Source organism: Ochrobactrum sp. WV_118_8 (assembly GCF_039631535.1).
Taxonomy (GTDB): domain Bacteria; phylum Pseudomonadota; class Alphaproteobacteria; order Rhizobiales; family Rhizobiaceae; genus Brucella; species Brucella anthropi.
Map to the genome: position 1 here is coordinate 647,672 of NZ_JBDIUZ010000002.1, position 57,671 is coordinate 705,342.

Here is a 57,671-nt window from a genome sequence, read left to right on the forward strand (position 1 = left end):
ACCATTCTTCATCATCAAATACGCAAAGCGCAATTGTCGCACATCGCTGCCTCTCCCTCAGGATAGCAAGTGCGATTATATCGATGGGTGCAACTTTTTCGTTCGTTTCTGAGACTTCGAGCCACAAATTTCTGGCCGCATCTTCAATATCACGGGGAAGTTCCATGCCGTTTGCCTCTTCACGTGGTTCAATGCGCAAAAATTTCGGCTCGTCGAATCGCAAGCTGTTACCCGCTGTTTCTATCGTTTCACAATTCAATATAGCAGGCACTTCTCAACAATGCCGCATTGAACGAAACTTTCGTTCGACAGCACCCGTTAACGGAAAACATTGATGTGCACGGATATAAAACGCTGAGGGCTACATTTAGCAATGGGCGAGGCAGAGCTTGAAGCCGGACTTATTCTTTAAAATCATACTGGCTTTATGCGCAGTTTTCCTTGTGACTGCCATCATTATCAGACTTTATCACGAGTACCACGACATTGATCCGACCTGGGGCAACATACGTTCGGGCGTCTACCCAGGTTGGGATACATCAGAGAACTAATTTCCTGAAGTTTCAGAAAACCTGTTTGCCTTGTAAGTCAGGCTTCCCGACTCGGCAGCCTCCACGTCAATCCGGATATTCCTGATTTCGATAGATTGTTGCTCGACCGGAAAATCGACTGTTTGTCCCGTATCCGGGTTTTGCAGATCAGTCGCGGTATAACCGCGAATCTCGAAACGCATTCTGCCATCGGCGACGCCCAAATAAACGATGTCAAAAATCGTGCCGGACTCGATAGGATCATACTCATCAGGATTTGGTATCTCCAGCCCTTTGGCATAATCGCGCGGGGGGACAACGGGATCGCCACTCAGAACGAACTGGGTCTGACCAAAGGTGTCGGTTGCCGGTGCAGAATGATGCGATGTCTCTTCAGTCCCTGCCGACACCTCAGCACCTGCTGCCTGTTGCGCGTGCAAGTCCGCTGGAAAACTCAGAATACAAGAAATGGCCGAGAATATTACAAGCCATCGAATTGTATTCGAACGTTTACCCATCGGCGGCTCCTTTTCCTGAATCGTAAATCAACGGCGTTGTTTTGACCGAAACGCGACGCGCAAGCAATCCTGCATATCAGGTGCTGTTCCTGTTGAAGGCATAGCAGTAACTGTCACGATTTTATGACTGCAATCGCAGATGCCTTCGGTTAGGGTCAGCGCGGGAAGATTATCTTCTGAAACCTCAATAGAGAGGCATGGCATGACGGTTGAAACCAAGTCCGTTCGCATTATTCGGACAGTTGTTGAAACACTGCGCCCACAGTTCAACGTGGAGTTATGGGACGGCACGCGCATCGGTGCATTCGATGGCCCATCATTGGTAATCAACGATCCGACAATCGTTCGACAGCTTCTCCTCAAGCCCAACTATGATTCTCTGATCGATATCTGGACATCCGGTCGTGTGGATATCAGCAATGGTACGATCTTCGACCTCGCAAATGCCAAAACCGATGGAAGTGTGAAGAACAGGCTGAAAGAGCTGCCAAAATGGCAACTACTCAAGGATCTTCCGGCTCTTCTGCTCGCTGGCAAAACCGATGCGCGCGAGGTTCTTGACGGTAAGGAGCCTTTCGTCAGTGGGTCGAGCAAGGAGGCAATTACCCATCATTACGATGTGTCCAACGAGTTCTATCGCTTATTCCTCGATGAGCGAATGGTTTACACATGCGGCTACTTCACGGACTGGGCCAATGATATCGATCAGGCCCAGAAGGACAAGCTGGAACTCATCTGCCGAAAACTACGATTGAAACCAGGTGACCGTCTTCTGGATATCGGTTGCGGTTGGGGTGCCCTCCTGATCTATGCAGTGCAAAACTTTGGCGTCATCGGAACCGGCGTTTCATTGTCGGAGGCACAAACGGCACTTGCCCGAGAGAGGATCAAGCAGGCAGGTCTCGAAGACAGGATCACCATCCACGTCAAATCCTATGCAGAGCTTGACGGGCAGTTCGACAAAATTTCGTCTGTTGGAATGTTCGAGCATGTTGGTATCGCCAATTACGACAGCTATTTCAGTGCCGTGAACCGGCTTCTGCGCCCCGGTGGGCTTTACATGCACCACGCAATCACACGGCGAATGAAGAAGGACAAGAAATCCTTCAAACGCAAAAGTGCAGAGCATAAGGCGCTTGTGAAGTATATTTTCCCCGGTGGGGAACTCGATCATCTTGGGATGACGGTAGAAAACCTCGAAGGGCACGGGTTCGAAGTCCACGACGTCGAAAATCTGCGCGAACATTATGGCCGCACCTGCCGGTTATGGTGCGAACGACTTTATTCCAATTTCGACAAGGCCGTTGCCGAAATCGGTTATCCAAAAGCGCGTCTCTGGTTGCTCTATCTTGCGGGATGTTCACTGGCATTTGAGAGAGGCACCGTCCAGATTAACCAGACCGTGGCTTCAAAACGCAAACGCGGCATTTCCGCTGTGCCGCAGACGAGAGCGGATATTTATACCAGTTTCGGCGAGCCAAGAGGTGGGTAAAGCAGCTTGGGCAATTCCCACCTGACTCACGATTGACTAAACAGTCTCCGCTAACTGGACGCTTTGTACCGGTTTAGCCTGTATCTGGCGCCATAGCGGCGTCATTGCAGCTGTGATGTCTCCATAAAGCATGTAACGGCGATTATAGTGTCCATCCAGCGCGGCGTTCGGCTTGTAATGCCGATCGGTGCGCACCATGGCATTGGCACCTTCTGTGAAATCGAAGAACAGCCCAACACCGGTCCCCGCCGCAATGGCTGCGCCAAGTGCGCCTGTTTCTCGTGAGACGGCAACAGAAACTGGCACGCCGAGTACATCGGCAAATATCTGGGGCCATAAACGGCTGCGTGAGCCGCCACCGGAAAGCACAGCCTCCTCGAAGGTCGCGCCTGCTTTTCGGATGGTTTCCACATGCTGGCGATGACCGAAGGCAACGCCTTCAAGCAAAGCGCGTATCAGATGCCCCTTCGTATGCCAGCCCGCAATACCGTAAAACCCTGCGCGGGCGTGGCCGTCCTGCTGCGCTCCGTAGAGATAAGGGTGGTAAAGCGGATCATCACTTGCAGGTTCGATGGCTGCGGCGAGACTGCAACAAACATCAAATGGCGAGACATCGGCATGATGGTCTCCTTCAAAGAATTCCCGCACCAGCCATTCAAGATTCGCCGCAGACGTAGCGCTGTTTTCCATCGCCATGTAACGGCTGCGATCAAAAGTAGAGGTCATGAAGACCGGCCCCTTGAGATCAGGGCCGTCGACAATAATCTGATTGATGCTCCACGTACCCGCAATGATCGATGCACTTCCTGTGCGTGAGACACCAGAACCTAGCGCCGAAGCTACGACATCGAAGAGACCTCCAACAACGGGTGTACCCGCCGCAAGCCCGGTCTCCCGCGCCACAGCCTCAGTTACATTGCCTGCAATATTGTCGCTTTCGATGAGCGGTGGCAGGATATCCATACAGTCGCCCAAACCGTAAGCTTCCATCAAAGCACTGTCGTAACGGCGCGTTGCAAGATCGAGCAAGCCCGCCCCCGACATGTCGGAAACTTCGCTGAAACGTTTGCCCGTCAAGCGATTGACCACGAAGTCCTTGGAGAAAAATACCGTGCCTATCTGGTCAAACAGTTCAGGCTGGTAGCGCTTCAGCCAGGCAAGCAGCGTCGGGGTTTGGGAGGGCCATGGACGCTGGCGTGCTATCGGATAGGTCCTTGCGCCCACTCCTTTTGCCGTCCACTCTTCAACGAGACCGGTCGCGCGGGTGTCGAGCGACTGGATACCTATGAGCGGATCTCCCTCCCGGTCGAGCGCGTAGAGCCCGTTGCCGTGTCCGGCACAGCCGATAGCGGCAATATCACTCGCCGTTATCCCCGCCTTATCAAGGCAAGCCCGAATAACCCGCTTGGCATTGGACCAGAGCTCGCCAAGGTCACGCTCGACGTGACCGGGATGTGGCATGCGGCTATGTCCTTCTTCACCTGCATGGGCGAGCTCCCGTCCCGAAAGATCAAAAACCACCGCCTTGATGACAGTGTTGCCCGCATCGAGCCCCAACAGATATTTTTGCATGAAGAACCCCTCCCAAGGTCCAACTAATCCAGTAACTCAGCCCTGCTGATAAAGCGAGTAGGCCTCCTCGCCGCTCGCATTCTTATGAATAATCGCCATCAACCCACGCACCACGGCGCTTGGATTGGCATGCTGATATATGTTGCGTCCATAGACCATGCCCATTGCACCTTGCTGCATCAAGGCTGCAGATTTTGCAAACACTGCGGAGAGATCTTCCTTACCGCCGCCACGCACCAGCACCGGACAGCGCGCCGTCTCTACGACACGATGGAAATCCTCTGCATTTGTTGTCGGATCTGCCTTGATGATGTCAGCTCCCATTTCGCGGGCAAGCCGCGTAAGCGTCACGATCTTGTCGGCGTCACCATCGACCATGTAGCCGCCGCGCTCTGTGACTGGCTGCATGACGAGCGGTTCGATCATCAGCGGCATACCGTATTTTTCGCAATCTGCCCGGACGCGGGAAATGTTCTGCACGCATTGACGAAAGAGGTCTGGCTCGTCCGGCAGCATGAAGAGGTTCACCACCACGCAGGCCGCATCCATCTGCAACGCTCCGATCAGCGGATCGGCCTCGTTCTGCAGCACAGCCCACATGTCGCGATGGCGAATGCGGTTATAGGGATTGCCCATATCGAGACGCATAACCAGAGCCGGTTTATCCTTGCCGGGAACATCCTGCAGCAGATCGGCCTGACCATAGTTCATCTGGATGGCATCAGGCTTTGCGTCGATCAATGCCTTGATGACAGCTGGCATATTCTCCAAGCCGTCGAGAAAAGAGGGCTCATTGCACACGCCGTGGTCGACAGCCACATCCAGACAGCGACCGTTGCCGAACAGCCGGTTCATCCGGACTTTGCGGTTTTCTCGCATAATTCACTCCTTTGTTCGTTCCTTGCGGAAAGGGTTTCTGCGGCGACGCCGTGGCGCTCGCGCATGAGGGTTAGAAATCGCATCAACTCTGCGTCGCGGTACTTTGGCGACCAGTTTTTCTCCGTCGCCAGCAAATCAAGCACGGCCTCGGTCATGGAGAGAGACAGTTCGCCGGAAATCGCCAATGTCGTGCGCCGCAAAAGCAAGTCATCGAGATGCTCGATCGCTTCGGTACGGATAAGATATGAAAGCTCCCGCCTGCTGTAGGCGGCATTGGGCAAGGCATAATCCGCCCCCTCCGCGATAAAGTGGGCGATTTCGGTGGCATCCGTACCGTAGCGCTTGAAAAGTATTTCAACGCGGTCTGCGGGAAGTCTGGTGGCGGTAGTCAATTTTTCGATCCAGATTGCACGATCTTTCGGGAATGCGCGTCCACCGCCTATGGCACGTTCCGTCGTGTCGATCCGTCGCGACAACCCCAGCCGCTTCAACGCCATGTCAGCAGCCATTTCGCCAAAGGAGCGAAAAGTTGTCCATTTTCCGCCAATCATGCAGAGTACGGGAGGACGGTTATCCTGCCCTTCAAGCACCGTGCAGAAATGGTCGCGTGGGATACGGCCCGTAAAACTGTCGTTGCTGGCTGGCAGCGGGCGCACGCCTGCGAACTGGAAGACAATCTCCTCAGGACGTATTTTGATCTCTGGCAGCACGAAAGCGAGCGATTGCAAAATGTAGTCCCGTTCGTCTGCCTCGCAGCGCACGGTGCCGGGATCGTCGACGCGGATATCCGTCGAGCCGACGAGAACTTTGCCGAGATAGGGAAACAGGATGCAGATGCGTCCGTCCTCGTTCTCGTAATAGATCATGTGCCCATCAAGACTGTCACTGAGAGCGGGATTATCGACAATGAGATGCGAGCCTTTGGTGCCCCCCATCAGCGGGGCAGGTTGTGCCTCTTTCGGAAACAGTGTGCCATTCGCAATATCGATCCAGCCACCCGTCGCGTTGATGACCAGCCGCGGCTGGATAGAGAGTGTTTCGCTGGAAATACCGTCGAATAACTGAAAATCACCACCGCCACTTTCACAAATTGCCGCATAGTTCAGCGCCTTGGCATTCGGTCCAGCTGAAAGGCCGTCGCGCAGAAGCTCGACCCCAATCCGCTCTGGATGGCTGACCCAAGCATCGAAGTAGGTAGCGGAACTGCGGATCGCGGGATTGAGCGAAGGCCATTTTGCAAGTGTCGTTTTGCGACTGCGAAAACGGTGTTTTGGCATAAGCGCTCGTTTGCGCGTCAGAAAATCGTAGATACCTAATCCTGCTTTGATGGCGATTGCACCACGCCGGCTCGGACGGCGCGTAAGCCCCAGAAAACGTACAATCCCATTTCCTAACCCCGAGAAAATGTCGAAGATCGGAACGGTTGTCGGTAGCGGCGCGACATAGTGGGGAGCATTGCGCAGCAATCTGTCACGCTCGACAAGGGATTCCTTCACGAGGCTGAACTCGCCATTCTCCAGATAACGCAAACCACCGTGAACCATACGTGAAAGCGCAGCGCTGGCACCCGAACAATAATCGGACTGCTCAACCAGCAGCACGTTCACGCCCTGCAGCGCAAGCTCACGGAAAACGCTGAGCCCGTTAACGCCACCGCCGACGACACAAACGTCCACCTTCGGGCTCTGGCGGAGCCCGTCTAATATCTCTTTTCGGTTCATGATGGCCGTCCGTTATCCGTCCATGTTAACCAGTTGTGCCGAAATGGCCGTGTCGATAGCCGCAAGGTCATCGGACGAAAGCCGGAGCCTTCCTGCCTGCGCATTGTCGAGCGCCTGCGCTGGATTTCTCGCCCCGCAAAGTGCGAAGGTCACTCCCGGCTGCGCCAGCGTCCAAGCAATCACGATCTGGGCTATCGTCGCGCCATGGCGATCGGCGACCGGCTTTATAGCCGTCGCAAAATCCTTTGCCTTCTGCCGGTTGGCAACGGAAAAGCGTGGATTGTCCTTGCGTTGATCGTCCCCGGAAAACACACGTTCCGGTCCGATCATGCCAGACAGAAGACCAAGCGCGAGTGAGGAATAGCTCAACGTCGATACATTGTTTGCAGTGGTAAGCGGCAGCAAGTCTTGCTCGATCTCCCGATCGATCATGCTGAACCGCTCCTGGATCGCATCGAGCGCGCCAGTCTGGACATAGTGCTCCAGTTCCGACCGATTGACGTTGCTGGCACCAACAGCCCGGATTTTGCCTGCCTGTTTCAGGTCATCAAGCGCCGCGACGGTCTCTTCGATTGGTGTCGTCGGGTCCTGCCAATGAGTGATGTAAAGATCGATATAATCGGTACCAAGGCGGCGCAAACTTTCTTCCACCTCGTGGATGATCGCATCCCGCCCCAGATAGCGATGGACTGGCTTTCCATCCTGATCGAAGAAGTGCTTACCTTTCCGGGTATGCCAGACGAGGCCGCATTTGGTCGCGATCACCGCCTTGTCGCGGCATCCGGCAATTGCCTTGCCGACAATTTCCTCAGATCGTCCGAGGCCGTAGGCCGGCGCCGTATCGATCAGCGTCACGCCAGCATCCAGCGATGCCTGGATAGCTGCGATGGATTGGGCTTCATCCGTTCCGCCCCACATCCAGCCGCCTATAGCCCATGTACCGAGACCGACTGCGGACGCCCTGACGCCGGAGCGCCCGATTTCGCGGATCAACTGTTCGCCGCTCATGCGAAATATCCTTCTTGGGATGCAAGTTCGAGAATGCGGGCGCCAGTCGCTTCGTCGGTGACGAGCGTATCGAGATGATTGCCGCGAAGAACACTCAGGATAGATTCGGCCTTGTTCAATCCGCTGGCGACACCGATCTTCGTCGGGATGTGCGCAAACTCATTCAGCGTAAGCGAGACCAGCGCACGATTGAGGCTATAGTTGCAAATCCGTCCCTCCACATCGAGCAGATGGGCGAGAAGTTCCGCACTGGCACCGGAATGCTCGATAGCCGTCCGGTCTTCACTCGACGACGGGTGCAGATCGTAATAGGTCGAATCCGTACTGACGATAGAGCCGATACCGACGATGGCCACCTTGGCCTCCCTCGCCCGTTGGAACACGTCAGCGACAGAGCGCATGTTCATCAGCATAGCGCGCTGCGCAGCATCATCTGCGAACAAGGGCGCATGTATCTGATAGGAATGCCCTCCGAGTTTTTCGGCCATCAAGGTCGAGACGTGATTGACGTCAGTATAGTGCTTTCCCTGCACACAGCCCGTTGCTGGAATAACCTCGACATCGAAACGGCGTGGGGTCTGAATTCCAGCGACCACGGAACTCACGCCCTTTCCGCCAGTGATGCAGATCGTGTCACCATCGGCGATTTCTTCAAGAAGCAGGCGGGCAGCGGCTTCCCCCACCGCCAGCAAAGCCGTTTGCGGGTTGTCGGATGCGGTCGGCACAACAATGGCGCGGCTAATGCCACCAAGCGCCAGTAATCGTTCTTCCAGATCGATAAGAGGCTCAACCGGCGACTTGATCTTGATTTCTACAAGGCCAAGCTGGCGGCCGCGTTTGATGAGCCGGTTGACAGTTGCGTGAGAAATCCCGAGCTGGTCCGCAATCTGCGCCTGCGTCAACCCTTCCAGAAAATGCAGGACGAGAGCCTGATGCATCTGGCGGGCAACGACGATTTCCTCACGTGGCGCTGTTGTTCTTGGTTTCAGTTTAGCAATGGGCATATCAGGACGCCTTCCGCTTGTGCAGGAAATGGTCGATCGAAACAGCGGCAAGAAGAATGCAGCCCTTGATCATGTCCTGCCAGTACACCGAAACATTGAGAAGGATCAGCGAGGATGTGACCAGCGAAAGCAGAGCCATGCCGAGAATAGCGCCAAGGATAGTACCTGAACCGCCGCTGAGCGATGCACCGCCGATGACTGCGGCAGCGATAATATTCAGCTCCATGCCAACACCAAAAGTAGGCGTAGCAGCACCGAAGCGGGACATATAAATGACGCCTGCAACACCGGCGAGCGTCGAGCACAACACCGTAACCCAGAATTTAACCTGGTTCGTCTTTATGCCTGAATAGAGCGCCGCTTTCTCATTGCTGCCGGTATAGAACACCTTGCGAAAGGCCGTGGCGCGACGGAGCAGGAAATCGAACAGAATGACGACGACGACGAAAATCAAAATGACATAGGGGATGCCATAGAATGTGCCCTGCCCCACCGCTTTAAAGCTTGGCGGCAGCGTGAAAAGCGACAGCGGCGTTCCTTTGGTGATGATAAGGCAGAGGCCACGCACAATTACCATGGCTGCCAGCGACGTGATGAAATGGTTGAGGCCAACGACGGTTACAAAGAAACCCATAATACCGCCGATGGCTGCGCTCGCCGCAATGCCTACAAGCGAAGCCATCCATGGATCGAGCCCAGCCAGAAAGAGTGCGCCGGAAAGGACCATGGAGAAACAGACCACCGAGCCCACCGAAAGGTCGATGCCCCCGACAATCAACAGGATCGTCATCCCCACCACGACGATGCCTTCCACTGAGAAACTCATCAACATCGCACGAAAATTGCCGAGCGTCAGAAAATGCGGCGACGCAAAACTCATCACCACGGCCAATGCCAGAATGATCGCAATCAAACCGGCTTCACGCATGGTTCCGATGCGCCTTATCGACGAATTTTTTGGCGCAGCCGCTGCCATTGTGTCGATTGCCATTTCACCCTCTCCCATTTTCTTTTCATGCGGCATGATGCGATGCCCGTTCCGCGCCAACGCCTGAAGCAAGAAGGATCACTGCCTCTTCCGACATGGTGTCCGCAGAAAGCTCTCCCGCGATGTGCCCTTCCCGAACGACGAGCACGCGGTCAGCAAGACCAAGCAGTTCCGGCATTTCCGACGAGATGACGATGATGCCAATACCGGAACGCGCAAGCTCCCGCAGCAGGCGATGAATTTCCGCCTTTGCGCCGACATCAATGCCCCGTGTCGGTTCATCCATCAGAATGACTTTGGGCTTTACCGCCAGTTGCTTGGCGATTGCCACTTTCTGCTGATTGCCGCCTGAAAGTGATTTCACAGGCGCTTCGATGCCACCCATGCGCACGGAAAGCCGTTTCGCAAAATCCTCTGCAAGTGCAGCCTCGGCTCGACCGTTCAGAAGTCCGGCGGCATTGGTCAATGATTTCAGGTCCAGCACGGAAATATTCTGCGCGATGGACATCTCCAGGAATACGCCAGAACCTTTGCGGTCTTCTGAAAGATAAACAATGCCGGCCTTGGCTGCGTCAGAATATGAACTGATCTTCTGTGTCTTGCCATGGAGGCGAACTGTTCCCGCAGTGCGTGGACGAAGGCCGCAGATACCTTCGGCAATCTCCGTTCGCCCCGATCCGATAAGGCCACCGACACCAAGAATTTCACCTTTGCGAACGGCAAAGCTTACTTCATTAAAGCGCACGCCATCGCCAATACCGTCGACTTCGAGAATAATTTCGCCTGCCGCCTCGTGTGATCCAAGCTTATCTGGATAGAGCTGCGTGATCTCTCGTCCTACCATCCGACGCACCACATCGTCGGGTTTCACATCTGCAATGCGATCGGTGCATACATAACGACCATCGCGGAAAACCGTCACCCGGTCGCAGAGGCTGAAAATCTCGGCCATACGATGACTGATATAGATGATGGAAATGCCATTCGCCTTTAGATCACGGATAATCGAAAAGAGCTGCTGTGCCTCGGTTTCGGTGAGCGCAGCCGTCGGTTCATCCAGAATCAACACACGGCAGTCGAGTGTCAGCGCTTTGGCGATCTCCACGAGCTGCTGGCTAGAAATCGGCAAGTTGGCGACCTTCTGCCGAACATCGATAGCCGCCAGGCGGTTCATCACGATCTGCGCATCACGTTCCAGCGCGCGGTAATTCATGAACGGCGAACGACGGCGATTGGTCGTCGCCATAAACATGTTTTCGGCCACTGTAGCGTCCGGACAAAGCGCTATTTCCTGATGCACCAGACCGATACCAAGCGATTGCGCCACGGCGGGGGAGGCAATGTGAACGGTTTTGCCGTCAATGCGTATCTCACCTTCAGTCGGCTGCAAAACGCCAGCGATAATGCTCATCAGTGTCGATTTACCAGCACCGTTCTCGCCGCAGAGCGCATGGACCTCACCACGTTCAAGCCTGAAATCCACTTGCGTCAGCGCCTTCACCGCTCCGAAATGCTTGGTTACACCGTGGATGGTAAGCACCGGTTCAGCCATCTTTTTCCTCCCTCTCCATTCCAACCATCCGCACCACAGGGCGCGGATGGCTTCTTGAACGGAGCCTATTCCTCAATGCCCTTAGTACCGCGACGCTTCAGATATTTGTCCCAATAGAAGTCGTCCGCGTTTTCTGCGGTCACAATCGAGAGGCCATTATCGACAACGGGAATGCTCATCGGGTTGAAGCCGGAACGCTTGGCGTCATTCATCGGGTCGATCAGTTCCGGATGCTTGGCAAGCCACAGCAGCATGAAGCCCATATAGCCCTGCATGCCCTGGTTCGGATTGATCGAACCGAAGACTTCACCAGCCTTGATCATGTCGAGGATGTTGGCGTTGACGTCGGCACACATGACGAGAACCTTGCCACCAGCTTCTTTGTTCGCCTGCGCAGCCCCAATTGCGGAGTTGGCCTCCGGCATGAAAACCGCACCGAGGTTCGGATTGGCTTGAATGAGGCTCGACAGCCCCTGATACGCTTTCGTCGGGTCCTGATTGGAAGCAGCACGACCAACCAGCTTCATGTCAGGCCACTTCTCTTCCATGCGGGCGATGAAAGCTGCAATGCGCTTGTCGTGATTATCCTGTCCCGGATTTTCAAGAACAGCATATTCGCCCTTGCCGCCCATTTTCTGGGCGATGGCATCGGCCGCATAGGTGCCTTCTCGTGTGTTGTCCGAGGTGATGAAGGACACACGCTTCGACAACGGAGAATCTGCTGCAAATGTGACGACCGCCGTACCCTGATCGATCGCCCGGTTGATGGGCTCGATGAACGGGTCGGAGTTCATCGGATGAACAAGAATACCAGCTGGATTCTGCGCCAACGCCTGATCGAACGTGGCGATCTGCTTGTTCACGTCATATTCCGGTGTGCCAGTATATTCCGTCTCGCAGCCGAACTGCTGGCCAGCCTGCTTGAACATTTCATAGACGGGAAACCAGTATTCAACGCCAGAAACCATGACGTTCATCACATATTTTTCGCCCGGTTTACAGCGGAACGGATTCTCGGTCTCGGCTGCCGTTGCGGAACCGGCCAGAAGCGTTGCCGCAAGAACCGCCATTGCGGTCGTGCTCAGAAAATTGCGCAAGTGTCCTCCTCGAGGCCGAAGCCCCTCCCAAACGCGCGGGAAGCGTCCCAAAAACGCCGTTGATCTTTATGAAGACCGGCCCTCCTCCTCGAAGACCGGTATCGATAGCTAATCGCAAAGAAACGCGACTGTCAATATAATTCAGTATATGAAATATATTTCACAATATTTGTTCATTTCGCTTATAGTCAAGCTGGATCGGTGGCGAAGCGCATATTTGGTCGATGAAATTTTTGACACTGACCGCGTATTCCTTACTTCTGAAAATGGCGGCCACTTCCGACATGATCGGCTTTCCGATTATTGGACGGAAAACCGTATTGGGCATGTGCACGACGTTTCTCACCACGCCCGGTATGACTGATATACCGGCACCCAGCGACACCTGTGTCAGAACAGCAAGAAGACCGCCCGGCTTTGCAATAATCCTCGGAGTGAAACCTCCTCGTTTCGCGACTTCATATGTGCCCGCCTCCTGTTCCGGCAGAATGAACCGGCTTTCCGCAAGAAAAGCGTACTGGTCCTCCACCTCAGCAACCGCAAGCCGATGGTCAGAGGGCAGCGCCAGACAAAAATAGTCTCGTAGCAAAACATGGGCGCTGAGTGACGGTGGGAGCGTCATCGGCATACGGACGAAGCCAATGTCGAGATGCCCGCCCTCAATGAGCTTCGGTAGATCCTCCATCGGAAATTCGCGCGAATGAAGCTCCACTTGGGGCCAATCATGCGAGAAACGACTGATTTGCATCTGCAAGGCCCCGGCATAAGCCGCCGAGCCGACATAGCCAATTTCGATCCGCCCGATCTCCCCTCGTCCAGCTCTGCGGCCGACACTTTCCGCCTTATTGAATTGATCCAGCACCAATCTCGCTTCCTTCAGAAACACCTCACCCGCGGGAGTGATTGCGACTGAGCGTTTGGTTCTGAAGAAAAGTTTCGTACCGAGCCGCCGCTCGATTTCCTGTATCTGAACCGTGAGCGTCGGAGCCGCAATGTTCAACCGTTCTGCCGCTCTGGAAAAATGAAGCTCCTCAGCGAGTGTCAAAAAATAACGAAGATGCCTGAGGTCCATGAGTGGCTCCAATAATTAGGTAAAAACTAATATTATCTCAAAACACCACGAATGAAAGAAATTCAAACATCCTGTTTATTGGCACCTCAAATGTAATGAAGGAAGTCCAATGTCCGCCCATTCTGTCAGAATCCTCGCCTCGTTGACCGCAACGATGACCCTCGCCGCAGCCTTCCCGGCATTGGCAATCGAATTGCCGACAAAGCCTTATCTTACCCTTGAAGCTGCCCGCTCCGTCGTAGCAGCTGCCGAAAAAGAAGCGACAGCGAACGGCTGGCCCTGCGTGATCTCAGTCGTCGATGCAGAAGGTCTGCCGATCCTCACGATACGCATGGACAACGCGTCAGTACCCGCTGGCGTCGAGCTCGCGCCCGGCAAAGCTCGCACAGCCGCGCTTTTCCGTCGGGAAAGCGGCGCTCTCGAGGATGCTATCAACGGGGCACGCCCTGCCGCTATCACGGCGCGCGGTTTCGTACTCATGCGCGGAGGAGTTCCAATCACGGTGAATGGTACGATTGTTGGCGCCATTGGCGTATCAGCCGACACACCCGATCATGACCAGCAGATTGCGAAGGCTGGTGCAGCAGCATTGACAATCAAATGACAACTGTTCTCGCATCCGCGCCGCGCGTTACCAATTCAACTTTCATTTTGCTGACAGCCTCGACCGGTTGCGCAATGACCGTGCTGGACACAAATGTTGTCGCGATGGTCCTACCGACCATTGCACGGGAGTTTTCGGCAAGTTTTGCTGACGTAGAGTGGGTCATCAGCACTTATGTCCTTTGCTTCGCGTCGCTGCTCTTGCCAGCTGGCGCTCTAGCCGACCGGTTCGGGCGTCGCACTGTTTTTCTGATTGGAATTGGTGCGTTCGCATTCTCATCCTGGCTTTGTGGTGTAGCAGATTCAGCCACTTCACTTTACCTTGCTCGCGCGTTGCAAGGCGCCAGTGCCGCCTTCCAGCTCGCGCCTGCGCTCGCGATCATTGGCCATACGTTCCATCGCGATGAGGAACGTAACCGTGCATGGTCAATCTGGGGCGGCATCATGGGCCTGACCATGGTGCTGTCACCGATTATCGGAGGCCTTATCGCCCATAGTCTCGGCTGGCGCTGGGCATTCTACATAAACATACCTATCGGCATTGTGTTGGCACTGGCTACGCTGCGTTCCATCACCGATTCAAAAGATGAAAATGCGCGGCGCGTTGATCCAATCGGCATCGTTGCATTTGCGAGTACAATGTTCGGCCTCACATGGGGACTTATCAATGGACAGGCACATGGCTGGACCTCTTCAACCGCGATTGCAGGATTTGTCGGCGGCTTGGCCGGTCTGGCTATTTTCTTGGTTGCGGAGACTGTCCAGCAGCGTCCGATGCTCGATCTCAGCCTATTTCGCAATCCTCGCTTTATAGGCGGGGTTTGGGCGATGTTTGCCTATGCAGCCTGCGCTCAAGTGATGGCGTCCATGCTGCCGCTATTCCTTCAAAACGGCTTCGGTCAGCCGCCATTGCAAGCTGGTTTTGCTATGCTCCCATTTGCAAGCGCGATGCTCATCTTCCCCAATGTCGGGCGCTTTCTCGGAAAGAAAATGTCGTCGCCGGAAATTTTGTCCCTTGGACTCGTGATCGTGGGTATCGGTAGTCTTGTGACAAGCTTCGGCGCACATTCCGGCGCCTGGTCTATCGTTATGTGCGGTATGTTTCTGATTGGGAGCGGTGGCGGCTTGCTGAATGGTGAAACCCAGAAAGCGATCATGAGTACCGTTGCACGCGACCGTGCCGGGATGGCATCGGGCATCAGCACAACCGCCCGATTTACCGGCATTCTGTTGGGCTTCGCAGTCCTGAGCGGAGTGCTGGCAAGTGCTGTTCGGACTCACTTAATGCAAACGGGCTGCAACGATCCGACATGCAGTGGAAATTTTGCTGACGCGATAGTCGCGGGCGACTTGCCTAACGCACTTGGTATGGTCGCACCTTCAGCGAGGATTGCCGCAACCGAACTTGCCATGCGAGGTTATTCTGCTGGCTTCTCGGTTGCAATTCTGGTTTCTGCAATCGTGGCCATCGCCTCCTCGCTTTTGGTCTACTGCCTGATGAAACGACAATAGCTTTCAGGCGAGAAGCTCTATTCTTTCTTGTATAGCGTGCGCGACCGCTCAAGATGGCGGAGCATGGCAGCCTCGGCGCGGTCCGCATCCTTAGCCGACAAGCAATCTAATATTTCCTCGTGTTCAACGAGGGTATATTTCTCTTTGCCAGTCCAGATAAGCATATGGGTGTGATACTCTTTCAGCCAAGCGAGCATAGCTTCGCTTACTGCGACCAATATTGGATTACCAGCAATTCTAGCTATCCGGACATGAAACTCCATATCGGCAGCGATGAATGCGTCTGCATCACCGAGCGATTTCCGCTGCCGTTCGATGATCTCCCGCAGCTCGGCGATATCATCTTCCGTTGTCTTCTGTGCAATCTCGCGAACAATACCACGTTCGAAGAAAATTCGCGCGCTCTTCAAGTCTTCCAGCGTGTCCATTGATTGCGCAATCATGATCTTCGCAGTCGGATCCACCTGCTGAAAAATCGACTTTGCCGTCAACTTCAAAACCTTGGCACGCTCACCATGCGAGATGCTGACCAGTCCCATCTTGGCAAGTGACTGCATCGCCTCGCGGATCGCGGGCCGTCCAACGCCAAAACGCTCCATCAGAACACGCTCGGACGGCATCTCATCGCCCGGCGTCAATTCACCGGAAGTAATCATGTTTTCGAGCCGGTCGAAAACTTCGTCGGATAGTTTGCGGCGAATGATGGGTTCAATTGCTTGGGTCATAGCGTCTCACTGCTCATGAGCTTTTCTCCCTTATGCATCTTCAAATGCTCTGAGGAAAGCCGTTACCCACACTCTCGCGACCGGTTAACAATTTTCCGCTTGCAGATATTGGAATACTCATTATACCAGTTCGTACTCAAACACCATGCGCTTATTGCAGGCGCAACGAAAACCGTGAGTGACGACAATTCCGATGAACATATGTTTGACCTATCGCATTGAGACCACCGGCAGCATCGAACAGATGGCGGCCAAGATCGCGAGCGATCAGTCAACCGGCACTTTCGTCGCCGTTCCGGGTGAGACGGAAGAACTGAAGGCGCGCGTCGCAGCACGCGTGCTCGAAATTCGCCCACTTGAAGACGCAACGGTGCCTGCATGGCCGGAGCTTGAACCAGGTCACGGGCCGATCAGGCGCGCCGATGTCGATATTGCCTTTCCGCTTGATGCTATCGGTACTGATCTTGCAGCACTGATGACGATTGCCGTCGGCGGCGTCTATTCGATCAAGGGCATGACAGGCATCCGCGTTGTCGACATGAAGCTGCCGGAAGCCTTCAAAAGCGCGCATCCCGGCCCACAGTTCGGCATTGCCGGAAGCCGTCGTCTGACAGGCGTTGAAAAGCGTCCGATCATCGGCACCATCGTCAAGCCGGCACTCGGCCTGCGTCCACATGAGACAGCAGAACTCGTAGGCGAACTCATTGAGTCGGGCGTCGATTTCATCAAGGACGATGAAAAACTGATGAGCCCGGCCTACTCACCGCTTAAAGAGCGCATCGCCGCAATCATGCCACGTATTCTCGATCACGAACAGAAGACCGGCAAGAAGGTCATGTATGCTTTCGGCATCTCCCATGCCGATCCTGACGAGATGATGCGCAACCACGACATGGTGCTAGAGGCTGGCGGCAATTGCGCTGTGGTCAACATCAACTCGGTTGGCTTTGGGGGCATGAGCTTCTTGCGCAAGCGCTCGGGCCTCGTGCTTCATGCCCATCGCAACGGTTGGGACATCCTGACCCGCAATCCGGGCGCCGGTATGGATTTCCGCGTTTATCAGCAGTTCTGGCGGCTGCTCGGCGTCGATCAGTTCCAGATCAACGGCATCCGCGTGAAATATTGGGAGCCGGACGAAAGCTTCGTCAATTCGTTCAAGGCTGTCAGCACGCCATTGTTCACGCCTGCCGATTGCCCGCTTCCTGTCGCTGGTTCCGGGCAATGGGGCGGACAGGCGCCTGAAACCTATGAGCGCACGGGCCGCACGACAGACCTGCTTTATCTGTGCGGCGGCGGCATTGTCAGCCATCCGGGTGGCCCGGCAGCCGGTGTTCGCGCCGTGCAACAGGCATGGGAAGCAGCAGTCGCTGGCATCCCGCTTGAAACCTATGCAACGGACCATCCTGAACTTGCAGCTTCGCTCACGAAATTCGGGAAAGGTGACGAGTAATGTCACAGGCTTCCAACGAATTGCTGCTGTCCTACTACGGTGACGATCTCACCGGCTCGACCGATGTTATGGAAGCCATGGCATCCAATGGCGTCGACACTGTGCTGTTCATGAATGTGCCGGATGAAGAGCTTCTTTCACGCTTTTCGCACTGCAAGGCTATCGGTCTTGCTGGAACTAGCCGCAGCGAAACGCCGGAATGGATGCAGGAAAATCTCACGCCAGCGTTCAACTGGCTCAAAAGTCTGAATGCTGCGATTGCGCATTACAAGGTCTGCTCGACATTCGATTCCGCACCTCATGTCGGCAATATTGGTAAGGCCGTCGAAATCGGCAAAGCGATCTTTAATCAGGCCTATGTGCCGTTGATTGTCGGTGCGCCGCAGCTCAAGCGTTACACCGCTTTCGGCAATCTCTTTGCGGCCTATCAGGGCGAAACCTACCGCATCGACCGTCATCCGGTCATGAGCCGCCATCCGGTCACACCGATGCATGAAGCCGACCTGCGCGTGCATCTGGCAAAGCAGACCGTGCTTAAAGCTGTTCTTGCTGATCTCGTAGCGCTTTCAGCCGCAGATGCGGATGAGCGTGTAAACGCAATTGTCAAAGATGCTGACGGCATGTTGTTGCTTGACGTCGACAGCCATGAAAGCCAGTTGCAGGCAGGCGAACAGCTCTGGCGTTTGCGTTCCCGCGACGGCTGGTTCGTTGCAGGTTCGTCGGGTGTTGAATATGCGCTTCTGGCCGCATGGGCCAAGGCCGGACTGATCGGCGCGAAAAAAGAGTTTCCGCTTCCGGGCAAAGCCGACCGCATCGCGGTCGTTTCAGGAAGCGTCTCACCGACGACAGAACGTCAAATTCGTCACGCAACGGCATCAGGCTTTACCGGCATTGATCTCAACCCGCTCGATCTGCTTGGCGAAAACAGCAATCAGGCAATCGAAGCTGCCATTGCTGACGGCCAGAAGGCGCTCCAGCAGGGCAACAGCGTTATCCTCAACACCGCCCTTGGTCCGTCGGCTGATCGCGGTACAGAAATCGACAAGATCGCAGGCAGCCGCCACAAGCTGGCCCGCAGCCTCGGCTTCATCCTCCGCAACCTTGTCGAGCGCGAAAGGCTTACCCGCGCAGTCATTGCAGGCGGCGACACTTCGAGCCACGCATTGCGTGAATTGCATGTCGATGCACTCACCACGCTTTTGCCACTTCCACAAACACCGGGGTCGCCGCTTTGCACGGCGCACGGCGCTCACGCCGCCACCAACGGCCTCCAGATTGCCCTCAAGGGCGGTCAGGTCGGTTCTGACGGTTATTTCAGTCAGATTCGCGACGGCCTGACCGCTTGAATCTGGAATACTCATTGACTGGTTATACCAGTTACGCTACCAAAAGTCTGGGAAGGAACTACAATCATGACAGCTATCGCTTTGTTCGGAGCGGGCGGCAAGATGGGCTACCGTCTGGCCAAGAACCTCAAAGGTTCGCGCTTTGACGTCCGTCACATCGAAGTCAGCGACGCAGGCAAGGCACGCCTGAAGAACGACCTCGGCATCGATACCATCGATGTTGATGCGGGTCTTGAAGGCGCGGAAGTCGTCATTCTGGCTGTGCCGGATACCATCATCGGTAAAGTTGCTTCATCCATCGTTGACAAGCTGAAGCCGGGCACGATGGTTGTTGCACTCGACGCAGCCGCGCCATTTGCCGGTCATCTGCCAGAGCGTGCAGATCTCACCTATTTCGTGACCCATCCTTGCCATCCGCCGATCTTCAACGACGAAACGGATATGCAGGCAAAGAAGGACCACTTCGGCGGTCTGTTTGCAAAGCAGCACATCGTTTCGGCTCTGATGCAGGGACCGGAAGAAGCTTATGCACTGGGCGAAGAAATCGCCAAGGTCATCTGGGCACCAGTGATGCGCTCGCATCGCGTAACCGTTGAGCAGCTCGCAATTCTCGAGCCAGGTCTTTCGGAAACCGTTGCAGCTTCGCTTCTCGTTGTCATGAAGCAGGCCATGGACGAAACCGTTCGCCGCGGCGTTCCTGAAGAAGCAGCACGCGACTTCCTGCTCGGCCACATGAATGTTCTCGGCGCCGTCATCTTTGGCGAAGTCCAGGGCGTATTCTCCGATGCCTGCAACAAGGCAATCGAATTCGGCATTCCTGCGCTGATGCGCGACGACTGGAAAAACGTTTTCGAACCGGAAGAAATAGCAGAAAGCATTCGTCGCATTACGTGACGTTATCCGGGAGGGCGTAATGCGCCTTCCCCTTTTTTACCGCCTCTTGGGAAACGGGGCTTGATTTGGGAGGAAAATATGAAGTTTACACGCAGGACAATTGCGCGCGGTTTTGCGATTGCAGCCATCTCGGCAACATTGGCAGGCGGTGTTGTCATGCCAGCATGGGCCGCTGATCTGATCGCAATCATCACACCATCGCACGACAATCCATTCTACAAAGCTGAAGCCGTGGGCGCTGAAGCCAAAGCCAAGGAACTCGGCTACGAAACACTGATCCTTCAGCATGACGACGATCCAACCAAGCAGTCGCAGCTTGTCGATACGGCCATCGGTCGTGGCGCAAAGGCAATCATCCTCGACAATGCTGGCTCGGAAGCATCGATTGCCGCCGTTCAGAAGGCCAAGGATGCCAAAGTCCCTTCATTCCTGATCGACCGTGAAATCAATGCCTCAGGCGTTGCAGTGTCGCAGATTGTTTCCAACAACTATCAGGGCGCACAGCTCGGTGCGGAAGAATTCGTGAAGCTAATGGGCGAAGCTGGCAATTATGTCGAGCTGCTCGGCCGTGAATCCGACCTCAACGCTGGCACCCGCTCCAAGGGCTATCACGACGTCATCGATGAATATCCAGACATGAAGATGGTTGCGCAGCAGTCGGCCAACTGGAGCCAGACCGAAGCCTTCTCCAAAATGCAGAGCATTTTGCAGGCAAATCCTGACATCAAAGGTGTGATTTCCGGCAACGACACCATGGCCATGGGTGCGTGGGCAGCGCTTGAAGCTGCAGGCCGCAAGGACGTCATCGTTGTCGGCTTCGACGGCTCCAACGATGTCCGCGACTCCATCAAGGCCGGTGGCATCAAGGCAACGGTTCTTCAGCCAGCCTATGCTCAGGCACAGATGGCTGTCGTTCAGGCTGACGAATTCATCAAGACCGGTAAGGGCCCTGCTGAAGAAAAGCAGCTGATGGACTGCGTCCTCATCAATCCTGACAACGCAGACAAGCTCGAAACTTTCGCTTTGAAGGACTAACTCCCAAGGCTTGCGACATCGGGAGCGCCGACAAATATTAGCGCTCCCGAAATGCTCCTAATACCGAGGATAAATTCATGTCAGTGCTGAAGTCAGCTTCCATTATCCTGCTGGCCTGCGGTGTCGCGCTTTCGGGTTGCAAAATCATCAAGACGCCGACAGCAGAAGAAGCCGCAGAAGCACGCGGCGATAATTTCAATCCCGATCGTTCGGTTGCCGACATCTGGGATTCAAAAGTTAAGCCGTTTTTTGCCGAGAAAACTGCAACGCTCGATGAAGTGATGCAGGCTGCAAATACAGATGCGGATGCAGCCGGAGCGAAATACGGTCATCGCGAAAAGCAGGGCAATGCCCCCTGGACCTTTGCAGCCAAGCTTGAAGGCACAGTGGTCGCCGCTGAAACAAAGTCGCGCGCAGCCTATGTTGATGTCGACAGCAATGGCGATGGCAAGGCCGATGCACGCGTGCAGATCGGGCCGACCGTTCGCGGCAGCGCAATCCGTGACAGCCTGTCCTTTGTGAACTTCAACGAGTTCCGCAACCAGATCGACTGGGCGCAATTTGGCAAGGCTTTCAACACCCGCGTCAATGATGATGTTCTTTCAAAGCTCCCGCGCGAGGATCTGGTTGGCATGAAGTTGAAGGCCGAAGGTGCTTTCCCGTTGCCATCGAAGGGCCAGCTTCCTCTTGTGACGCCTGTTTCCATCTCTCTGGAGAAATAAGCCATGGAGACGGAATTGAACGAGAAAAACGGTATCGTCCTCAAGCTTGAGGATGTTTCCAAGGTCTATTCAGGCATTGTCGCGGTCAAGCGCGCCAATCTTGAATTGCGCCGTGGTTCGGTCAATGTGCTTGTCGGCGAAAACGGTGCTGGCAAGTCAACGCTGATGAAGATCATCGCGGGCGTTGAGCGTCCGACCATGGGGAAGATTATTCTCGATGGCGAGGAAGTGTCATTCGACAGCCCTGCCGACGCGCAAAAGCGCGGCATTGCGATGATCTTTCAGGAACTGAACCTGTTTTCAAACATGACGGTGGCCGAGAATATCTTTGCCACGCGCGAAATTACACGCGGTTTGCGTGGCATTGATCACAAGGCGCAGGTCGTCAAGGCCAATGAATATCTCGACCGCCTTGACGCAGGCATCAGTGCAACTACGCTCGTCGCCGATCTGCCAATCGGTCAGCAGCAGCTTGTCGAAATCGCCAAGGCTATTTCGCTCGATGCACGCATCGTCATCATGGATGAACCGACATCGGCCCTTTCTGCAGCCGAAGTCGATATTCTGTTCAAGGTGATTGCCGAGCTGAAAAGCCAGGGCGTTGCAATCGTCTATATTTCGCATCGTCTTGAAGAACTGATGCGGATTGGCGATTACATCACGGTTCTGCGCGACGGAAAAATCACCGGCCAGGAAGAGATCAAAAATATCGATACGCAATGGATCGTGCGTTCGATGATCGGCTCCGATGCCAAGGATTTTGCCAAGCCTGTTACCCACAAGATTGGCGCCGAACGGTTTCGTGCTGAAAACATCACCCTGCCCCGGGCAACCGGCGGGCTTGCAGTTGATGATGTCTCCCTGACCGTGCGCGCGGGCGAGGTTCTGGGCATTTACGGCCTTATGGGCGCGGGGCGCTCTGAGTTTTTCGAATGTGTGATGGGCCAGCATGGGCACTCCACCGGCCATATCTATATCGATGGCAGGCAAGTGAAGGAACGCGATACGACCCGTCGCATCCGGCGCGGCCTTGCCCTCATACCGGAAGATCGTCAGCGCGAAGGTCTGGTGCAGATCTTGTCGATTGCCAGCAATCTGACACTGGCAAGTCTCGACCGTCTGGCTCGCGTCTTCCACATCACGCCAAAGCGTGAAAAACAGGCCATTCAACAGGCGATCAAAGACCTTTCGATCAAGGCACCAAACCCCGAATTCGAAGTCACTTCGATGTCAGGCGGCAATCAGCAAAAGGTCGTCATCGGCAAGGCGCTGATGACCAATCCAAAAGTTCTTCTGATGGATGAGCCATCGCGCGGCATCGATGTGGGTGCGAAGGCCGATGTCTTCCGCACCATGCGTAGGCTTGCTGCCGAAGGGCTATCCATTCTTTTTTCAACCTCTGATCTGGAAGAAGTCATGGCGCTCTCCGATCGCATCGCGGTGCTCAGCAATGGGAAGCTGATTGCCATATTCGACCGCGATAAAGCGACGGAAGCCGACATTGTTGCCGCATCGGCCAAGGGCCACGGGCACACACATGACAACGACCACAACAAACAAACAAGGGAACGCGCGTCATGACAGCCAACACGACGACGGCCGCCACTGACTCAACCTTTAGCAGCGGCTCGGCCCTGCTGACGCTGATGAAACTGAGAACCTTCATCGCGCTTCTCGCGGTGTTCATCTTCTTCTCGTTCGCAGCACCAAACTTCCTTTCAGCCGCCAACCTGATCCTGATGTCGAAGCACGTTGCGCTTAATGCATTTCTTGCAATGGGCATGACCTTCGTCATCATCACAGGCGGCATCGACCTTTCCGTCGGCTCCATTGTCGGGCTTTGCGGCATGGTTGCCGGCGGTCTTCTGATCTACGGGATTGATCTTGGCATCGGCTACACGATCTATTTCAACATTATCGAAATCTCGCTGATCACATTGGCCGTTGGTGTCTCAGTCGGCTTCATAAACGGGCTATTGATAACCAAACTGAATGTCGCGCCCTTCATCGCGACACTCGGCACGCTTTATGTGGCACGCGGTCTGGCGCTTCTGTCCTCGGACGGCCAGACCTTCCCGAACCTCGTGGGCCGTGAAGACCTGGGCACAACCGGCTTCGCCTTCCTCGGATCAGGCAGCATTCTCGGTCTTCCGGTCTCGATCTGGATTCTGATCGTCGTTGCACTGGCCGCAGCCTATATCGCGCGATACACGCCGCTTGGTCGCCAGATTTTCGCAGTCGGCGGCAATGAGCGTGCGGCACGCATGTCGGGTATCCGCGTCGACCGCGTAAAGATGTTCGTTTACATGTTTTCGGGCTTCTGCGCTGCGATCGCCGGGCTTATTATCTCGTCCGAACTGATGTCGTCGCATCCGGCAACAGGCAACTCATTCGAGCTGAACGCCATTGCGGCAGCCGTTCTCGGCGGTACTTCGATGTCGGGCGGGCGCGGCACCATTGGCGGCACAATCATCGGTGCATTCGTCATCGGTATTCTCTCCGACGGTCTGGTCATGATGGGCGTATCGTCCTTCTGGCAGATGGTCATCAAGGGCCTTGTCATCATCATCGCCGTGGTAGTTGATCAGGCACAGCGCCGCCTCCAGCAGCGCGTTACACTCATGCAAATGGCAAAAGCAGGATAAAAATGGCAGACTTGAATGGCGCTCTCATCGGTTGTGGTTTCTTCGCAATCAATCAGATGCACGCATGGAACGACGTTTCGGGTGCCAAAATTGTGGCGATCTGCGACCGCGATCCTGAGCGGTTGAAGATTGTCGGCGACCAGTTCGGCATCGAACGACGCTACACAGATGCTGAGGCGCTGTTTGCAGATGGCGGCATCGACTTTGTCGATATCGCCACCACAGTTTCAAGCCATCGTGCTCTGGTGGAGCTTGCCGCCGCCCACAAGGTGCCAGCAATCTGCCAGAAGCCCTTTGCCAAAACGCTTGATGATGCAAAGGCCATGGTGAAGATCTGCGGTGAAGCAGGCATTCCGCTCATGGTGCATGAAAACTTTCGCTGGCAGACACCTATTCAGGCCGTGCGTAAAGCGCTCGATAGCGGCGTCATAGGCGCGCCTTTCTGGGGACGCTTTTCCTTCCGCTCGGGCTTTGATGTTTTCTCCGGCCAGCCTTATCTTGCGGAAGGCGAACGCTTCATCATCGAAGATTTAGGCATTCATACGCTTGATATTGCACGCTTCATTCTGGGCGATGTGACCAGCCTCGTCGCACGCACCAAGCGCGTCAACCCGAAGATCAAGGGTGAAGATGTAGCAACCATCCTCATGGACCATGAAAATGGTGCTACTTCCATTGTTGACGTAAGCTATGCCACCAAGCTCGAAACCGATCCTTTCCCGGAAACACTCGTTGAAATTGATGGCACCGAAGGCTCTATCCGTCTTTATCAGGGTTATCGCCTTGAAGTGATTACGCCGAACGGCACCACGGTTTCCGACGTTTCACCAAAACTGCTCTCATGGGCCTCGCGTCCATGGAACAATATTCAGGAAAGTGTCTTTGCCATTCAGCAACATTGGGTGGACAAGCTCGTAACAGGCGAAGAAACCTCGACATCGGGCGCGGATAATCTCAAGACTTTCGCGCTTGTCGAAGCCGCCTATGACAGTGCCGCAAGCGGCAACCGCGTCGACATTACGGCGTTGCTAAAATGAGCAACGTTGATCCTTTCCTGCTCTATGGAACGCGCGAAACGGAAGCCAAACCACTTCATCTGAAAGCGGGCCTGCTCGCCGTCGATCTGAGTGAAGGTAATCTACGAACCATCACTTACGACCGCATCGAAGTTCTGCGCGCTGTCTCCTATCTCGTGCGGGATCGAGACTGGGGAACCTACAACCCGGAAATCCATGATCTGAATGTCGAGCAAAACGACAGCGGCTTTATCGTCACCTATCAGGCACGTTGCGAAGGCCCGGATGTGACCCAACTCACCATTGATGTTCGCATTCAGGCAGAGATTGGCGGCACGCTCACTTTCGACGCCGTAGCGAATACAACGACAGGCTTTGAAACCAACCGTTGCGGCTTTTGCATCCTGCATCCAATCGTCGGCGTGGCAGGCTCCCCTGTGAGGGTCGAGCATGTAGACGGCACACTCAACAAGACCCGCCTGCCCGATCTGATCGAACCGTGGCAGCCTTTCAAGGATATGCGTGCGATCACCCATGAGGCCATGCCCGGCGTTACGGTCGAATGCCGCATGGAAGGCGATACCTTTGAGATGGAAGATCAGCGCAACTGGTCCGATGCATCTTACAAGACCTATGTACGTCCGTTGGCTTTGCCATGGCCTTACCAGATCGAAGCCGCCAAACCCCAGAATCAGCGCATCGTCCTCAACATTTCCGACACGCGCGCGGCGACACCAAATAACACCCGGTATGCAGAGCCGGTGAGCATCACGCTTGGTGACACAAGCGGCACATTGCCAAATATCAGCATCATCATCACACCGGAAGAAGCCAAAGTAAGCCTTGCCGCAATTGATCTGTTGCAGGAAATTGGCCCGCAGGATTTGTTATTTCATTACGATCCACTGGCAGGGCACAAAGGTTCAGCCTTTGCCGACTTTGCAGCCATGGCTGCGAAGCACAGTGGCCGCGTTTCGCTCGAAATTGCATTGCCTTGCGAGAAATCGCTCATCGAAGAGACGACAGCAATCGCTTCTGACATGAAAGCGGCTGGCTTTACCCCGGATGCGGTCATTGTTTCACCGGCTATAGATCGGCAGTCGACACCGCCCGGCAGCGAATGGCCGCCCTGCCCGCCGCTTGAAGATGTTTATGCGGCAGCAAGAGCAGCATTCCTGAATGCGCAGCTTGGCGGCGGAATGCTGAGCTATTTCACCGAACTTAATCGCAAGCGCGTTCCGGGCGAGCTTGTTGATTTCGTCACCCATTGCACCAATCCAATTGTTCATGCCGCTGACGATCTAAGCGTCATACAAACACTGGAAGCTCTGCCGTTCATCACCCGTTCGGTGCGGGCTATCTACGGCGACAAGCCCTATCGCATCGGGCCGTCTACCATCCCGATGCGCCAGAATCCTTATGGCAGCAGAACGATGGAAAACCCGAATGGCAAGCGCATTGCTATGGCCAATCGCGATCCTCGCCACAATGGAAGATTCGCTGCGAGCTTCGCGATGGCCTATGCCATATCTGTGCTGAATGCTGGCCTCGATAGCCTGACACTTTCCGCCCTCACCGGGCCTTTCGGACTTACTGCAGGTGAAGGCGAACCAACACTCGCAGGTGGGAAACGTCCACTCTTCACCACGATAAAAACATTGTCCCGGCTTGCAGGAAAAAAATGGCGGCAGCTTATTTCGTCGCGGCCTGACCACGTTCTGGCCTTCGCAACAGAGCAAGAATTCTGGCTGGTAAACATCACGTCACAGCCTCAGACTGTCAGCATCGCTCAGTTCGCCAAGATTACTCTCGATCCCTACGCGGTCCAGAACTTGAAACGCTCATAGTTTTAATCGCGTCGTTGTTGTTTTGATCAGGAGCAGCCAATGCTGAGCTATAAAAATGATATGCCCGCCAGCAAGAACTGACGGGCATAAATCCAAAGGGTTTTCGGCGATTTAAATCACATTTGGTGTGATAGGCGAACCCAAATCATTCCCACTCGATCGTGCCGGGCGGCTTTGACGTCACGTCATAAACAACACGATTGATGCCGCGTACCTCGTTGATGATGCGAGTTGCCGCATTGCCAAGAAAGTTCATGTCATAATGGTAAAAATCGGCAGTCATGCCGTCCACAGACGTCACGGCGCGCAGTGCGCAGACGAATTCGTAGGTACGGCCATCGCCCATCACGCCCACAGTCTGAACCGGCAACAGAACGGCGAAAGCCTGCCAGATGGCATCATAGAGACCAGCCTTGCGGATTTCGTCCAGATAGATCGCGTCGGCTTCGCGCAGAATCTCGAGTTTCTCGCGTGTAATACCGCCCGGGCAGCGGATAGCGAGACCCGGTCCCGGGAACGGATGGCGGCCGATGAAGCTATCCGGCAGGCCGAGTTCCTTGCCGAGCAAGCGTACCTCGTCCTTGAACAGTTCACGCAGTGGTTCGACGAGCTGCATCTTCATGCGCTCCGGCAGACCACCTACATTGTGGTGCGACTTGATCGTGACAGAAGGACCGCCGGTAAACGAAACGCTTTCGATAACGTCCGGATAGAGCGTGCCCTGCACGAGGAAATCCGCACCGCCGAGCTTCTTTGCTTCTTCCTCGAACACTTCGATGAAGAGACGGCCAATCGTCTTGCGCTTCTTTTCAGGATCGGTTTCGCCTTCCAGCTCACCGATGAAACGATCAGCAGCATCAACGAGAATGAGCGGCAGGTTGTAATGTTCGCGGAACATTTCAACGACTTGGTTAGCTTCGTTTTTACGCATCAGCCCGTGATCAACCAGAATACAGGTCAGCTGATCGCCGATGGCTTCATGCGCCAGGAGTGCTGCAACAGAAGAATCCACACCGCCGGAAAGCGCACAGATAACCTTGCCGCTACCAACCTGCTTGCGGATCGCCTCGACTGCCTGTTCGCGATAGGCGCCCATGGTCCAGCCCGGCTTCACACCGACGATACGATGAACGAAGTTCTGAAGAAGTTTTGCACCGTCCGGCGTATGCACGACTTCCGGGTGGAACTGCACGCCGTAATATTTGCGCTTCTCGTCAGCGATAGCCGCAAAAGGTGCGTTTGGCGAAGTGCCTATAATGGTAAAACCATCGGGCAACGACGTAACACGGTCACCATGGCTCATCCAGACCTGATGACGGGTGCCCTTGGCCCAGATGCCTTCGAAGAGAGGGCTATCTTCCTGCACATCCAAGAAAGCACGACCGAATTCGCGATCATGGCCACTTTCGACTTTACCACCCAACTGGGCGCACATCGTCTGTTCACCATAGCAGATGCCGAGGACCGGAATGCCTTCTTCGAAAACGGCCTGCGGCGCTCGCGGCGACCCAATATCAGTCGTCGAATGGGGGCTGCCTGAAAGGATAACACCTTTCGGCTTCAGCCGCTTGAAAGCCTCTTCCGCAGACTGGAAAGGGACGATTTCACAATAGACACTGGCTTCGCGCACGCGACGCGCAATCAGCTGCGTAACCTGGCTGCCAAAGTCGATGATTAGGATTGTGTCGGGATGTGCCGTGGTGCTCATGTGCAGCATCTATTTAAAAAGTGACCGGGATGCAATGCCTATATGGGTTATAGGCATCGTGCTCAACAAGTGCGTTGCCAAAAATCGACCTATACTGACATACCATTGTCAGGAGCCGGCAGGAGACCATCCGCAATTGCAGCCTCCAATCGCTCGACAGCATGGGCCAGTTTTTCATCGATAATGTGTAGATACTGTGTCCAGTCCCCCACATGCTGCAACTCGCTTGCACCATCGGAGATACCGCGAAGCCCAAGAAGCGGAATTCCTGCGAGCTGGCATGCGCGCAGACAGGCATAGGTTTCCATATCGACCATATCCGCATCAATCGTCGTATAGGCTTTGCCAGAAACGATATTGGCACCTGTAGAGAGCGATGCAACAGGGATTTCCGGTACAGAAACCGGGAGCTCGATCACTTTGGGAAGATCGAGAAAAGGCGTTGCACCTTTTTCAAACCCGAGAGGTGAACCATCCATATCGCGATAGGATACGGAAGATACCTGAAACACTTCAGCTTGCGGTAATCTGGCCGAGCCTGCTGAGCCAAGCGAGACCACGAGGTCGGGCTTTTCTCCCGCCTGCGCCAGACCTGCAAGAGCATATGCGAGATTGGCAGCCGCCTCGACTGGCCCTACCCCGATCATGACCGGCGTAAAGAGTTTCGCCAAATGACGTCCATATTCGGCATCCACTGCCATGACGTAGAGGAGACGCTTTCCGGCGACAGTTTTAATCATCCCTGCAGGCCTTTTCTGTCCTGCACGACCATCATTGTTCCGGTCATGGTTGCGATCAGGCGCACTTCCGTGTCGGTTACGGCGAATGCCTGTCCATCACTAACCATGATCGTCCGTCCGGGTTTGGTGACCTCGCCACGAAAGAGGAAACGTTCCCCTTTGCCCGGAGCAAGCAGATTCACTTTGAACTCGATGGTCAGTACAGCTGCGTCGGAAGGCATCAGCGTCAGTGCCGCATAGCCACAAGCAGAATCGAGAGCGGCAGAAATCATACCCGCATGGAGAATGCCATGCTGTTGCGTCAGCTCCTCACGAAACGGCATCTCAACTTCAACGATACCGGGCTCACACCGTGTCAGTTCAGCGCCTATCAGTTTCATGGCTGCCTGCCGACCAAAACTTTCCTCGACGCGCTCTTTGAAATCCGGTTCTGCTACACGATGCGCTGACATCGTCCCCCCGTTCTTTCCATCTATTATCACGCATTATCCAACGCAAAACCGCTTCGCACTTTTGCTGGAAATGCTTTAGTTTGATCTCTGCAGAAGGCTCACATAAAACCCGTCAGTGCCAGTGGACAATGGCGAGAATACCGCGCCGTGCGACGAGAATACTGGCTTCACATCACCAGCGTCCGCTACAATTGTATCCCACAAAGCCTCTGGCGCAACTTCCGTAAAATCAGCATTCCCTGTGAGAAACTGTGCAATCTGTCTCGTGTTTTCTTCTGCGAACAATGAACAGGTAATATAGGCCAGACGTCCGCCCGGCTTCACATAATGCTTGGCAGATTCCAGCACTTCCTTCTGGTCTTGAACGCGCCGCTCAAGCTGCTGGTCGTTCAACCGCCATTTCGCATCCGGGCGGCGGCGCCATGTGCCGGAACCAGTGCAAGGCGCATCGGTCAGCACGAGATCCATCTGCCCTGTCAGTGGGTCCAGTGCATCGAGATTTCCATGGACCTGCGTGTTACGCACCCCAGCACGCTGTAGCCGCTCATGCATGGGCGAAAGCCGCGCACGTTCAGCATCATAGGCATGAATTTGACCGCTATTCTGCATCGCAGCGGCCAAAGCCAATGTCTTTCCACCAGCTCCAGCGCAATAGTCCAGTACCTGCTGGCCGGGTTTGGCACCGGCAAAGAGCGCAGCAAGCTGTGACCCCAAATCCTGGACCTCGAACCAGCCGTCGAGAAAGGCCTGCTCGCCCTGCACATTCGGATGGCGTCCAAGTGCTTCAATCGGCGGGATGCGTAGCGCCTGCGCAAGGAACGGCACGGGTGCAGCACCAGCCTTTTCAAGTGCTGTGAGCGTTTTTTCCGGCATCGCCTTCAAACTGTTCACACGAAGATCGACTGGCGGTCGCGTTGCCAGCGCCCTGCCTTCATCCACCCAGCGCGCGCCGAAAAGTTCCTCAAGCGACGATGCACACCATTCGGGCACATCCGCCTGAACATGGGCAGGCGCTTCGGTGACATCCCTGCTTTCCCAAGCAATACGACGCGGCTGCTCCAGCACTTCCGGCGCAAACTTGTCTCCATCGAGAGCAGCGTCGATGGTCGCAATATCCATGCCGCCGTCGGCCAATAGTGCGCCAAAAGCCAGAGCGCGTGCGTCATCGGCATCCATTCGCCATGCGATGGATAATTTGCGGCGCAGCGCATCATAGACGATGTTGCCGATCACAGCGCGGTCACCCGCACCTGCGAAACGATGGGAAGCGCCCCAATCCTTCAGCACGTCAGAAGCCGGGCGTGTACCCGCTTCAATCTGATCCAATACCTCGATAGCCGCCTGCAGGCGTCCGCCAAGCCGCATTGTGTCTCCTTCTCGAATGCCTGCTCGGGCATAGCCTTCCTTGCAGGGAAAAGGCAATCGGCAAATCAAAACAAAAAAGCCGGAGCAACGAGCCCCGGCTTTCTTTCTGTCTTATAAACACGGTTTATTCGGCTGCCGTTGCCTCTTCATTTGTAGCAATCGTGTTGGCTTCATAACCATGTGCATCCTTCAAGGCTTTGCGCACACCAGCCTCATAGTCGGGATGGATCAGCTTGAAGTGGCCGAGCTGACGCTCGACGATGAAGCCCGGAACTCCACCCATTGCCGCCGCAATATTGGAGAACAGACGCTGTTTCTGTCCGTCATCGAACAGATTGAACAAGGCCCGCGGCTGCGAGTAATCGTCGTTTCCCACACGATGGTCATAACGGGCGGCATCGCCGGAAATGCGCAACGGCGGTTCCTTGGCCGACGGTTGTTCGACCGGGCCGTTAAACGAATTCGGCTCGTAATAGGCGTCCGGATTGCCGGTCTTGATACCGCCATAGACATTCATCTGACCATCACGGTGATAGTGATGAACCGGGCACTTCGGCTGATTGACCGGAATGCTTTCGTAATGCGTGCCAAGGCGATGACGATGCGCATCCGCATAGGAGAAAATACGCGCCTGCAACATCTTGTCGGGTGAATAGCTGATACCCGGCACGATGTTCGACGGCGAGAAAGCCGCATTTTCAATCTCGGTGAAGTAGTTTTCCGGATTACGGTTCAGCTCCATGATACCGATATCGATCGGCGGATAGTCCGCATGCGGCCAGACTTTGGTAAGATCAAACGGATTGTACGATGTCTTGTCAGCGTCGAGTTCCGGCATGATCTGCACCTGAACCTTCCACTTCGGGAAATTGCCCTTATCGATGGAAGTGAACAAGTCTTCCTGCGTGGATTCTCGCGTGCGACCAATCACACCTTCGGCTTCAGCATTGGTCCAATGCTTGTGGCCCTGCATGGTCTTGAAATGGAACTTGACCCAATAGCGTTCACCGGCATCGTTCCAGAATGAATAGGTGTGAGAACCATAACCGTTGATATGACGCACATCGGTTGGTAAGCCACGATCGGACATCAGGATCGTCACCTGATGCAGGCTTTCGGGCGAAAGCGACCAGAAGTCCCACATAGCGGCCGCCGAACGCAGGTTCGTCTTGGGATGACGCTTCTGGGTGTGGATGAAATCCGGGAACTTGACCGGGTCGCGTACAAAGAACACAGGGGTGTTGTTGCCGACCAGATCCCAGTTACCTTCCTCCGTATAGAACTTGAGAGCAAAGCCGCGCACGTCGCGCTCGGCATCAGCAGCACCCTGCTCACCGGCAACGGTCGAAAAACGCGCCAGCATCGGCGTCTGGGCACCCGGCTGCAGTGCCTTGGCCTTGGTGTATTTCGAAATATCGCCGGTGATGGTCAGCGTACCATAAGCGCCCCAGCCCTTGGCATGAACGGCACGTTCCGGGATACGTTCGCGGTTTTGATGGCTTAGTTTTTCAATGAGCTGATAGTCCTGCATCAAAAGCGGGCCGCGCTCACCTGCGCTCAGGGAATTCTGGTTGTCCGGTATCGGAGCGCCTGCACTCGTCGTCATAATTGGGCGATCTGTCATGGGAATTCCCTCCTGAAAAGCCAATATTGGAATACAACTAGCCTTGCTATAAGCACGACACAGTTCGTCCGTGTCGCGCCGTGGCTAGGTAACTGGCTCAGATTAGACCTATTCCAATCATAATCTCCAATTGCTTTTCCGATTATTTTCGATAAGTTTTTCTTATCATGTTTACAGTACGTCAAATGCGCTATTTCGAAGCGCTTGCCGCCACGCTGCATTTCCGCAAAGCCGCGCAACTGGCACACGTGTCCCAGCCGGCCCTTTCGGCCCAGATCGCGGAAATGGAAGCTCTTGCAGGCGCGCCCCTTTTCGAGCGCTCGCAGCGACAGGTGATCATGACGGAGCTCGGCAAGCAGCTTTATCCGGGTATCCAGACCATCTTGCGCGAACTCCACACACTTGAGGAAATAGCCGCGCAAAGCCGGGGATTGTTACAAACACGGCTGCGGCTGGGCATCATTCCGACTGTTGCTCCGTATTTGGTCCCGGTTCTCATCCCTCTTTTGCGCGAACGGCATCCGTCATTCCGCCTCCAATTGCGAGAAAGCGTAACCGCGAAACTTCTTGATGAACTGCACGCGGGTGAAATCGATGCAATTGTCGCTGCCCTTCCCATTGATGATGAGCGGCTTGCCCAAAGAAAATTATTCGACGATCACTTTCTGATCGCGACCTCAACCAATGATCAAACTGTTCTCGCTTCGCCTATGACACAGGACAACGTCGCTCTCGACCGTTTACTCCTGTTGGAAGAGGGGCATTGCATGAGAGATCAGGCATTGGCTGTTTGTTCGCTACCCTCCCAGCGCCAGCTCGTAAAGTATGGTGCCACCAGCATGACTACCCTTTTACAAATGGTGAGCCATGGCATGGGCCTTACTCTCATTCCCGAAATCGCGGTGCGCGCGGAAGCACGCAGCAATCATATGCGCATCGTGCCCTTTGACGGCGAGCAACCAAAGCGGGAAATCGCCTTGTTCTGGCGGCGACAGAGTATGCGCCGAAAAGATTTTCAGGCGCTTGGTGATTGTATCGTGGAAAGCGCCAATGGGCTTTTCATTCGTTCAAAGGAACTGGCAGCATTCACAAAATAAAAGGGCGGCCTAAAGCCGCCCTATCATGAATACCATGAGACAGGTTTACATGCCGCCGGGATAGTTCGGACTTTCGCGGGTGATTGCAACGCCATGCGAATGGCTTTCCCGCAACCCGGCGTTGGAAATGCGCACAAAAGTCGCCTTCTCACGGAATTCCTCCAGCGTCTTCGCGCCTACATAACCCATGGAAGCACGCAAACCGCCTGCAAGTTGGTGCAGGACCGCGGAAATCGGCCCTTTGTAAGCGACCTGACCTTCAATCCCTTCCGGTACCAACTTCAGCTCATCACGCACTTCCGCCTGGAAATAACGATCAGCCGAGCCGCGCGCCATGGCACCGACCGAACCCATACCGCGATAGGCTTTGAACGAGCGGCCCTGATGCAAATAGACTTCGCCGGGGCTTTCTTCCGTACCGGCCAACAGCGAACCAGCCATTGCCGCGACTGCTCCAGCGGCCAACGCTTTGGCGAAATCGCCCGAAAACTTGATGCCGCCATCAGCGATTACCGGGATATTCTGCTTCTGCGCTGCTTCAACGGCTGACATAATGGCCGAAAGCTGTGGAACGCCGACACCGGCAACAATACGCGTGGTGCATATCGAGCCCGGCCCGATACCAACCTTGACCGCATCCGCACCGGCATCAATCAGTGCCTGTGTACCAGCGGTCGTTGCCACATTACCTGCAAGAATTGCTATATTCGGATAGGCTTTCTTGATACGGGCCACTGCATCAAGAACGCGCTGCGAATGGCCATGCGCCGTGTCCACCACCAGAAGATCGACACCGGCTTCGATCAAACGTTCGGCGCGTTCGTAACCATCCTCGCCGACGCTCGTTGCTGCAGCGGCGCGCAGACGTCCCTGAGCGTCCTTGGCGGCGTTCGGATTGAGCTGCGACTTTTCAATATCCTTGACGGTAACAAGACCAACGCAACGGCCCTGATCGTCGACAACGAGAAGCTTTTCAATACGATGAGCGTGCAACAGACGTTTTGCTTCGTCCTGATTGACATTCTCGCGAACCGTAATGAGGTTCTCACGGGTCATCAGCTCGTGGATTTTCTGCTTCGGATCGGACGCAAAACGGACGTCGCGATTAGTCAGGATACCGACAAGACGCCCCGGACCCTTGGTAGCATTCTCAACGACCGGAATACCCGAAATTCCATGTGCCTTCATCAATGCTTGAGCGTCGGCAAGTGTGGCATCCGGCCCGATGGTAACCGGATTTACTACCATGCCGGATTCAAATTTCTTTACCTGACGGACTTCTTCCGCCTGACGTTCCGGCGTCAGATTACGGTGAATGACGCCAATACCACCGGCCTGCGCCATCGCGATAGCCAGACGGGATTCCGTCACCGTATCCATGGCAGCAGAAAGAAGAGGAAGGTTAAGCTCGATATCCTTGGCGATGCGCGTGCGCAGATCAACCTGCCCCGGCATTACTTCGGAATGGCCCGGCTGCAACAGCACATCATCAAATGTGAGAGCGAGAGCGCCAGTGGGCGATTCCACGATTTTAGCCATTGCCAATTCCTTTGCCGATTTTATCGAATGAGAAAAGCCGCCTCTCCGGAATAGGTCCGGGAGCAGCGACACATCTGGTTTGCTAGGTTGAATTGGCACCGGCTGGTAACACGGTTATGACCAAATGGAAAGCCTTTTGCTGACAAGTTTCAGTTACCGATAAGGATTTACGTGATAAATCTCTGCGCACATCGAAATCGGGCAGCAGCAGGCTTGCAGGGGCAAAGTGAGAAAATCCTATAGACGCGTTCCACTCATCCGCCGGTCAAAAGCCATGTGGATCTCACCACATGTCTGGAAACCGCGACTGGTCTTCTGGTGCGGCGCACTGGCCATCGGTCTTATCAGTGTAGGCTTTGCCGAAGCTGCGGACATTGCACAAGATTGGTTCAAGAGCCTCACAAGTGGAAACGGCTGGCGTGCATGGCTTCCCCTGCTGATCACGCCGGTGGGGTTTATGGCCTGCTCCTGGATAGCCTTATCCTGGTTTCCAAATTCTGGAGGCAGTGGCATTCCGCAAGCAATTGCCGCACGCCATTTGCACGATCATGAAGATCGAACTCTGCTGCTTTCACTCAAAACCGCGATCGGTAAGATCATTCTTACTCTGGCCGGGCTTTTCAGTGGTGCATCTATCGGTCGTGAGGGTCCAACCGTGCAGATCGGCGCGTCCATCATGATGCAATCTGCGCGTTTCGGCGGCATGGAACAAGCGCGTGGTCTCATCCTTGCAGGCTCTGCCGCAGGTATAGCGGCTGCGTTCAATACCCCCCTTGCAGGTGTTGTCTTCGCTATTGAGGAGATGGGGCGCGCCTACGCCGCACGAACCAACGGTCTCGTATTATCTGCTGTTATTCTCGCCGGCCTTGCTTCACTTGGCCTCGTTGGAAACTATAATTATTTCGGGCTGACTACCGTTACCGCTTCCAGCGGCAAAGACTGGGTTCTGGTGATTGCGTGCGGTGTAATTGGTGGAGCATTCGGGGCTGCCTTCAGTGCACTCGCACTCGAACTAGGACGTCGTGTGCGACGCCGCATACAAAAGGCCCCTCTTCGCAATGCCGTATTTTTCGCGGGAATTTGCGGTCTTCTGGTCGCTATCATTGGCATTGCGTCCGGCGGATCGACCTTTGGAGCAGGCTACGATCAGGCACGGAGCGCCGTGGAAGGGTTGGCTCTTCCACCTCTTTATTTCATAGGGAAGTTCCTTGCCGGTCTCCTTTCCATGATTTCGGGGATACCGGGCGGAATATTTGCACCTTCTTTGTCGGTCGGTGCGGGACTGGGCAGCACAATCGGCCTGGTTCTTGGAACCAGTGCGAGTCTTGCTGCTGTTCTCGGTATGGCAGGCTACTTTGCCGGCGTCGTGCAAGCGCCGATGACTGCATTCGTCATCATTCTGGAAATGACCGGCAATCATAACAACGTCATTCCACTCATGTGCGCATCGATGCTGGGCTACGGCACTGCACGGCTGATCTCTCACGAGCCGCTCTACCATGCTTTGTCACGTGACTACGTGGCAGACGTACTGCGCCAGCGCCGGGCGCGCGAAAAGAATACGCTCTCTCAATAGAGCGAAAATGGAGGAGAAAACTGTTCATGGATCGCAGAACATTCGCCAAGTCGCTTGCGGGACTTGGGGCAATGCCCTTTGTCGTCAATGCGGCATCGGCAGCTACTGAGGGAGGAGCAGGCATGCTGGAGCTTATGGGTGGAAGCATCACGGATGTACCCGGAATCAAGCTGGGACACCACACACTGACAAAACGCCCGACCGGCTGCACCGTTCTTCTCTGCGAAGAAGGCGCTTCCGCGGGTGTTGATGTACGCGGTTCGGCGCCCGGTACGCGTGAAACCGATCTGCTCGATCCGATCAATTATGTGCAGCAGGTTCAAGCTATTCTGCTTTCAGGCGGTAGTGCCTATGGTCTGGCGGCTGCGACTGGCGTTATGCGTTATCTTGAAGAGAACAATCTCGGCTTCAAGATCGGCAAAGGCGTCGTTCCGATTGTACCAGCAGCAATCCTGATGGATCTCGGTGTCGGAGATTTTTCTGTGCGCCCCGATGAGGAAGCCGGTTATCTGGCATGCCAGGCCGCCAAGGCTGAAGCTTCTGGAGAAGGCAACATCGGTGCTGGTGCAGGCGCTACCGTCGGCAAAATGTTCGGCATGGACTACGCCATGAAGGGTGGGCTCGGCACAGCCAGTTACAAGGTGCCTGGCACCGAAATCGTTGTCGGCGCGATTGTTGCCGTCAATGCTGTTGGTGACGTCTATGCGCCAAATTCACGCCAGATTCTGGCTGGGGCGCGGACCGAGGACGGCAAGGGCTTCCGTGATACGATATCCGCCATCATGCAGGGCCATGGCGTGGTCAAGTCCGGCGGTGCCAACACCACGATTGGCGCAATAGCGACCAACGTCCCGTTCGACAAGGCTCAGCTGAAAAAGATTGCGGGCATGGCGCATGACGGTTTTGCGCGCACAATCAACCCAATCCATACCATGTGGGACGGTGACACGATCTTCGCACTTTCCACAGGCAAGGCAAAAGACGTGGAAGCCGATGTAACTGCGATTGGAGCAATTGCAGCGACTGTTATGGCAGAAGCCGTGGCACGTGCAGTTGTCAATGCAGACAGCCTTAAGGATTTGAATTTGCCAGCATATAAGGATTATGCCCCGCAGTAAGGTGGTTACCTGTCAACAATACTGTGCACTTCGGCGGCCCGTCAGATGCACAAAAGGCAGTCTGGACAGGCTGTAGAAGCGTGTTCTTTACAGAAGCGAATCCTTCTATAGTCCAACCATGCCAATTCGACACTTAAGCGAAACCATCATCAACCAGATCGCGGCGGGGGAAGTCATCGAACGCCCCGCCAGCGTTATCAAGGAACTTGTCGAAAATGCTATCGACGCTGGCGCGACCCGCATTGAGGTCGTGACCGGTGGCGGTGGCAAGACATTGTTGCGCGTGACTGATAATGGTTCGGGAATTCCGATCGATGAGCTTCCATTGGCAGTCTCCCGCCATTGTACCTCCAAGCTTTCGGACGATGTGCACGACATTCGCGCACTTGGGTTTCGTGGGGAGGCTCTGCCATCCATTGGCTCGGTCGCAAAACTGACCCTCAAATCTCGTCCGCAGGACGCTGACTCCGGCTTTGAAGTATCGGTTTCCGGCGGACATCTCGACGGTCCCCGTCCTTCCGCGCTCAATCGCGGGACGATTGCCGAGGTTCGCGATCTTTTTTACGCGACGCCTGCCCGTCTCAAATTCATGAAAACGGATCGTGCGGAAGCTGCTGCCATAACCGACGTCGTCAAGCGCATCGCAATTGCCTTTCCCCATGTCCGCTTTTCGCTTGCAGGCACCGACAGGACACCGCTGGAACTGGCCGCAACCGGCAGCGGTGCAGAAGCAACGCTTGAGCGCATCAATCAGGTGCTCGGAAAAGAATTCGGCGAAAATGCGCTTGCCATTGACGCGGAACGCGACGGCGTGCGTCTGGCCGGGTTTGTCGGCATCCCCTCCCATAATCGTGGCAACGCCCTGCATCAGTTCGCCTATGTGAATGGGCGCCCGGTGCGGGACAAACAGCTTTTCGGCGCATTGCGTGGAGCCTATGCGGATGTCATGGCACGCGATCGTCATCCGGTTGCCGTACTGTTTCTGACGCTGGACCCGGCACTGGTCGACGTTAATGTGCATCCTGCCAAGGCTGACGTCCGTTTCCGTGATCCGGGTCTCGTGCGCGGACTGATCGTCGGGGCGATCAAACAAGCACTGGCGCAGTCAGGTATTCGGCCTGCGACCAGCGGTGCCGATGCCATGCTGCAAGCGTTCCGTGCAGAAGGATTCCAGCCGCCCTCACCATCATTCACATCGCGGCCTTCTTCGGCTGGTTATGCATCGGGGAGCTGGCACCCCGCAGTTTCCTCGCCGAGAACCGAATGGTCACCGCAGACCGCACATCCGGCGCATCGGCCGCTGGACTTGGGAGCGGCACGCTCCTTTCAGGAAAGTGACCAGGCGACGCTCGCCACCGTTAACGTGCTGGCGGCAGATGTCCGAGCGACGCGTGACGAAGCACCAGTGGAACTCCAGCAAAAGCCACTCGGGGCAGCCCGCGCGCAAATCCACGCGAACTATATTGTCTCCCAAACCGAAGACAGTCTCGTCATTGTAGATCAGCATGCGGCTCACGAACGTCTTGTTTACGAGGCGTTGAAAAACGCCCTGCATTCCCGCCCCATACCGGGACAAATGCTGCTTATTCCTGAAATTGTGGATCTGCCAGAAGAAGACGCCGAGCGACTGGCAACCCACGCGGAAACACTTGCCCGCTTTGGCCTTGGCATCGAGCAATTCGGACCCGGTGCCATCGCAGTGCGTGAAACGCCCGCAATGCTCGGAGAAATGAACGTGCAGCAGCTGATCCGCGATCTTTCGGATGAGATTGCGGAACACGACACATCTGAAGGATTGAAGGCCATGTTGAACCATGTGGCCGCAACAATGGCCTGTCATGGTTCCGTTCGCTCGGGGCGACGGTTGAAGCCTGAAGAAATGAATGCGCTCCTGCGTGAAATGGAAGCCACCCCCGGCTCAGGCACCTGCAATCACGGTCGCCCAACCTACATCGAACTGAAACTGACAGATATCGAACGGCTATTTGGCAGGCGCTGATAGAATTACAACGACGTATGATGTTGTACTGCTGGACGCAACGCACGACGCTTGCTAGAGTCGGCTACAAAGGTTTTACACACATGAATAAATTTGAATCCCCCCGTTCTTCTGAAGCTGTTCTGCGCTATCTCGACGGTGATTATGAAATCGTCAGGCATGGAGCCTATGTCGCGTGCGCGGTGACAGGCGCCCATATCCCGCTCGATGAACTCAAATATTGGAGTGTTTCGCGGCAGGAACCCTACGCAACAGGCCTGATTTCTTTTGAACGTGAGTTGGAAGTCAATCCTGAAATGCGTAGCCGAAAGAAGGCTTAAAATCAGCTTGCAACACGGCTTTTAAAGCGCTCGATGACCGTATCCAGAATGTGATCAAGCGCATCGTTGCGATCAAATTTGAGATCAACGTTAAGGACAGCGAGTTTCGTCAGAAAACCGGCAGGAACTCCAATCATCGTTGCCAGACGCACCTGATCCTTCGCCGTAGTGATCAATCCCAATCCCTGACGACGGGCTGTGTCTGTCAGATTGCGAATATCGTCTGGTGCAAAGCTGTGATGATCGGGGAACGAACGTGTTTCCACAATCTCACCGCCTGCCTCAGCAACACTTGCATAGAATTTTTCAGGATTGCCTATGCCCGCAAATGCAAGCCAACGATTGCCCGCTACCGGTACGGTAGACGACGGCTTAAGGTGAGCTTCATATATCGGTCTACCTGCTCGTGCTGCCTGACGGATAACGAAATCAGCACCATCACCTTTGCCGATACGCAGCAAAGCGTCGGTCTTACGCATTTGATCAGTCAGTGGAGCCCGCAGGGGGCCTGCCGGTATGACCTTTCCATTGCCAATACCACGGGCAGCATCCACAACCAGCAACGAAAAATCGGCAAAAAGTCGTGCGCTCTGGAAACCGTCATCCATGATGATGAAATCGCAACCGAGCGCCTGTAAATGTCGAGCCGCCTTTAGCCTATCAGGACAGAGAGCCACCGAAGCATGACGTGCCAGCAGGAGTGGCTCATCCCCGACGTAACGCGCACTGTCATGCGCGGGATCAACAACGTGTAGTCCCTTGTAAGCGCCGCCATAGCCGCGTGAGACGATGCCGGGGTTTAGACCTCGTGCTTTTGCGCCAGCAGAAAAAGCAATTGCAGTCGGTGTTTTTCCGGCCCCACCTACGGTAAAATTGCCCACGCAAAGAACCGGCAGAGAAATTTTTGGTGGTTCCGCTTTCAAAAGCCGACGGCCCGCCACGGCTCCGTAGAGCCAGGCAGCAGGCGCCAAAGACAAAGCGCGCCAATCAGGTTTATCCCACCAGAAAGGCGGCGCTTCACTCACCATGCTCAGTGACCGCCTGTCTGATAGGCAGCCTCATTGCGATTGCCGGGTAACTGTGCCTGCAGGATCAACGGCTGGATAAACGGCTCAAGTGCGACAAGCGTACGATCCAGTGCGCCCCGCATATCCCTGACCGTGCTCACCCCGGCATTGATCATGGCACGGAGATGCTGAGGATTGTTGAACAGGAAATTGATCGCACCTGCGAGCATATTGCGATCCTTCACAATGCGTGCGCCCCCATTCTTGATGAGGCGTTGGAAGGATTCACGGAAATTCTGGACATTTCGTCCTGTTAGCACAGCAGTTCCCATCATCGCCGGTTCCAGAGGGTTGTGTCCACCTTCCTTGGTCAGCGAATTGCCAATAAATGCTATTTCGGTGAGCTGAAGATAAAGTCCCATCTCCCCAATGGTATCTCCGAGCAGGATATCTGTGTCGGCTTCAATCGGTTCATTGGCGCTGCGACGCGCAACCTTGAGCCCCTTTTCAGCCAGCATAGCCTGAATGGCCGCAGCACGATCTGGATGACGCGGCACGATGATCGTGACAAGATGCGGATAGCGTACTTTCAGCATCTGATGAACTTCTGCTGTGATCGCTTCTTCGCCGTCATGGGTCGAAATTGCGGCCCACGTTCTCCGTCCACCGATCTGGCGTTGCAATGCGGCCAGAGCCTGTGGATCAGCCGGCGGCGGATTCGTATCGACCTTGAGATTACCTGAAACACTGACAGGCCGCGCTCCCAACGTCCGAAAACGATCTGCATCTAGTTCCGACTGTGCGACCACATAGGCAAAATTTTCAAAGAGCGCTTCGGCCAGAGCCGGTCTTTTCTGCCAGGCAGCAAAAGAGCGGTCAGACATGCGCCCATTGACCAGAACCTGCGGCGTGTGGCGACTGCCAAGTGAAAGCACAGTAGCAGGCCAGACTTCAGATTCACAACCGATGGCAAGATCAGGTTTCCAGTGGTTGAGAAACCTGTTAACCGCCGGTTGCAAATCCAGCGGCGCGTATTGGTGAATGACCTTACTACCTAACTGATCTGCGACAACTTTTGCCGACGTCACAGTACCTGTCGTCAGCACGATATGGATACCAGTCGCAGCGATCCGCTCAATCAATGGCGTGATCGCGACGGTTTCACCAACGCTTGCCGCGTGGGCCCAGATAACCGGCCCTTGCGGACGTGCTATGGCGGATTTGCCGTAGCGCTCGCCGCGGCGCATGCGCTCTTCCTTGCCGCGAGACGCACGATAGGCGATGTAAGGCCCCATAAATGGATAGGCCGCGGAACCGAGTGCACGGTAGGCAGACAACATATTGCGCGCCCAGCGTTCGCTCATTTCGCTTTCTCCAACGCAGCATAGGCCTTGACGGTCGCGTCGTTGAGTTGGCGCGTTAGCTCCATGCGTTTTTCTTCCAATTGCGTTTCATCGGCATCCGCGTCGACCCATACATTGTCGCCGCGCACGATAATCGAACGCCCAAAGGGCAGCGGAATCGTCGTTTTATCCCAGGACTTTTCCAGAACATGGTTCCGTGAGAAAGCATAAGCAACCGGTATTATCGGACGACCGGACAATTTCGCCAATAAAATGATGCCTTCTCCGGCCTCACGCGCTTTGCCGTGAGCGATGTCCGCTATAATTGATGCCGACTGCCCGTTTTTGAGAGCATTCTTCAACGTCAGAAGCGCGCGCGCGCCTCCCTTTTCAGGCTTGGAGCGCGAACCTCGTCCACCAGAGCCACGCACTGTCAACAATCCAAGTTTTTCCGCAACACGAGCGTTCAGTTCCGCATCTGCACTGCGCGAAAACATGGCGACAAGTTCAATTCCCTTGGGGCAGATGAACGGTCCCATGAGATGTTGCCCATGCCAGAAAGTCACGATGAAAGGATCGTCTTTACCCACCAGCGCCTGTGGGTCTGCTGATTCTTTCAAGCGAGAATTTGTGAAATAGACAAGCTTGAAGTAGGAGGTGATCAGCCAGACCAGCATGGCTTTAACCACGGCAGACTGCGCCAGCGGCCCGCGAATACGTCGCCAGAGGCGCTTCGCGAATCCTTGCTTCTTATGCCCGGTGGTCTGACCCGGGCTATCTCCGCTTTGCATCCGATACTGGCCGGGAGCAGTCAAACTGCTCAATCCGCCTTCAGCGTCACGCTTTCTGGATCGAGCAACCGATGCAGGTGCACGATGAAATAGCGCATATGAGCATTGTCTACTGTTTGCTGTGCCTTCGACTTCCATGCGGTCTTGGCCGACTCGTAATCCGGGTAGATGCCAACGATATCGACGTTTTCAAGATCGCGGAACTCAACGGTACCGAGCTTTTTCAGCTCACCGCCGAACACCAGATGAAGAAGCTGCTTTTTGTCGCCTTCGACGCTCATGACAATTATCCCTGAACAAAATTGGTTCGCGGCATGATTAACCCAAGGGTCAGTCCGCGACAACACTCAACATTTCTTGCAGAAGGTCTCCGCTGGCGGCAACGAGAGCGCCATGGCTCAACGTCGGACCACCATACTGGATCGGTAGGGCATCGCTTGTCAGGATTGCCCCGCCCGACTCACTCAGGATCAGATCAGCTGCTGCCAAATCCCAATCATGTGAATTTGGCCGAATGAAGGTGCCCGCTATATCTCCACGCGCCACCATAGCGATACGGTAGGCCAGCGAGGGAACATAGGGATGAATCTTTACACGATCCCGCCAGCTTTCCGGGAGTGCCGTCACCATATTGCGGGCTGATGCTATTGTCACCTGTTCACCGGGCGATGGTAATCTGACACGTATCACAGCACCGTTTTGTGAAGCCCCAACGCCTTTCCCTGCTTCGATGAGTTCGTTGCGCGCCGGACATTCCAGAACGCCAGCCAACGGGCGGCCATTTTCCACAACGGCTATGCTAATACACCATTGATCCTGTCCAGCGATGTATGCACGGGTGCCGTCAATCGGATCGACAACGAAGGCGCGGCTTCGTTTTTCAGCCGCCCGTTCATCGACGGTCTCTTCCGATATCCAGCCATAATCTGGCCGCGCTTTCAAAAGGACATCCTTTAGATAGCGGTCAACAGCCAGATCAGCTTCACTGACCGGCGATGAACCATCCTTCAGCCAGACTTCCGGAGAACGACCGAAGTAGCGCATCGCGATACGTCCGGCTTCACGCGCAGCATCACGCAGAAGCGTCAGTTCACTGACAATTTCGTTGTGCTTGTCAGTTTCCGGCAAGAGTCATGCCTTCAATTACGAGTGTCGGTGCCGTCATCCCGAAGTTTCGGTCAATATCGGAGGCGGGTGTCATATTGAGGAACATGTCCTTGAGGTTCGAAGCAATCGTCACTTCACTGATCGGGTAGGCAAGTTCGCCATTTTCGATCCAAAATCCCGACGCGCCGCGGCTATATTGGCCCGTGATCATGTCAACGCCCTGCCCGAATACCTCTGTCACATAAAAACCTGTGCCTATTGCACGGATCAATTCCTCCGGCGACTGCGAACCGGGCTCGATGGCAAAATTGGTTGAAGCAGGCGAAACGCCAGAGCCCGAACGAACACCTCGACCATTGCCTTGCAGGCCCAGTTCCCGGGCGCTCGATCCAGAAAGCAGCCAGTGTTTGAGAACGCCATCCTCCACCATCGTCAAAGATTGCCCCTCAATCCCTTCGCCGTCGAACGGGCGCGAAGACGAACCGCGCACACGCAGCGGATTGTCAGTAACATTTATGCCGTTCTTGAGAACCTGTTTACCGAGACTGTCACGAAGAAAACTCGTCTTGCGTGCAACAGAAGCGCCATTAATCGCGCTTGCAAGATGTCCCGCAATACCGCGCGCAAGGCGAGGATCGTAGATAACGGTGACAGGCCCCGTCTTCGCCTGACGTGCACCCAACCGCCGCACAGCGCGTTCACCAGCGCGACGACCGATATCATCAGGCGTATCAAGATCAGAAAAATGCAGGCGCGAACTGAAATCATAATCGCGCTCCATTTTCGTGCCCTCGCCCGCAATGGCCGAGACCGATCGTCCAAAGCGTGTAGCAGCATAATGCCCCGAAAAGCCTGTCGATGTGACCAGCACCAGACCACCCAGGCTGCGCGAGGCACCAGCTCCGCCTGAATTCGTCACGCCGCTGACTGCGAGTGCAGCGGCTTCCGTCGCAAGTGCGTCCTGCGTCAAACGGTCGGAATCGATTTCCGTTGAATCGTAGAGATCAAGATCACGAGGCGAAACAACAAGCAGCGATGGGTCTGCGAGTTGCTCATAGGGATCCTCCGGCGCAACGCGTGCCATAGCAACAGCACGCTCGGCGAGACGGTCGGGATCCGCGCTCGCATTGGCCGAAACACTCGCAATGCGACGGCCCACAAAAACGCGCAGAGCGAAATCGTCACTTTCCGACGATTCGGTTCCCTCAACCTTGCCCAACCTCACTGATACGCTAACTGACCGTGCCCGCATCACGACTGCGTCAGCCTGATCAGCTCCCGCCCGTTTGGCTGCAGCCACGAGAACGGCTGCGCGATCGACAAGTTTCTCCGCCGAATTATCTGAAATCATTATATAATCCGAGTTTCCCAAGTTCATCACGGTTCAACCTCGCAGTACAATTTGCAGCGGGACCAAAACCGGGACTTGCTAAAAAATATCGTCAAATTGTTCGACATCGGGCTGATTACAGCCATATCTTGTTTCTATATTGCCGAAATCCTAGGGCTTCAAGGCAAGCCCTCCTACATTTCTCCAAATTCCAAGAGCTTGGCATGGTTGCAACTGGCGGAAGTCTCTACCTGCAGTGTCTGATGATTTTGGGCGGTGCGATTATCGCTGCGCCGCTGTTCAAGCGATTAGGGCTTGGTACAGTCCTGGGCTATCTTGCGGCAGGCATCACGATTGGACCCGTAGCTCGCCTCATTGCAGACGGAGAAGATTTTCTGCACTTCTCTGAGCTCGGTGTTGTCTTCCTTCTCTTCATCATCGGACTTGAGCTGAAACCCTCAAGACTTTGGGCGTTGCGCCAATCGATCTTCGGTCTTGGTACCGCGCAGGTTCTGCTTTGTGGAGCAGCCCTGACTACTCTTGGCATTTACTTTGCGGGCCTCAGTCCCGAAGCAGGGATCATCATCGGTTTCGGTCTCGCGCTTTCGTCTACGGCATTTGCCATGCAGGTTTTGGAGGACCGGGCCGAAACGAATCAGAAACACGGTCAACGTGCTTTTTCGATCCTGCTGTTCCAGGACCTCGCCATCGTGCCGATCCTTGCAATTATTCCGGCACTTTCGCCAACCGAACCGTCGCAGGCGAGCGCGGGTTTCCATCTTGCCACAGCAATTGCGGCCATCGCGGCACTGGTGGTCGCCGGACGTTATCTCATCAATCCGATGTTCCGCATTATCGCCAATACCGGCGCTCGCGAAGTGATGATCGCAGCAGCGCTTTTTGTGGTGCTCGGATCAGCCAGCCTGCTTCAGGCGGCCGGCCTTTCGATGGCCATGGGTGCATTTATCGCCGGTGTTTTGCTGGCGGAATCATCCTACCGACACGAACTTGAAGCGGATATCGAACCATTTCGCGGAATCTTTCTCGGATTGTTTTTCGTGGCGGTTGGTCTTTCGCTGAACCTCACTGTGATCGTACAGTATTGGAAGGTTATCCTTCTTGCTGTTCCCATTTTCATGGCAACCAAGATCGCGATCATCTATCTGCTGTGCCGTGTCTTCCGGTCCAACCATAACGATGCTGTGCGAATTGCGTTTCTTCTGCCGCAAGGCGGCGAATTTGCCTTTGTTCTTTTCTCGGCAGCGTCTGCCGCATCCATAATCTCAAGCGCACTCGGCTCAGAGCTTGTAGCCGCCGTCACCGTATCCATGGCGCTAACACCGCTTTCCGTTTTGATTGGCTCAAAGCTGCTTATCAAGGACAAGACTGTCGATGAAATTGAGGAAAACTTCGAAGGTGCCGGTTCTGACGTACTGATGATCGGCTTCTCGCGATACGGTCAGATTGCATCGCAAATCCTGCTCGCTGGCGGTATCGACGTAACCGTGATTGACAGTTCGCCCAATCGCGTGCGTGCTGCCGGAAAATTTGGCTTCCGTATTTATTTTGGCGACGGTACTCGTAAAGACGTGCTGGAAGCGGCAGGTATAAGAAAAGCGAAGATCGTTGCCATCTGTACCCACAAGAAGGAAACGACCAACCACATCATCAACCTTATACAATCCGAATACCCGGATGTGCGGCTGTTCGTTCGTTCATATGATCGGGAACATACGCTGCAACTGCGCGCTCAAGGTGTCGAGTATGAACTGCGCGAAACGTTCGAATCCGGTTTGCTGTTTGGTCAGCGTACACTCGAAGGGCTCGGCATAGCCGAAACCCAAGCCTACGAAATTCGCGAAGACGTTCGCCAGCGCGACGAAGATCGTCTCCACGTGCAGGCTTCGGAAGGAATCATGGCTGGTCGCCATCTGCTCTTCAACAAACCGGTTACACCAGAACCTCTGGTCAAACCCGCCCGCGAAGGTCAGCGCATCGACAAAGGCGCGGATGATATCGTATCCGCCTCGTCGTCAAGTGACACAGTCGGATCACCCGTTCCGGCGGAATAGCAAACGTATAGGAAGCCGGTAGATTCAGGTCGCAAGCGTTGAATTTATCGGCACCACTTTTCCCTCGACTGTCAGTTCGAGAGCACGTTTCAGTTCGTCGCGAACATTGGCGCTCTGTGACAATATCTGTTCGAACTTCAGGAAATCCAGAAGACCGATCCGCTCGACATTAGGGCGAATGAAAATGTGCGGGGGGCGAATTCGAAATTTGTTTTCGATGATGGAGCACATGGTCAGCTGGTTCGCTCCGATCACTGCCTCGAACGTGGTAGGCATATAGTCATCTGGTCCGACCGGCGTGCCGACAACGTCGATACCGATGACAATATCAGCCTCATCAAACAGCAGATCAAAGGGCACGGGGTTGAACAAACCGCCATCGACCAGAATGCGGCCATCCCTACGCACCGGAGCGAAAACTGGTGGTATGGCACAGGATGCCGCGATGGCCGAATGCAGATCGCCATCGCGAATATGGATTTCCCGAGCGGCGTGAAAGTCCGCCGCTGTGATAGTCATCGGGATTTTCAGCTCTTCTACATTCATCGGCAGGCTTGCAGGCAAAAAGACGTCCAGCACCTTTTCGATATTGAACTGGCTGACGCGCAAGCCACCTTTCAGCAATTCTACCCAGCGCGCAGGGCGGGTTTGCCACATACGCTTTGCGACTTCGGAGCGGCGATTGAAAATCGCCGCCATATATTCATGAATTTCCTTGCCCGTCATGCCGCTCGCCATTCCGGCGCCAACGATCGAACCTATCGACGAGCCTGCAATTGCAACCGGTTTGATACCAAGTTCATCGAGCACCTCGACAATATGGATGTGGGCAATGCCGCGTGCCCCACCTCCGCCGAAAGCGACGGCAATTCGGGGCGATGACGGCACTGCCTTTTCCAATTTGGCACCTTTTAGCTTTGGGCCGGGCCGAAAATCAATATTGCCGGTTCCGCTTCAAGCAGTTTCTTGGCAATAGCCTTGACCTGATCCAACGTTACAGCATCAATCAACTCCGAACGCTTGTCGATATAATCACGCGGAAGTTCTGCTTCCTGCAAGCTAACGAGAGTTTCAGCAATAGCGGCGGATGAATCCAGATTGTTGACGGCGTAAGATCCCTTGAGGAAGTTCTTGGCAGCAGCGAGTTCTTCCTCCGTGGGTCCGTCCGCGGCCATAGCAGCAACCTGCTCGCGGATAATCTTCAAGGATTCCTGCGCTTTGTCAGGACGGGTCGCAGTCGAAATCATCAATGCCGAAACGTGATCGCGCATGACCATGGATGACGATACCGAATAGGCAAGGCCACGCTTTTCACGCACCTCGGCATAAAGACGCGATGTAAAGCCACCACCCAGAATATGGTTCATCAGATAGGCTGCAAAGAATTCGGGATCCTTGCGCGGAATAGCCGGATAGACAAAGCTGATCGAGGTCTGCGGCATATCGAAATTGAGGCTGGTCGTCGTGCCAAGTGCCAGTTTGGCATCGGGTACAGGAACCAGTTCGGCCATCGCGGGGAGATCGCCGAACACCTTATCCAGCAACGTCCCCAAATCCTTCGCATTGATCGAACCCACAACGCCGATAGTCAGACGGTCACGCGCAAAGTTCTTGCGGTGAAAGTTCACCAGATCGTCACGCGTGATCGACTGCAGTGATTTCACCGTGCCATCATCGGGACGCGCATAAGGATGGTTCCCGTAGAGAACTTCGGAGAACTTACGCGATGCAATCGTCGAAGGGTTGCGTTGTGAGGATTCGATACTCGCAACCACCTGCTGTCGAATACGATCAATTGCATCCTGGTCGAAGCGAGGCTTGTTGACAGAAAGAGCAAGCAAGTTTGTGACTGCGTCGCGATTTTCCGCGAGCATGCGAATACCGCCCGAAACGGAATCCTGTGTTGCAGAAAAGCTCATTTCCGCGCCCAGATTGTCTATCTTCTCCTGAAACGCATCCGATTTCAGATCACCCGCGCCCTCGTCGAACAGCCCTGTCATCAGGTTAGCCAACCCTTCCTTCCCGGAAGGGTCCTGCGATGTGCCACCCTTGAATGAGAACCGCATGGAAATAAGCGGGACTGAATCGTCTTCTACCAGCCAGGCATGAATACCTTTTGGCGAAACAACTTCCTGAATTTCGATTGCGCGCGCCGGCAAGGCGCACACGATCAGCAATGTCACGGATGCGGCAAGAACACCCACAGCCGACCCGGCATAGCGAAAGTCGAAAACACGTCTGAAGTTCAACGTAAGAATGTTCTTCACTGGATCGCTCCTCCCGCACCATTGGCCCCGGCGCTTCCCACTGACGCATTCGGGTTCTCGCGAGCGCTCTCCGGCTCGGCGTCCGGAGGAAGCAGGTAACTCGTTACCGATTGGTCTTTAACGAGATAACGCGTCGCCACATCCTTGATCTGATCGACTGTGACACCCTTGATGACCTCCGGCCATTTCTGGATATCGTCAACCGTTTGCCCAACAGACAGCGACGAGCCATAAATCCGGGACATACCTGTCTGACTGTCGCGTGCAAAGATAACCGCTTTCAGGAAACGATTGCGAGCTTGATCGAGCTCGGTCTGGCTTACGCCGTCTTTGATGATCCGTGCCACTTCGGCTTCAACGGCTTTTTCGACATCGCCAAGCGTCGCGCCATTGCGCGGCGCGCCATATACAGAAAACGTGCCGTCATCAAGCGCATCGCCACCATAGCTCGCGCCCGTATTGGCAGCGATACCCTGCTTGACGATCAATTCCTGATAAAGGCGTGAACGCAACGAACCGCCGAGAATTTCGCTCAGTAGATCGAGGGCGGGGGCATCCCCTGGTTTTACATTCGGAAACCGTTTTTCGTTCGCATAGGAAGGAACAAGCCACGACACACGGAATGAGGGGGTGCTTACACGCTCATCGTGCAACGTCACGACGCGGGCGGCGTGCTTCGCGGGCTCCTGCGGACGCTCACGCGGCAGAACTTCCGCGCGTTTCGGCACCTTTGCCCATGTCTTCAACGTCAGCTCGCGTACGCGTTCCGGTGAAACGTCTCCAGCGATGATGAGCGTTGCATTATTCGGTGTGTAATATTGCTGATAAAAGTCGATGGCGTTCTTGAGGCTTAGCTTTTCCATTTCCTGCTGCCAGCCAATTACAGGCTTGCGATAAGGATGGTTATAGAAAAGAACAGCGTCGGTATTCTCCATCAGCATGGAAGCCGGATTGGAATCAACTCGCATCCGGCGTTCTTCCAGAATGACATCCCGTTCGGTTTTCACGGCTTCTTCATTGAGCACCAGATTTTCCATCCGGTCCGACTCGAACTGCATTACCATTTCCAGCGCTTCGGGAGATACCCGCTGGAAATAGGCCGTATAATCATAGGAGGTGAAGGCGTTTTCTTGCCCGCCGATGGAGGCGACTTTCGCCGAAAACTCGCCAGCTGGGTGGTTCTTCGTACCCTTGAACATCAGATGTTCGAGGAAATGCGCGATACCTGAAACGCCGGGCGCTTCATCGGCCGACCCTACATGGTACCAGATCATCTGGGTCACGACTGGAGCGCGATGATCGGGGATGACAACCACTTCCAGACCATTTGGCAATGTGAAATGACTGACCTCATCCGACTGGATGATTTCTGGAAGCGCTGTTTGTTCAGCGACTGGGGGCGACACGAGCGCTGGTTGCGTTTCGGCGGCAGCGGCAGGTTGGCTTTCTGCCCGGACTGCACCGCTTGCCACCGGTAAAGCCAGCACGAAACCCAAGGCGGTGGACAACAGCAAGCGCCGGAGTGAGGGGTTATTCACCAAGCGACATCTCCAATCGGTTTCATTCCCGCCCGTTTTTCCGGGCGACATGTTATATTTTATGCGAACGGAATCGTCCGCTAATTCATTCGGCGGCTTTCAACTGGATCAGCCGAATAATCGTGCCCCCGTAGTTGCGCTCTTCCAGCACGACGAATCGTTCATCAAGTTCGAGCGCCGCCTCCGCATCTTCTTCAAGCACCAAAAGTGCGTCAGGATTAAGCCAACCACCTTGAAGTGCAGACAAAAATGCCTTTTCTCCCATACGCCGCCCATAAGGCGGATCGGCAAAAACCAGGTCGAACGGCTCCATCGTACCGACGATACCCAACTGACAGGCGTCGCGCCGCAAAATCTTGGTGTGCCCCTGCAGACTGAAAGCCTCGATATTCTGACGCAACAATCCCCGCCCCTCCGCAGATTCTTCCACGAAGGTCGCGTAGCGCGCACCGCGCGATAGGGCCTCAAGACCAAGTGCGCCTGTCCCTGCAAACAGGTCGAGGACGCGTGCGCCCTCTACCTTGTCGGGGAAATTATGCGCGAGGATGTTGAACAGGCTCTCGCGTGTGCGATCGGTGGTGGGACGAATGGCGTTGGTCGAAGGTGTTACGAGCGCGCGCCCGCGGAATCTACCGCCGACGATCCGCACCACCGCCTCCAGTTCTGCCACCGCCTGACTTGCCGCCACCCGGCTTTCCACCTGGTTTACCACCCGGCTTGTTTCCCGGTCCACGACGCGGTCCATCCTTCGGACCATCATCAAAACGACGAGATTTATTACCCGATCCGCTGCTGCGCGGGCCTGAGCGCGTATCGCGATCGGATGCACCAAAACGACCTTCACCACGCGGTCCGCCCGGCTTTCCCGTCTTGCGGCCCTCGAAGCCACCCTTACCGTGCTCTACAGTCCGGCCTTCCGCGTCGCGCAATTCTGCACGCTCGCGTTTGCCGGGACGACGCTCCTTGCGTCCATCCTCACGCTGCTCACGGCGCTCTGGACGTCCCTCTTCCGAGCGGTTTCCTTCCGGACGGGGACGCTGTGGACGAGCGTCCTTATCAAAGCGGCCTTCCGGTCGCTTGTTATAGCGGCGTTCACCACCTTCGTCGCGTCCCTGCTCCTCATCACCAGCCCGACGCGGGCGCATCTGCAGATCGCCACTGAATTTCGCTGAACGATGCGGAACTTGACGTTCGACACGGGCGGGCTTGGCAGCCGCATTTTCGCCCTTGGGACGCGCACCTGGAGCCATCCAGACATTGGCGTTTCCGCGACGACGCGGTTCAACCTTTTCGGCTCCCTTGTCGTCGCGACCGCGACGACGCTGAGGACTGCTGGAAATCCATTCACGTTCGCGCCGGCCGCGCCGGCGTTCGCCTTCCTCGCCCTCATTTTCCACGTCGCGACCAGTCCGTCCCTGAACAGCAGCATTGGAAAACTCATTCAGGACAGGCGCGTCGAAATCCGCGCCTGAATCCTCAATCAACTTGTCACCAAGCTGATCTCGCAGGATACGTCCCTTGATTTCGCGTACTGCACCTTCTTCAAGATCGCCGAGCTGGAAAGGACCGAATGAAACGCGGATAAGACGTCCAACAGTCAGACCAAGAGCGCCCAGAATATTCTTTACTTCACGGTTCTTGCCTTCGCGCAATCCGATAGAGATCCAGACATTGGCACCCTGCTCACGCTCAAGCGTTGCTTCAATACTGCCGTAGAAGACGCCATCGACGGCAATGCCATTCTTCAGCTCATCAAGCTGTACCTGTGTGACCTTGCCGTGGGCACGAACGCGATAGCGGCGCAGCCAGCCGGTGGAAGGCAGCTCCAGAACGCGTGAAAGCCCACCATCATTGGTGAGCAGCAACAGACCTTCGGTATTGATGTCGAGACGACCAACTGAAAGTACGCGTGGCATCTCGGCAGGCAGCGCCTCGAAAACCGTTGGGCGACCTTCAGGATCGCGATTGGTCGTCACAAGACCCGCAGGCTTGTGATAAAGCCAGAGACGGGTACGCTCGGTCTGCTTCAATGGCTTGCCGTCGACCGTAATAATATCCGTGCGCTTGACATTGACCGCGGGGCTCTCAAGCACCTTGCCATTCACGGCAATACGGCCAGCAGCGATCATCGTTTCCGCTTCACGGCGTGAAGCTATGCCTGCGCGTGCCAGACGCTTGGCAATACGTTCGCCCGTGTCCTCTTGCCCCTCGGCGTCGCGCGGTGCGAATTTACGTGGCTTGTCACGTCCGCCGTCATCGCGGCGCGGACGAGTGTCACGATCTGGCCGACCGGGACGATCGGAGCGCCCTCCACGGCCATGCGGACGCTTGCCATCCTTGTTGTCATCATCTTTAGTCATCTGGTATTGGCCTTTCAGCAGCGCTGCCGTGTCACCTTACACCTTTAATGACAGGCAAGGGACAGCCGGAAACAGGAACGCTGTATAAATCCGTTCGCAAATCGGTTTCGATTTCGGGAATTATGCAGTAACAAATCGCTTCATGGCTTGCGAGCGAAATTTCCGAAAGAATGCACGAAATGGAACAGCCATGAATAAGAGTGCCAAAGTCCCGGACCCAAAGATGGCCACCCCCATGGAGATAGCACTTGCAGAAGCGCGCGCTTCAGGTTCACGTGGAGAGGTTCCGATTGGCGCAGTCATTGTGCATCACGGCACGATCATTGCACGAGCAGGCAATCGTACACGTGAGTTCAATGACGTAACAGCCCATGCCGAAGTGCTTGCAATTCGTGAGGCTGGGAAAGCCCTACAATCCGAACGTCTGGTCGACTGCGATCTTTATGTGACGCTGGAACCATGCGCGATGTGCGCAACCGCTATTTCTTTTGCCCGTATACGTCGCCTCTATTACGGCGCCTCCGACCCGAAAGGTGGCGGTGTGGAACATGGGCCACGGGTTTATACGCAGCCCACCTGCCACCATGTACCGGAGATTTATGCGGGTTTCTCCGAGGGGGATTCACAGAAAATCCTGCGGGATTTCTTCCGCGACAAGCGCTAGCTTCTGCTCAGAGCCTTGTGTCCGGTCATGTAGCGCAGCGTATTATCCCGCAGCATGAAATGATGAATAAGAGCCATCAGAACGTGTCCCGCAATTATCACAAGTAGGCCCCAACCCAGCAAACCATGCAATGCACTGCCCGGAGCGGTCAGCGCGGCGTTTTTCACACCGGTCTGCTCGAAAATCCGGATGCCAAGAAATGAGAAGCCTCGCCCGCCGCCATATGTGCGCAGCAGAGCCAATGCAGGAACTGCGAACATCAGGCCGTAGATAACGAGGTGCCCGAGTTTAGCCAGTTTGCCGACATGGCCCGACTTATGCGGACGACGACCTGAGTTCAACAATCCCCAGACCCCACGTAATAGTACAAGCACCAGAAGCGCGAAACCAAGTTGGTAATGAGCTGACCAGAAGATATTGTAGATCATCGTATCTTTAGCCACGACGCGTAGAATTGCTGACGCAAACTGCCAAAGAAACAGGAGGGCCATCAGCCAATGAAGAGATCGACTGATCAGACCATATCCCGACGGCGTATCCCAGATAGTGTTCGTATCGTTCATCAAATCATACCTTACATCCCAAGTTGGCATGATACGATTTGCATGAAAGAAATCTTTGATTGAAATCAAATATACGTCAGAATTGCCAACATTAAAAATATTTAATAATCTTTCCTGCAAGAAAACAGATTAAACATTCACTAAAACTACTGAAATAATAAGCCGCAGTAAATTCTATTTACTGCGGCTTATTATCAAGAAAATAAATTCAGCGAGCAATTAGTTCCAAGGCAGATAGTCGCGCCAGCCCTTGGATTTGCCGGATGCCTTCTTGCGCTCACGTTCCTTCTGCGCCTCGTCCGTACCCAATTCGCCGACAGCTGCAGTAGACGCAGGCTCACGATAAGTAAGCGGCGGTTCGCTCAAATAACGGCGTGTCGTCGAGGAACCCTGAACCTGCTGCTGGCGTGCAGCCTTGTAGGCCGCAACCTTTGCCGGGTCGAATGTCGGCGTACGGGACTCATAATCTTCGCGGCGGCTGTTACCACGCGGCAATGCTGCCTGAATGTTGGACGCTACCGGACCATCCTGAACGACCGGCGACACGAAATTCGGATCATCGCGGTTTGCCGTGATCTCGTCACGCAAACGCTTGCGACGTTGTTCCGGCGATTCTGGCCAATTCGGATCGTTGGCGCTAACAACGCTTTGTTGCGGAGCGGGCAACTGACCTTTATCCCCCGGAGCCGGACGAACCAGGTCGGGGCGAGGCTTGTAGTCAATCCGTTCTTTCTTGTTCTTACCCTGTCCGAAGCTCGCCATATTCGACACATCGTCAAAGAGCTGCGCTCCTGCGGTCTTGTCGGTTCCATAGGTTGGCGAAGAAACGCAGCCGGATAGCGAAACGCCCGCTATCGCTGTCATAAGCACCAGAACTCGTCCTTCAATCTTCATTAGCGCCACTTCTTTTACGCTTGCCGATTTTATCTTCACCAAAATTTGCTCAAGCAAGCCTTGACTGAAGAAACCGGCAACTCCAAGGCAGATCTTGAAATTATCCGAGGAATGCCTTGTACATGAGTGCAACCCATGCGGCAATCCGATGTTAATCGGTATTTCACCATGTCCGAAGAAAGGATTGCAAGCCGTTTCCTTCTGAAAATACCCCCAACATATGAAACGCCGAGGGTAAAACTTTCAGAATTCCATCAAGCTTCAAGCTTGCCAAGTGCCTTGAGTTCCCGGAGAGCAGCAGCGTCGCGCGCCGAGACTTCGGGAAACTCGGGATCGGAACCAACATCCGTCGTATAACGCCACGAACGGGCGCACTTTTCACCTTCGGCGCGTGCAGGCACAACAGCAACGCCTTTCACATCAGAAAGCGTGAAAGCGTCTTCCGGTACAGCCGCATCGCTCAATGAAATACCACTGGTGATGCAGATTTCCGCAAAATCAAGACCTTCGAGCGAATCGGTCAAGCTCTTGTCGGAAATGTAGACGAGCGGAGCAGCTTCGAGCGACGATCCAATGCGCTTATCCGCACGCTCCAGTTCCAGAGCGCCAGTAACGACACGACGCACCGCACGAACCTTGCGCCACTTTTCCGCCAGCACATCATCCCGCCATTCGGCAGGTGTCGGCCGGAACTGCTCGGCATGAACCGAAACCGATTGCGGATAGCGGTCGAGCCAAGCTTCTTCCATGGTGAAAGGCAGCATTGGCGCCAGCCAGGTCGTCAAGTGATCAAAGATTTCACGCACGGTCAGTAGCGCAGCCTTACGGCGAACGCTCGACGGCGCATCGCAGTAAAGCGCGTCCTTGCGGATATCGAAATAGAAGGCCGAAAGCTCAACATTCATGAAGTCGATAAGCGTGCGAGCGATGCGCTTGAAGTCGAAAGCATCATATCCAGAGCGAACAACT

General features: G+C 55.0%; 51 protein-coding genes and 1 pseudogene (2 of these 52 running past the window's edge). 19 read left to right on the forward strand and 33 right to left on the reverse strand.

What is annotated here, in order from left to right:
* Both ABDF71_RS17100 and ABDF71_RS17105 read right to left on the reverse strand, forming a co-directional pair.
* On the reverse strand, nucleotides 1–259 hold the 5' portion of the coding sequence (locus ABDF71_RS17100) for a hypothetical protein (RefSeq protein WP_258124433.1). The gene continues 74 nt to the left of window position 1, outside the view; the window shows 259 of its 333 coding nt (coding positions 1–259); it begins with the start codon at nucleotides 257–259; the stop codon falls past the left edge of the window.
* Nucleotides 260–547: 288 nt separating this feature from the next.
* The gene (locus tag ABDF71_RS17105) at nucleotides 548–1,048 is read right to left on the reverse strand and encodes a hypothetical protein (RefSeq protein WP_029927914.1); all 501 of its coding nucleotides are present in this window, start codon (nucleotides 1,046–1,048) and stop codon (nucleotides 548–550) included.
* Between the two features lie 202 nt (nucleotides 1,049–1,250).
* Between ABDF71_RS17105 and ABDF71_RS17110 the strand changes: the two genes are divergently transcribed.
* On the forward strand, nucleotides 1,251–2,540 hold the full coding sequence (locus ABDF71_RS17110; protein ID WP_029927916.1) for an SAM-dependent methyltransferase: 1,290 nt from the start codon (nucleotides 1,251–1,253) through the stop codon (nucleotides 2,538–2,540).
* Nucleotides 2,541–2,576: 36 nt separating this feature from the next.
* On the opposite strand, the gene ABDF71_RS17115 is transcribed toward ABDF71_RS17110, so the two are convergent.
* From ABDF71_RS17115 to ABDF71_RS17160, 10 genes and pseudogenes are all read right to left on the reverse strand, one after another.
* The gene (locus ABDF71_RS17115) at nucleotides 2,577–4,112 is read right to left on the reverse strand and encodes an FGGY-family carbohydrate kinase (RefSeq protein WP_036589393.1); all 1,536 of its coding nucleotides are present in this window, start codon (nucleotides 4,110–4,112) and stop codon (nucleotides 2,577–2,579) included.
* A 36-nt stretch (nucleotides 4,113–4,148) separates the two neighbouring features.
* Nucleotides 4,149–4,991, reverse strand: a complete 843-nt coding sequence (locus ABDF71_RS17120) for a class I fructose-bisphosphate aldolase (protein WP_010661042.1) — start codon at nucleotides 4,989–4,991, stop codon at nucleotides 4,149–4,151.
* Nucleotides 4,964–6,712 (reverse strand): glycerol-3-phosphate dehydrogenase/oxidase, encoded by a 1,749-nt coding sequence (locus ABDF71_RS17125; protein WP_258124434.1) that lies wholly within the window; start codon nucleotides 6,710–6,712, stop codon nucleotides 4,964–4,966. The genes ABDF71_RS17120 and ABDF71_RS17125 overlap by 28 nt, the downstream gene beginning before the upstream one ends.
* 12 nt (nucleotides 6,713–6,724) lie before the next feature.
* On the reverse strand, nucleotides 6,725–7,720 hold the full coding sequence (locus ABDF71_RS17130; protein ID WP_029927922.1) for an aldo/keto reductase: 996 nt from the start codon (nucleotides 7,718–7,720) through the stop codon (nucleotides 6,725–6,727).
* Nucleotides 7,717–8,724 (reverse strand): sugar-binding transcriptional regulator, encoded by a 1,008-nt coding sequence (locus ABDF71_RS17135; RefSeq protein WP_010661039.1) that lies wholly within the window; start codon nucleotides 8,722–8,724, stop codon nucleotides 7,717–7,719. The genes ABDF71_RS17130 and ABDF71_RS17135 overlap by 4 nt, the downstream gene beginning before the upstream one ends.
* A gap of 1 nt (nucleotide 8,725) precedes the next feature.
* Nucleotides 8,726–9,715, reverse strand: a complete 990-nt coding sequence (locus tag ABDF71_RS17140) for an ABC transporter permease (protein WP_258124435.1) — start codon at nucleotides 9,713–9,715, stop codon at nucleotides 8,726–8,728.
* A gap of 22 nt (nucleotides 9,716–9,737) precedes the next feature.
* Entirely contained in the window at nucleotides 9,738–11,264 is a 1,527-nt protein-coding gene (locus ABDF71_RS17145) for a sugar ABC transporter ATP-binding protein (RefSeq protein WP_258124436.1), read from the reverse strand.
* Nucleotides 11,265–11,329: 65 nt separating this feature from the next.
* Nucleotides 11,330–12,361 carry a substrate-binding domain-containing protein gene (locus ABDF71_RS17150; RefSeq protein ID WP_061346567.1) on the reverse strand — a complete coding sequence of 344 codons (1,032 nt, stop codon included), beginning with the start codon at nucleotides 12,359–12,361 and terminating at the stop codon, nucleotides 11,330–11,332.
* A gap of 160 nt (nucleotides 12,362–12,521) precedes the next feature.
* Nucleotides 12,522–13,247, reverse strand: a complete 726-nt coding sequence (locus tag ABDF71_RS17155) for a LysR family substrate-binding domain-containing protein (protein WP_500061823.1) — start codon at nucleotides 13,245–13,247, stop codon at nucleotides 12,522–12,524.
* Nucleotides 13,248–13,259: 12 nt separating this feature from the next.
* Nucleotides 13,260–13,433 (reverse strand): annotated as a pseudogene (locus ABDF71_RS17160) (LysR family transcriptional regulator); the annotation flags it as partial.
* A gap of 109 nt (nucleotides 13,434–13,542) precedes the next feature.
* On the opposite strand from ABDF71_RS17160, the gene ABDF71_RS17165 reads away from it, so the two are divergent.
* Nucleotides 13,543–14,037, forward strand: a complete 495-nt coding sequence (locus ABDF71_RS17165) for a GlcG/HbpS family heme-binding protein (protein ID WP_151615897.1) — start codon at nucleotides 13,543–13,545, stop codon at nucleotides 14,035–14,037.
* A complete protein-coding gene (locus ABDF71_RS17170; protein WP_258124438.1) occupies nucleotides 14,034–15,548 on the forward strand; it encodes an MFS transporter in 1,515 nt (504 codons plus the stop codon). Before ABDF71_RS17165 ends, ABDF71_RS17170 begins: the two co-directional genes overlap by 4 nt.
* Nucleotides 15,549–15,565: 17 nt before the next feature.
* On the opposite strand, the gene ABDF71_RS17175 is transcribed toward ABDF71_RS17170, so the two are convergent.
* Nucleotides 15,566–16,273 carry a transcriptional regulator NanR gene (locus tag ABDF71_RS17175; protein WP_010661032.1) on the reverse strand — a complete coding sequence of 236 codons (708 nt, stop codon included), beginning with the start codon at nucleotides 16,271–16,273 and terminating at the stop codon, nucleotides 15,566–15,568.
* Nucleotides 16,274–16,466: 193 nt separating this feature from the next.
* On the opposite strand from ABDF71_RS17175, the gene oiaX reads away from it, so the two are divergent.
* From oiaX to apnL, 9 genes are all read left to right on the forward strand, one after another.
* Nucleotides 16,467–17,723: a 3-oxo-isoapionate-4-phosphate decarboxylase OiaX gene (oiaX, locus tag ABDF71_RS17180; RefSeq protein WP_258124439.1), complete on the forward strand. Its 1,257-nt coding sequence runs from the start codon at nucleotides 16,467–16,469 to the stop codon at nucleotides 17,721–17,723.
* Nucleotides 17,723–19,069 carry a four-carbon acid sugar kinase family protein gene (locus tag ABDF71_RS17185; protein ID WP_258124440.1) on the forward strand — a complete coding sequence of 449 codons (1,347 nt, stop codon included), beginning with the start codon at nucleotides 17,723–17,725 and terminating at the stop codon, nucleotides 19,067–19,069. The genes oiaX and ABDF71_RS17185 overlap by 1 nt, the downstream gene beginning before the upstream one ends.
* 66 nt (nucleotides 19,070–19,135) lie before the next feature.
* A complete protein-coding gene (locus tag ABDF71_RS17190) occupies nucleotides 19,136–19,963 on the forward strand; it encodes a phosphogluconate dehydrogenase C-terminal domain-containing protein (RefSeq protein WP_010661029.1) in 828 nt (275 codons plus the stop codon).
* Between the two features lie 78 nt (nucleotides 19,964–20,041).
* Nucleotides 20,042–20,998, forward strand: coding sequence for a D-ribose ABC transporter substrate-binding protein (locus ABDF71_RS17195; protein ID WP_036578564.1), 957 nt, complete (start codon nucleotides 20,042–20,044; stop codon nucleotides 20,996–20,998).
* Nucleotides 20,999–21,075: 77 nt separating this feature from the next.
* Nucleotides 21,076–21,720 carry a DUF2291 family protein gene (locus ABDF71_RS17200; RefSeq protein ID WP_010661027.1) on the forward strand — a complete coding sequence of 215 codons (645 nt, stop codon included), beginning with the start codon at nucleotides 21,076–21,078 and terminating at the stop codon, nucleotides 21,718–21,720.
* Between the two features lie 3 nt (nucleotides 21,721–21,723).
* On the forward strand, nucleotides 21,724–23,301 hold the full coding sequence (locus ABDF71_RS17205; protein WP_258124441.1) for a sugar ABC transporter ATP-binding protein: 1,578 nt from the start codon (nucleotides 21,724–21,726) through the stop codon (nucleotides 23,299–23,301).
* Nucleotides 23,298–24,365, forward strand: coding sequence for an ABC transporter permease (locus ABDF71_RS17210; RefSeq protein WP_258124442.1), 1,068 nt, complete (start codon nucleotides 23,298–23,300; stop codon nucleotides 24,363–24,365). The genes ABDF71_RS17205 and ABDF71_RS17210 overlap by 4 nt, the downstream gene beginning before the upstream one ends.
* Nucleotides 24,366–24,367: 2 nt before the next feature.
* Nucleotides 24,368–25,402, forward strand: coding sequence for a Gfo/Idh/MocA family protein (locus ABDF71_RS17215; RefSeq protein WP_258124443.1), 1,035 nt, complete (start codon nucleotides 24,368–24,370; stop codon nucleotides 25,400–25,402).
* Nucleotides 25,399–27,228, forward strand: a complete 1,830-nt coding sequence (apnL, locus tag ABDF71_RS17220; protein WP_258124444.1) for a D-apionate lactonase — start codon at nucleotides 25,399–25,401, stop codon at nucleotides 27,226–27,228. Before ABDF71_RS17215 ends, apnL begins: the two co-directional genes overlap by 4 nt.
* Nucleotides 27,229–27,373: 145 nt before the next feature.
* Here apnL and guaA read toward each other — a convergent pair whose 3' ends face one another.
* The 5 genes from guaA to katA form a co-directional block, all read right to left on the reverse strand.
* The gene (gene guaA / locus ABDF71_RS17225) at nucleotides 27,374–28,936 is read right to left on the reverse strand and encodes a glutamine-hydrolyzing GMP synthase (protein WP_029927954.1); all 1,563 of its coding nucleotides are present in this window, start codon (nucleotides 28,934–28,936) and stop codon (nucleotides 27,374–27,376) included.
* A gap of 89 nt (nucleotides 28,937–29,025) precedes the next feature.
* Nucleotides 29,026–29,676, reverse strand: a complete 651-nt coding sequence (locus tag ABDF71_RS17230) for a 5'-methylthioadenosine/S-adenosylhomocysteine nucleosidase (RefSeq protein WP_258124445.1) — start codon at nucleotides 29,674–29,676, stop codon at nucleotides 29,026–29,028.
* Nucleotides 29,673–30,128 (reverse strand): PaaI family thioesterase, encoded by a 456-nt coding sequence (locus ABDF71_RS17235; RefSeq protein WP_010661020.1) that lies wholly within the window; start codon nucleotides 30,126–30,128, stop codon nucleotides 29,673–29,675. The genes ABDF71_RS17230 and ABDF71_RS17235 overlap by 4 nt, the downstream gene beginning before the upstream one ends.
* A gap of 75 nt (nucleotides 30,129–30,203) precedes the next feature.
* Nucleotides 30,204–31,493: an RsmB/NOP family class I SAM-dependent RNA methyltransferase gene (locus ABDF71_RS17240; protein WP_258124446.1), complete on the reverse strand. Its 1,290-nt coding sequence runs from the start codon at nucleotides 31,491–31,493 to the stop codon at nucleotides 30,204–30,206.
* 124 nt (nucleotides 31,494–31,617) lie between these two features.
* Nucleotides 31,618–33,117, reverse strand: a complete 1,500-nt coding sequence (katA, locus tag ABDF71_RS17245) for a catalase KatA (RefSeq protein ID WP_258124447.1) — start codon at nucleotides 33,115–33,117, stop codon at nucleotides 31,618–31,620.
* Nucleotides 33,118–33,284: 167 nt separating this feature from the next.
* Between katA and ABDF71_RS17250 the strand changes: the two genes are divergently transcribed.
* Nucleotides 33,285–34,214, forward strand: coding sequence for a hydrogen peroxide-inducible genes activator (locus ABDF71_RS17250; RefSeq protein WP_151606930.1), 930 nt, complete (start codon nucleotides 33,285–33,287; stop codon nucleotides 34,212–34,214).
* A 45-nt stretch (nucleotides 34,215–34,259) separates the two neighbouring features.
* On the opposite strand, the gene guaB is transcribed toward ABDF71_RS17250, so the two are convergent.
* Nucleotides 34,260–35,753, reverse strand: coding sequence for an IMP dehydrogenase (guaB, locus tag ABDF71_RS17255; RefSeq protein ID WP_010661016.1), 1,494 nt, complete (start codon nucleotides 35,751–35,753; stop codon nucleotides 34,260–34,262).
* Nucleotides 35,754–35,979: 226 nt separating this feature from the next.
* Here guaB and ABDF71_RS17260 point away from each other — a divergent pair, with 226 nt between their 5' ends.
* The 4 genes from ABDF71_RS17260 to ABDF71_RS17275 all read left to right on the forward strand — a co-directional run bounded on the left by ABDF71_RS17260 (nucleotide 35,980) and on the right by ABDF71_RS17275 (nucleotide 40,766).
* A complete protein-coding gene (locus ABDF71_RS17260; RefSeq protein ID WP_258124448.1) occupies nucleotides 35,980–37,329 on the forward strand; it encodes a chloride channel protein in 1,350 nt (449 codons plus the stop codon).
* 26 nt (nucleotides 37,330–37,355) lie between these two features.
* On the forward strand, nucleotides 37,356–38,447 hold the full coding sequence (locus ABDF71_RS17265; protein ID WP_258124449.1) for a P1 family peptidase: 1,092 nt from the start codon (nucleotides 37,356–37,358) through the stop codon (nucleotides 38,445–38,447).
* Between the two features lie 118 nt (nucleotides 38,448–38,565).
* The gene (gene mutL / locus ABDF71_RS17270; RefSeq protein WP_258124450.1) at nucleotides 38,566–40,446 is read left to right on the forward strand and encodes a DNA mismatch repair endonuclease MutL; all 1,881 of its coding nucleotides are present in this window, start codon (nucleotides 38,566–38,568) and stop codon (nucleotides 40,444–40,446) included.
* 83 nt (nucleotides 40,447–40,529) lie between these two features.
* On the forward strand, nucleotides 40,530–40,766 hold the full coding sequence (locus tag ABDF71_RS17275; protein WP_010661012.1) for a DUF2093 domain-containing protein: 237 nt from the start codon (nucleotides 40,530–40,532) through the stop codon (nucleotides 40,764–40,766).
* A gap of 2 nt (nucleotides 40,767–40,768) precedes the next feature.
* On the opposite strand, the gene lpxK is transcribed toward ABDF71_RS17275, so the two are convergent.
* Genes lpxK through ABDF71_RS17305 form a run of 6 tightly spaced genes read right to left on the reverse strand, consistent with a single transcriptional unit; the run spans nucleotide 40,769 to nucleotide 46,365 of the window.
* Nucleotides 40,769–41,794: a tetraacyldisaccharide 4'-kinase gene (gene lpxK / locus ABDF71_RS17280; protein WP_258124451.1), complete on the reverse strand. Its 1,026-nt coding sequence runs from the start codon at nucleotides 41,792–41,794 to the stop codon at nucleotides 40,769–40,771.
* A gap of 2 nt (nucleotides 41,795–41,796) precedes the next feature.
* Complete coding sequence (gene waaA, locus ABDF71_RS17285) at nucleotides 41,797–43,137, reverse strand: lipid IV(A) 3-deoxy-D-manno-octulosonic acid transferase (protein WP_010661010.1); 1,341 nt, start codon at nucleotides 43,135–43,137, stop codon at nucleotides 41,797–41,799.
* Nucleotides 43,134–43,907: a lysophospholipid acyltransferase family protein gene (locus ABDF71_RS17290; RefSeq protein ID WP_010661009.1), complete on the reverse strand. Its 774-nt coding sequence runs from the start codon at nucleotides 43,905–43,907 to the stop codon at nucleotides 43,134–43,136. The genes waaA and ABDF71_RS17290 overlap by 4 nt, the downstream gene beginning before the upstream one ends.
* A 29-nt stretch (nucleotides 43,908–43,936) precedes the next feature.
* Nucleotides 43,937–44,188: a DUF4170 domain-containing protein gene (locus tag ABDF71_RS17295; protein WP_151606938.1), complete on the reverse strand. Its 252-nt coding sequence runs from the start codon at nucleotides 44,186–44,188 to the stop codon at nucleotides 43,937–43,939.
* Nucleotides 44,189–44,237: 49 nt separating this feature from the next.
* Nucleotides 44,238–45,035 carry a 3'(2'),5'-bisphosphate nucleotidase CysQ gene (locus tag ABDF71_RS17300; protein WP_258124452.1) on the reverse strand — a complete coding sequence of 266 codons (798 nt, stop codon included), beginning with the start codon at nucleotides 45,033–45,035 and terminating at the stop codon, nucleotides 44,238–44,240.
* Entirely contained in the window at nucleotides 45,022–46,365 is a 1,344-nt protein-coding gene (locus tag ABDF71_RS17305; RefSeq protein WP_010661006.1) for a TldD/PmbA family protein, read from the reverse strand. Before ABDF71_RS17305 ends, ABDF71_RS17300 begins: the two co-directional genes overlap by 14 nt.
* 203 nt (nucleotides 46,366–46,568) lie before the next feature.
* On the opposite strand from ABDF71_RS17305, the gene ABDF71_RS17310 reads away from it, so the two are divergent.
* Nucleotides 46,569–48,416, forward strand: a complete 1,848-nt coding sequence (locus ABDF71_RS17310) for a monovalent cation:proton antiporter-2 (CPA2) family protein (protein WP_151606943.1) — start codon at nucleotides 46,569–46,571, stop codon at nucleotides 48,414–48,416.
* Nucleotides 48,417–48,440: 24 nt separating this feature from the next.
* Here the strand turns inward: ABDF71_RS17310 and ABDF71_RS17315 are convergent, their stop codons facing one another.
* The 5 genes from ABDF71_RS17315 to ABDF71_RS17335 form a co-directional block, all read right to left on the reverse strand.
* On the reverse strand, nucleotides 48,441–49,316 hold the full coding sequence (locus ABDF71_RS17315) for a patatin-like phospholipase family protein (protein ID WP_151615882.1): 876 nt from the start codon (nucleotides 49,314–49,316) through the stop codon (nucleotides 48,441–48,443).
* 11 nt (nucleotides 49,317–49,327) lie between these two features.
* On the reverse strand, nucleotides 49,328–50,674 hold the full coding sequence (locus tag ABDF71_RS17320) for a M16 family metallopeptidase (protein ID WP_235916972.1): 1,347 nt from the start codon (nucleotides 50,672–50,674) through the stop codon (nucleotides 49,328–49,330).
* A 5-nt stretch (nucleotides 50,675–50,679) separates the two neighbouring features.
* Nucleotides 50,680–52,221, reverse strand: coding sequence for a M16 family metallopeptidase (locus tag ABDF71_RS17325; RefSeq protein ID WP_258124454.1), 1,542 nt, complete (start codon nucleotides 52,219–52,221; stop codon nucleotides 50,680–50,682).
* Nucleotides 52,222–52,306: 85 nt separating this feature from the next.
* A complete protein-coding gene (rsmD, locus tag ABDF71_RS17330) occupies nucleotides 52,307–52,870 on the reverse strand; it encodes a 16S rRNA (guanine(966)-N(2))-methyltransferase RsmD (protein ID WP_010661001.1) in 564 nt (187 codons plus the stop codon).
* Nucleotides 52,851–54,581, reverse strand: coding sequence for a pseudouridine synthase (locus ABDF71_RS17335; protein ID WP_258124456.1), 1,731 nt, complete (start codon nucleotides 54,579–54,581; stop codon nucleotides 52,851–52,853). Before ABDF71_RS17335 ends, rsmD begins: the two co-directional genes overlap by 20 nt.
* 190 nt (nucleotides 54,582–54,771) lie before the next feature.
* On the opposite strand from ABDF71_RS17335, the gene ABDF71_RS17340 reads away from it, so the two are divergent.
* Nucleotides 54,772–55,245, forward strand: a complete 474-nt coding sequence (locus ABDF71_RS17340) for a nucleoside deaminase (protein WP_258124457.1) — start codon at nucleotides 54,772–54,774, stop codon at nucleotides 55,243–55,245.
* Here the strand turns inward: ABDF71_RS17340 and ABDF71_RS17345 are convergent.
* From ABDF71_RS17345 to ileS, 3 genes are all read right to left on the reverse strand, one after another.
* Nucleotides 55,242–55,808: a cytochrome b gene (locus tag ABDF71_RS17345; RefSeq protein ID WP_258124458.1), complete on the reverse strand. Its 567-nt coding sequence runs from the start codon at nucleotides 55,806–55,808 to the stop codon at nucleotides 55,242–55,244. The genes ABDF71_RS17340 and ABDF71_RS17345 overlap by 4 nt on opposite strands.
* A gap of 219 nt (nucleotides 55,809–56,027) precedes the next feature.
* Nucleotides 56,028–56,702 (reverse strand): hypothetical protein, encoded by a 675-nt coding sequence (locus ABDF71_RS17350; protein ID WP_011982750.1) that lies wholly within the window; start codon nucleotides 56,700–56,702, stop codon nucleotides 56,028–56,030.
* A gap of 254 nt (nucleotides 56,703–56,956) precedes the next feature.
* Nucleotides 56,957–57,671 carry the 3' end of an isoleucine--tRNA ligase gene (gene ileS / locus ABDF71_RS17355; protein WP_500061695.1) on the reverse strand. 2,198 nt of this gene lie beyond the right edge of the window, so the window shows 715 of its 2,913 coding nt (coding positions 2,199–2,913); its start codon lies beyond the right edge, outside the window; its stop codon occupies nucleotides 56,957–56,959.

What these genes read in the sequence shown, in the direction of transcription:
- ABDF71_RS17310 (WP_151606943.1), top strand. Translation starts at nt 46,569, where the DNA reads ATGGTTGCAACTGGCGGAAGTCTCTACCTGCAGTGTCTGATGATTTTG.
- ABDF71_RS17170 (WP_258124438.1), top strand. Translation starts at nt 14,034, where the DNA reads ATGACAACTGTTCTCGCATCCGCGCCGCGCGTTACCAATTCAACTTTC.
- ABDF71_RS17165 (WP_151615897.1), top strand. Translation starts at nt 13,543, where the DNA reads ATGTCCGCCCATTCTGTCAGAATCCTCGCCTCGTTGACCGCAACGATG.
- apnL (WP_258124444.1), top strand. Translation starts at nt 25,399, where the DNA reads ATGAGCAACGTTGATCCTTTCCTGCTCTATGGAACGCGCGAAACGGAA.
- ABDF71_RS17120 (WP_010661042.1), bottom strand. Translation starts at nt 4,991, where the DNA reads ATGCGAGAAAACCGCAAAGTCCGGATGAACCGGCTGTTCGGCAACGGT.
- guaA (WP_029927954.1), bottom strand. Translation starts at nt 28,936, where the DNA reads ATGAGCACCACGGCACATCCCGACACAATCCTAATCATCGACTTTGGC.
- ABDF71_RS17295 (WP_151606938.1), bottom strand. Translation starts at nt 44,188, where the DNA reads ATGAGCGTCGAAGGCGACAAAAAGCAGCTTCTTCATCTGGTGTTCGGC.
- ABDF71_RS17305 (WP_010661006.1), bottom strand. Translation starts at nt 46,365, where the DNA reads ATGATTTCAGATAATTCGGCGGAGAAACTTGTCGATCGCGCAGCCGTT.
- ABDF71_RS17195 (WP_036578564.1), top strand. Translation starts at nt 20,042, where the DNA reads ATGAAGTTTACACGCAGGACAATTGCGCGCGGTTTTGCGATTGCAGCC.
- ABDF71_RS17340 (WP_258124457.1), top strand. Translation starts at nt 54,772, where the DNA reads ATGAATAAGAGTGCCAAAGTCCCGGACCCAAAGATGGCCACCCCCATG.
- ABDF71_RS17130 (WP_029927922.1), bottom strand. Translation starts at nt 7,720, where the DNA reads ATGAGCGGCGAACAGTTGATCCGCGAAATCGGGCGCTCCGGCGTCAGG.
- ABDF71_RS17125 (WP_258124434.1), bottom strand. Translation starts at nt 6,712, where the DNA reads ATGAACCGAAAAGAGATATTAGACGGGCTCCGCCAGAGCCCGAAGGTG.
- katA (WP_258124447.1), bottom strand. Translation starts at nt 33,117, where the DNA reads ATGACAGATCGCCCAATTATGACGACGAGTGCAGGCGCTCCGATACCG.
- ABDF71_RS17110 (WP_029927916.1), top strand. Translation starts at nt 1,251, where the DNA reads ATGACGGTTGAAACCAAGTCCGTTCGCATTATTCGGACAGTTGTTGAA.
- ABDF71_RS17350 (WP_011982750.1), bottom strand. Translation starts at nt 56,702, where the DNA reads ATGAAGATTGAAGGACGAGTTCTGGTGCTTATGACAGCGATAGCGGGC.
- ABDF71_RS17140 (WP_258124435.1), bottom strand. Translation starts at nt 9,715, where the DNA reads ATGGCAATCGACACAATGGCAGCGGCTGCGCCAAAAAATTCGTCGATA.
- lpxK (WP_258124451.1), bottom strand. Translation starts at nt 41,794, where the DNA reads ATGGTGAGTGAAGCGCCGCCTTTCTGGTGGGATAAACCTGATTGGCGC.
- ABDF71_RS17290 (WP_010661009.1), bottom strand. Translation starts at nt 43,907, where the DNA reads ATGCAAAGCGGAGATAGCCCGGGTCAGACCACCGGGCATAAGAAGCAA.
- guaB (WP_010661016.1), bottom strand. Translation starts at nt 35,753, where the DNA reads ATGGCTAAAATCGTGGAATCGCCCACTGGCGCTCTCGCTCTCACATTT.
- waaA (WP_010661010.1), bottom strand. Translation starts at nt 43,137, where the DNA reads ATGAGCGAACGCTGGGCGCGCAATATGTTGTCTGCCTACCGTGCACTC.
- ABDF71_RS17230 (WP_258124445.1), bottom strand. Translation starts at nt 29,676, where the DNA reads ATGATTAAAACTGTCGCCGGAAAGCGTCTCCTCTACGTCATGGCAGTG.
- ABDF71_RS17185 (WP_258124440.1), top strand. Translation starts at nt 17,723, where the DNA reads ATGTCACAGGCTTCCAACGAATTGCTGCTGTCCTACTACGGTGACGAT.
- ABDF71_RS17175 (WP_010661032.1), bottom strand. Translation starts at nt 16,273, where the DNA reads ATGACCCAAGCAATTGAACCCATCATTCGCCGCAAACTATCCGACGAA.
- ABDF71_RS17240 (WP_258124446.1), bottom strand. Translation starts at nt 31,493, where the DNA reads ATGCGGCTTGGCGGACGCCTGCAGGCGGCTATCGAGGTATTGGATCAG.
- ABDF71_RS17190 (WP_010661029.1), top strand. Translation starts at nt 19,136, where the DNA reads ATGACAGCTATCGCTTTGTTCGGAGCGGGCGGCAAGATGGGCTACCGT.
- mutL (WP_258124450.1), top strand. Translation starts at nt 38,566, where the DNA reads ATGCCAATTCGACACTTAAGCGAAACCATCATCAACCAGATCGCGGCG.
- ABDF71_RS17205 (WP_258124441.1), top strand. Translation starts at nt 21,724, where the DNA reads ATGGAGACGGAATTGAACGAGAAAAACGGTATCGTCCTCAAGCTTGAG.
- ABDF71_RS17210 (WP_258124442.1), top strand. Translation starts at nt 23,298, where the DNA reads ATGACAGCCAACACGACGACGGCCGCCACTGACTCAACCTTTAGCAGC.
- ABDF71_RS17265 (WP_258124449.1), top strand. Translation starts at nt 37,356, where the DNA reads ATGGATCGCAGAACATTCGCCAAGTCGCTTGCGGGACTTGGGGCAATG.
- ABDF71_RS17215 (WP_258124443.1), top strand. Translation starts at nt 24,368, where the DNA reads ATGGCAGACTTGAATGGCGCTCTCATCGGTTGTGGTTTCTTCGCAATC.
- ABDF71_RS17145 (WP_258124436.1), bottom strand. Translation starts at nt 11,264, where the DNA reads ATGGCTGAACCGGTGCTTACCATCCACGGTGTAACCAAGCATTTCGGA.
- ABDF71_RS17335 (WP_258124456.1), bottom strand. Translation starts at nt 54,581, where the DNA reads ATGACTAAAGATGATGACAACAAGGATGGCAAGCGTCCGCATGGCCGT.
- ABDF71_RS17135 (WP_010661039.1), bottom strand. Translation starts at nt 8,724, where the DNA reads ATGCCCATTGCTAAACTGAAACCAAGAACAACAGCGCCACGTGAGGAA.
- ABDF71_RS17105 (WP_029927914.1), bottom strand. Translation starts at nt 1,048, where the DNA reads ATGGGTAAACGTTCGAATACAATTCGATGGCTTGTAATATTCTCGGCC.
- ABDF71_RS17200 (WP_010661027.1), top strand. Translation starts at nt 21,076, where the DNA reads ATGTCAGTGCTGAAGTCAGCTTCCATTATCCTGCTGGCCTGCGGTGTC.
- ABDF71_RS17345 (WP_258124458.1), bottom strand. Translation starts at nt 55,808, where the DNA reads ATGAACGATACGAACACTATCTGGGATACGCCGTCGGGATATGGTCTG.
- ABDF71_RS17250 (WP_151606930.1), top strand. Translation starts at nt 33,285, where the DNA reads ATGTTTACAGTACGTCAAATGCGCTATTTCGAAGCGCTTGCCGCCACG.
- ABDF71_RS17235 (WP_010661020.1), bottom strand. Translation starts at nt 30,128, where the DNA reads ATGTCAGCGCATCGTGTAGCAGAACCGGATTTCAAAGAGCGCGTCGAG.
- ABDF71_RS17115 (WP_036589393.1), bottom strand. Translation starts at nt 4,112, where the DNA reads ATGCAAAAATATCTGTTGGGGCTCGATGCGGGCAACACTGTCATCAAG.
- oiaX (WP_258124439.1), top strand. Translation starts at nt 16,467, where the DNA reads ATGAACATATGTTTGACCTATCGCATTGAGACCACCGGCAGCATCGAA.
- ABDF71_RS17275 (WP_010661012.1), top strand. Translation starts at nt 40,530, where the DNA reads ATGAATAAATTTGAATCCCCCCGTTCTTCTGAAGCTGTTCTGCGCTAT.